Consider the following 56,906-nt stretch of genomic DNA (forward strand, 5'->3'; position numbering starts at 1 on the left):
GACGGTCTCGAAGCACTCGGCTCGGTACATGTGTCCGGAGTAGGGCTTGCAGTCGAATCCGGCGAGGATCTCCGGGTAGATATCGCCGCGAAGCGACGGCGTGTACGTGTCGACGGTTCGACCGCCTCTCTTGGCGACACCACCGGTATAGACGACTCCACACGCCGGGTTGTCCGCCATCACCGCGAGTTGTTTCTCGACTTTCGTCGGCGCCCAGCGGTCGTCGTCGTCGAGGATGCAGACGAACTCTCCGCGGGCGTACTCGAGCGCGCGATTTCGACTCCCCGAGATGCCGCGTCGTTCGTCGTTATACAACGGCCGAACGCGGTCGTCGTCGGCGTAGGACTCGAGGACGCGTCTGGTGTCGTCGCTCGGCGGGTCACAGACGATGACGACCTCGATTTCGTCGTGAGTCTGTCCCAGCGCCGTTTCGACCGCCCCTTCGATGTACTCGGGCCGGTCGTATGTCGGAACGAGTACACTGACGAGCGTCATAGACGACTGTCACTCCGAACACGTGGTCTTCCTCTAGCACGTTCGTATCGGGCGACGGTACACATAGCCGGAACGATTGGCTAGCGGTACTTATTCATGAAGTGGATTATCGGTTTGTCGGGATTAAATCGGTGTCGTGACTGATCGATACCGCCGAATCTCGTGCCGAGAGCCATTCCGCTTCGTTGGGTCCGCAGCCACCAGTTTTCTCCCTGTATCGGTTCGTTATTGTCTCCTCTGCGTGATAGTCGCAGCCGGAATGCTGTCGCTACTTTTTACGATCGGTCTCGTTCGCTCGGTCAGTAACCCTGCAGTCTCACTCGAGCGACGATGAACGACCACGACCCACCAACCGATCGATCGGTCGAGGAGCAACGTGACGCGGAAGCGCCGCTGATTTCGGTCGTCGTTCCGGTCTACAACGATCCCGACGGCGTCGAGGCGACTCTCGAGGCGCTTACCTCGCAGACGTACCCCGACGGGGGCCACGAGATTCTGGTCGTCGACAACGATTCGACCGACGAGACGCCGACCGTCGTTCGGGCGTACGCCGACGAGCACGACCACGTCACGTCCCTGCTCGAGGACGAGCGCCAGAGCTCGTATGCGGCGCGAAATACGGGTATCGAGCACGCGAGCGGCTCGATATTCGCGTTCGTCGACGCGGACATGATCGTCGAGGAGACGTGGCTCGCGGACGCCGTCGACGCGTTCGAGCGTCTGGACGCGTCGTACATGGGCTGTGACGTCGAGATGGTTCCAGCCGAGCGGTCGGAGTCGCTGGCCCAGCGGTACAACCGCCGTACCGGCTTTCCGATCGAGGAGTTCGTCGCTGAGATGGGGTTCGCCCCGACGTGTTGTCTGTTCGTCCGGCGGTCGGTGCTCGAGGACGTCGGCGCGTTCGATCCGCGGCTGGTCTCGGGCGGCGACCGGGAGTTCGGACACCGCGTCCGCGACGCGGGCTACGACCAGCACTACACGGACGCGGTGACGATGTACCATCCGACTCGGTCGACCGCCGATGCAATCTTGCGGAAGGCCCGTCGCGTCGGCCGCGGCGTCACCCAGCTACGAGCGTTTCATCCCGACCGCTACGGAGGCCGCATTCCGGCGGTCTGTAATCCGCTGCCCTACCTCCCGCCGCGACTGCAGAGCGTCCGGGGGATCGAAGGCTGGGCGTCGCTCTCGCGCCGCGAGAAGGTCGGCTTCTACCTGCTATCGTACGGACGCGGTATCTCGAACGGGATGGGGCGGATCGAAGAAACGGTGCGGCGGCGCGTTCTCGGCGGCTGATACGGTTTACTGTCCGTCAGGTCCGGCGCACCCGCCGCCCGGGCGGCGGGTGCGCCGGGACATCGGTACAGCAATCCGTATGAGTCGGAGACGACGTCGTCTCGTCGTCCCCTCGTGACCGTCTCGCCGATCGACTGTCGGTGTGGATACGACGGCCGGCGGCGGTCGAACTACGTTTTCCGAACGATGCACTCGATCGAGTGATCGCTCGCTGCCATCGCTTGCTCGAGGTCGCCAAGGGTTTCGACGCCGCAGTCGAGGCCGTGCCAGCGGCGGGCGTCGTCGACGCCGGCGGCGGCGTCGGTTCGGACGGCCGAGGCGACCTCGAACCCGGTCTCCGCAAAGCGGGAGACGATCGCTCGTTGCGTCTCGGCGTCTAAATCGAGCGGATGCAACTCGAGGAAGACGACGGTCGGGCCGGGCGCCTCGAGGACGGTCGAGAGTCCATCGAGCACCTCGGACTCGTACCCCTCGACGTCGAATCGGACGGCGTTGATCGACGCGGGATCGAGCCCGCGACGCTCGAGATAACGGTCGCCGGTCGTCTGATCGACGCTGATCGTCCGCGTCTCGTCGCCGTCGGCGTCCGTCGTCGCCTCCCGAACGCGGTGCTGGTTCGAGTGCGTGCTCAGCGCCACCTCGACCGTTCGATCCGCGGCGCCGAACGCCAGCCGATCGACGGTCGCTCGGTCGGCGACCCCGTTTCGCTCGAGGTTTTCCTCGAGTACGTCGACGTTCGAGGGAATCGGTTCGACCGCGTGGATCCGCGCTCGGTCGCCGAGAACGCCGTCGGCGACGGTACAGAAGTAGCCGATGTTCGCGCCGACCTCGAGCAGTCGAACGGGTCCGTCGACGGTTTCGGCGAGCCACTCGAGTTCGCGCTCGTAGGCGACCGTCGAGCGGTGCTCGTGGACGCCGTAGGCGAGCAGCGTCCGCGAGATGCCGGCGTCTTCGGCGTCGACGACCAGTTCGTGTTCGCCGACGACGACGGTCTGATAACGCTCGTCCCCCAGTCGGTACGCGTAGTAGGGGTTCCGTCCGGTCGCCAGTTCGGCGACCGAGCCGAGCGCCGCGCCGGGTCGGCCCGCTCGCAGGAGGGTGGCGAGTTTCCGTCCCTCGAGTCGGGCGTACCGGGCCACGAGTGATTCGGTCGACGCGATCGACCGGAATCGACTCACGGGCGTTCGCGTACTCATCGCGATTCTAGCGGTCGTGATACTGTCGGACAGCAGTCAGTGCACCGTCGGTCGCGAATTCGCGGTCGGCTCCGACGGCGACGGCCGAATTCGAGCGACCGATCGTCGAATAGAGCTGTCCGGCAGTATGAGCGGATCGGTCGGCGGTCCATTCCTGTCGGGACGGACATCGCGACGGCGAATAAATCCGGAGACGTCTCTCGCACGTTGAGATGGCGCCGGTGGTCCAGTCTCACGGCCGTTTGATTCGAGCTGATCAATCGTCGATGTAATACGTGCTTAACCGACGCCCGCACCGCGACGAAGTACGTCATTGGGAGCTCGAAACCGCGTCTTTGCTCGGAGGGCCGTTCGATGGTGCCATCGGCGGTAGGCTCCTGTTTCGGCGGTGAAGTGGATCGCCGGCTGGAACGGTCACGCCGCTTTTTGCGCGCTCGCGGCGAGCGCTCGAGTGGAGATCACCATGAGCGAAGCAATGACCGACGACACCACGACCCGTGGACAGGGCGAGCCGGAGGGACAGAAGTGGCTCAGCGGGATCGTCTCCGTGATCGGGCTCTGGATCGCCGTCTCGCCCGGCGTCTACGAGGCGGCGGCCTCGATCACGTGGAACAACGGTCTCGTCGGCGGCGCGATCTTCTTGCTCGCCGGCTACAACTACTACCGGATCGTGACGGGCCACCCGACAAGCACCGGCGTGATGTCGCTGGTCGCGGTGCTCGCGCTGTGGACGATCGCCGCGCCGTTCGCCTTCGAGGGGCAGTTCGCGATGGAGGGCCTCGAGGTCGCCCAGGCGGGGCTCCTCTGGAGTACCGTCGTCACCGGGATCGTCGTGGCGGCGCTGGCCGGATACGTCGCGTACGCGGCGCGCACCGACGTCCGCACGGGAACGGCGGCCGGGACGCGATAGCGACGGCTGCGAACTCGGATTTCCCGCCGCTACCGCCCGCGGTGTCATCGCGACCGCCCGCTCGAGTCGCGCTCCGACACCGAATCGGTCGGAACGCGCCGATCGAGGAGGTCGAGGACCGGTTCGCTTGCCGCGACGCGTAGGCCGAACCGGGTGAGCCGATCCCGAACGACGGCGGGAACGAGCGTGCCGTACAGCGAGCCGAGCAGCGGCAGCGGTCCGACGCGGTAGTACGCCGACGGCGACGACTCGCTCGCGGCCTCGAGGATCGTCCGCGCGACGCGGTCGGGATCGTTGATCAGCGGACCGCCGCCCTCGATCGCCCGAAGGCGACGGAGCGCACGGTAGTAGTCCGCGTGTGGCGAGGGTCCCGCGGTGGATTCGGTTTCGTCGAGTTCGGCGGCGACGCGGTCGTAAAAGTCCGTTTTCACGACACCCGGCTGGACGACCGCCACGTCGACGGTCGTGTCGGTCAGCTCCTGTCGCAAGGCGTCGTGCAGTCCCGCTGCGGCCCACTTCGAGGCGTTGTAGCCGCCGATTCCCGCCAGGGCGAGTCGGTCGGCGGCGCTGGTGACGGTGACGATCCGCCCGCCGCCGCGCTCGCGCATTCCCGGAAGGACGGCCCGGATCAGTCGATGCGGGCCGAAACAGTGGACGGCGAACTGCGCTTCGAGTTTTTCGGTGTCGAGATCCTCGAGCGGCCCGAACTGGCCGTACCCCGCGTTGTTGACGAGACAGTCGACGCCGCCGGCGTCCGCGCGGATCCGGTCGACGACGCGGTCGATATCGTCGGGGTTCGTCAGATCGAGCGCGGCGATTTCGGCGCCGCGGGACTCGAGGTCGCGCAGGTCGTCCCGATCGCGGGACCGGGCGGTGGCGTAGACGCGCCAGTCGCGGTCTGCCTCGAGGAACGCTCGAGCGGTCGCGAAGCCGATGCCGGACGAGCAGCCGGTGACGAGGACGGTGCGGGTCATACGGATGTGATCGACGGCGACGGTCCAAAAGCTCCGGATTTCGACGGCGGCGACTGCGGCGGGTTACGGACCGGCGTCGTCAGGCGGTCCGGCGTCGTCGGGCGCACCGGCGTCCTCGGGTGGGCCTGCGTCGTCGGCCGGTCCTGGGTCGTCGTCACCGTCGTCTGCGAATTCGTCAGTCGGATCGGGACCGTCGTCGGCGTCCCCGGGCTCGACGGTATCGTCCCCTTCTGCGTCGTCGCCGTCATCGTCGGCCAGGACCGACTCGAGGGTGTCCCACGGGAAGTCGGTGCCGTCCGCGTCGTCATCGGGCGAATCGTCTGCACCGTCGCCATCGTCACCGTCAGCGCCATCGCCGTCGTCGTCCGCGTCGCTGCCATCACCGTCGCCCGGGTCCGGCAGGTCGCCGTCATCGGAGTCGTCCGGCGGACCCGTCCCGTCGTCGGGCGGTGCGTCGCCGTCGTCATCGTCGACATCGTCGTCCGTCTCGTTCTCCTCGCCGGCGTCGTCGTCGCCGTCGTCGGTACCGTTGTCGGGCGTCGGCGTCGAGTCGTCGTTCTCCGCCTCCTCGACGCTCTCGTCCGGGCCGACCAGCGTCGGCCCGATCCCGGGCGTGACGACCATCGCGATGGCGCCGAAGGTCAGCAACACCACCACGGCGGTGACGAGCAACGCTGTCGTCGACGGCTCGGAGTCATCGGCCCCGCTCATTGCTCGAGTCGTCGTTTCGCCCGTATCAGCTTTGTTAACCGCTGCCCACTCGACGGTAACTGCCACCGACCGCGGCCGACCGTCGAGTGCGGACACCGCGGCCGCGACGCGCGTAGCCGGCGTTTCGGACAGCCGAACAATGATATGGCCGGCACGCCCAGTAGAGGACAAGACCGCTCTACTATGACGACCCACTACGACCACGCGCAGGTCCAGGAGTTCTGGCAGTACGTCTGGGAGCGCGACGACGTCTACGCGCTGCCGGACGACGCCGACGACCCCACCTACGTGCTCGGGATGTTTCCGTACACGTCGGGGACGCTCCACATGGGCCACGTGCGCAACTACGCGATCACCGATGCCTACGCGCGCTACCGGCGGATGCGCGGCGACGACGTCCTCCACCCGATGGGGTGGGACGCGTTCGGCCTCCCCGCCGAAAACGCCGCGTTCGAACGCAAGACCGATCCGCGCTCGTGGACCGAAGCCTGTATCCGCCGGATGCGCGAGGAACTCGAGACCATGGGCTTTGGCTACGACTGGTCTCGAGAGATCACCACCTGCGAACCGGACTACTACCGGTGGAACCAGTGGTTCTTCAAGCGCCTCTACGAGGAGGGGCTCGTCGAGTACGAGGCGGCGTCGGTCAACTGGTGTCCCGACTGCGAGACCGTCCTCGCGGCGGCCCAGGTCGAGGAACGGGAGATCGAGCGGAGCGAGACCGCGGAGACTGCGAGCGGCGGAGCCGCGAGCCGCGACGTCGAACGCGTCTGCTGGCGCTGCGAGACGCCCGTCACCCGACGAGAGCTCGACCAGTGGTTCTTCACGATCACCGACTACGCCGAGGAGCTTCACGAGGGGTTAGACGACCTCGAGGGCTGGCCCGAGGGCGTCCGCGAGATCCAGCGCAACTGGATCGGCCGCCAGGAGGGCGCACGGATCACGTTCGAGGTGGACCAGCCGCACGCGGACGGCGCCGACCGTCCCGTCGACGTCTTCACCACTCGACCGGACACCGTCTACGGCGCCACGTATCTGGCCGTTTCACCCGGCCACGACCTCGCTCGAGAGCTGGCCGAAACGGACGACGACGTGGGCGCGTACGTCGAAACCGCTCGCGAGGCGGACCCCGACGAGATCGGCTTCGCGGGCGTCGAAACCGAGGCGACGGCGACCCATCCGCTGACCGGCGAGGAACTCCCCGTCTACGTCGCCGGCTACGTCCTCGATGACGTCGGCACCGGCGCCGTGATGGGCGTCCCGGCCCACAACGAGCGCGATCACGGCTTCGCGCTCGAGCACGACCTGCCGATCGAGCGCGTGATCGCCTCGAAGGACGCGACCGTGGAGGTCGACCTCGAGTCCGGGGCCTACACCGGCGAGGGGATCGTCGAACATAGCGGCGACTACAGCGGCCTCGAGAGCGAGACGGCCCGAAAGCGACTGCTCGAGGAGGTCGGGGAGATCGAGGAAGACGTCACCTACCGCCTGCGCGACTGGCTGATCTCCCGCCAGCGCTACTGGGGGACCCCGATTCCGGTCGTCCACTGCGACGACTGCGGCCACGTGCTCGTTCCCGACGAGGAGTTGCCCGTCGAACTGCCGGAGTTCGTCCGCACGACGGGCAACCCGCTCGCTGAACACGACTCGTTCCGCGAGACGGAGTGTCCCGACTGCGGCGGGCCCGCCCGGCGCGAGACGGACACGATGGACACCTTCGTCGACTCCTCGTGGTACTTCCTGCGATTCCTCTCGCCCGGTCTCGAGGACGCGCCGTTCGACACCGAGGTGGCCGACGACTGGCTGCCCGTCGACGTCTACGTCGGCGGCGAGGAACACGCCATCCTCCACCTGCTCTACACGCGCTTCTTTACGAAGGCGCTGGCCGATCTGGACCTGCTCTCGGTTCGCGAGCCGATTCGGGAGCTCAAGAGCCAGGGGACGGTGCTCTACGACGGCGAGAAGATGTCGAGTTCGAAGGGCAACGTCGTCGCGCCACGGGAGTACGGCGCGGAGACGACCCGGCTGTTCGTCCTCTCGGCGGCCCACCCCGAACAGGACTTCGAGTGGACCGCGAACAACGTTCGCGGCGCTTACGACCTCCAGCAGGACCTCTACGGAATGGCGGCTGATTTCGTCGAAGAGGGCCAAACCCGGGTCGAACGCAAGCCCCACGACGAGTACATCGCCCGCGAGATCGATCGGACGATCGCCGCGGTCACCGACGAGTACGAGCGGTTCCGGTTCCACCGCGCCGCGACGGAGATCCGCGAACTGGCGCGACTGCTCCGCCGATATCGCGAGTACGAGACCGTCCACGGCGAGATCTATCGTCGCGGTCTGTTGACGCTCGCGGCCCTGATCGCGCCGATGGCACCCCACCTCGGCGAGGAGTGCTGGAACAAGCTCCGCGGCGAGGGGCTGGCCGTCGAGGCCGACTGGCCCGAGCCCACCCACGGCGTCGACGACTACCGCCGCGAGCGACGTCTCGTCGAAACGACCCTCGCCGACGTGCGCGACATCGTCGACACCGCGGCGATCGAAGACCCCGAACGGATCGATCTGGTCGTCGCCAGAGAGTGGACGTACGACGCGCTGGCGGTCGTGGCCGAAGCAGTCGACGACACGATCGACGGCGCCGATACCGGCCGACTCGTCGAACGCGTCCTCGAGTCGGATCTCGAGGTCGACGTCGACCGCGAGACCGTCGCCCCCTTCGTCGCCGACGTCGTCGAGCGCGGCGATCACACCGAACTCGAGGGCGTCCTCGAGCCGACGGCCGAGCGGGAGATCCTCGAGCGCAGCGCCTGGCTCGTCACGGACGAGTTCGACGCTGACGTCACCGTTCGCCGGGCGAGCGACGACGACGACCTGGCGGCGACGGCGCGGCCCGGCAAACCCGGAATCCACATTCGGTAAGCTGCGATTGTGTTGTCAGGTTTTGGACACCACAGTCCGTTTCTGCGTCGGTCGGTCGTCGAATGCGGGGGAAAACAAGCCGGAGAGAACGGCTCAACTCACCTTCGATATCGAAGGTCAGTTCTGCCGATTCTGTCAACAGTACGATTAAGAAGGACAGTTTTATTCCATCGGGGTTGGTAGAGTGGATTATGACGGAGGGGGACGGTAACGGCTTCGATACGATGTCGCGACGGCCGCCGAGTCGGTCAATTATCGAAGCCGTCGCCGAGGCAGAAGGTGTCCCGGCTCACGAGCTTCGGCCACCGACGTACGAATCGTTACACACCGTTATCGACCCGGACGCACTCGACGCGCTCTTCGAACCACACGCCGACGGAACGGTTCGGCCGGCAGGCCGCGTCACCTTTCCCTACTGCGGGTACACGGTAACTGTCGACGCAGACGGCTCCGTGTCGCTCGAGTAAACCGCCGGGACCCGGTCGTCGTCTCACTCGAGTTCCCCGCCTCGCGTACGGTAGCGCGTGCTTGTCAGTGAACGAAGGGGCGTACGGAAAGACTCTTTTCGTCGAGGGACGCTACTTCGAATCGATGGAGGGCCACTACGAAACCCTCGGGCTCTCGCCGACGGCCGACGACCGGACGGTCCGACGAACGTACAGACGGCTGTCGAAAGAACATCATCCCGATCAGGGTGGCTCTCGAGCGGAGTTTCTCCGAATTCAGGACGCCTACGAGGCGATCGTTGGCGAGCAGGCGCCGGACGTAACCGATCCCGCCCGCCGAACCCCGACGTACGCTCCGGACGACGAGGAGTTCGAACCCGGCCACGAGTCACTGACGGTCGACGGCGACGACCTTCGACTGACGCTGTCGGGACTCGTCCAGCACGTCTCGCTCGAGCGACTCGTCGAGGACGAGATCATCGCGTCGACCGACCGGACGATCGCCTTCTTTCGCGTCCAGAACACCGGCGACCGACCGCTCTCCTGGGAGGGGACCGCGAAAACGAGTTTCATCGGCGACGACGGCTTTCTCTACCAGGGATCGAATATCGTGACTCCCCACGCCGATCGGCTTCCGGAGCGGTGGTGTGGTACCGACGTCGCGATCGAACCAGGTCTGGCGCTCGACGCCGTCGTTATCGCAGAGGAGATTCCCGACGACGTCACCGTCGAGAAGGTCATGTACACGCATCGAACGGTCGACGAAACTGGAGACGGCGCCCACAGCGGAGGCGAGACCGAACGGTACCTCTTCGAACTCCGACCGCTCGTCCGCGAGCGACTCGATCGACTGCCGTACCGTCGGTGACGGTCCCGCCGTTCGACGATCGAACCACCGTAATGTGGGAACAGCAAGACAAATACGGAGGTACTCCCAACCCTCGATAATGGCAACCGCGACCGCGAGACGGCGGCTTCGAGAACAGCCTCTCGGCGCTACGATTTTCCTGACGATCGTCGGCTACGGGTTGGTCCTCGGAACGTTCCTGCTCGATCTCCCGATCTATCCGGACCTGACACAGACCCAGGTCAACTGGTTTACCCACGCGATCGCGGTGATAAACACGATTACCACGGTCGTGTTGCTCGCCGGCTGGTACTGGATCCGGACCGGAAACGTCGATCGACACCGCCAGGCAATGGTCAGCGGGTTCGGACTGATCTTGCTATTTCTGGTCGTCTATCTGATCCGTGTCGGCGGTGGCGGCACCAAGGAGTTCGTCGGGGGACAACTCGTTACGTACGCCTACCTGATCATGCTCGCGATCCACATCATCCTCTCGATCGTGGCCGTCCCCGTCGTTCTCTACGCGCTGATCCTCGGATTTACGCACACGCCGCGGGAACTCGAGCAAACCGCACACGCCCGTATCGGCCGGATCGCCGCCGGATCCTGGATCCTGAGTCTCGTCCTCGGCGTCGTCACCTACCTGATGCTCAACCACATCTACAGCTACGAGTTTGCGATCGCGGTCTCGCCGCTGTTGTGACGCCGTCGGTTCGTCACTCGAGTCCGGACGAGTCGACTAGCTGAACGACGGCAACACCTCCGCCTCGTAGAACTCGATGGCCGCGTCCTGTTCGGGGCCGATCTGGTGGAAGTAGACGTGGTCGTAGCCCGCGTCGATGGCCTGTTCGATGCTATCGATGTGATCCTTGGGGTCCGAGCTCGTCGTCGTGCCGGCCTCGGCGATGTCTTCTTTCTCGACCATCTGGGCGGCCTGTTCGAAGTGGGCCGGCGTCGGCAGTTCTTGGCCGAGTTCGCCGGGGATCGAGCCGTTGGGCCAGTACTCGTAGACCGTTTCGACGGCCTCCTCCTCGGTCTCCGCGTAGCAGCCGTGCAGTTGCGTGTATCTGGGGCCGTCGCCGCCAGCGTCCTCGTAGGCCTCGACGGGTGCCTCCTTGGGGCCGGAACACCAGAGTCCGTCGGCGTTTTCAGCGGTCCATTCGGCCGTCTGCGGGCCGAACGCGCTCGCGATCGTCGTCGGCTGCTCGTCGGGGCAGGTGTACAGTCGCGCGTTCTCGACCGTGTAGTGCTCGCCGCGGTGGCTGATCGTCTCGCCGGTCCACAGCTTCTCCATTACGTCCATCGCCTCGTCTAACAGCTCGAGGCGCACGTCGTGTTCGGGCCAGCGCTCGCCCGTCACGTGTTCGTTGAGATTCTCGCCGGTGCCGACGCCGAACGTGAACCGATCGCCGAACATCTCGTCGACCGTCGCCACGGCGTGGGCGACGTTGACCGGGTGGATGCGGATCGTCGGACACGTCACGCCGACGCCGACCTCGATCTCGTCGGTGGCAGTGGCGATAGCGCCGAGCGTCGACCAGACGAACGGCGATTCGCCCTGTGCCGAAACCCAGGGATGGAAATGATCCGAAATCGAGAGGAAGTCGAAGCCGGCCGCCTCGGCGCGTTCGGCGATGTCGACGAGTTCCATCGGTCCGTGCTCTTCGCTCGAGAGGGTGTAACCGAGCTGTGTCATTCCCGCCCAGCTACCACGGACCCGCCGGTAACGGTTGAGCCTGCGAGGGCGCGGTTCCTGGCGGCCGAAAGCGGACAAACCGGATAGACGTCCGACAGGAAGTGTGAGACGACGTTCCACTGGGAGCGACGGACGGCAACACCTTTCGAACTGGAGCCACAGACTGGGAACGAATGGCCACCGAATTCGACGATGACCACACCGATGGCGAGCGGGCCTACTACGTCATCAGCGACCTCCACATCGGCGGCGACGAGCAACTCGAGGAGATCGAATTTCTAGACGAGTTGCTCGCCTTTCTCGAGCGACTCGAGGAGACCGACGAGAACGCCGAGTTGATTATCAACGGCGACGCGTTCGGGCTCTGGGAGTTTACGAAAGTCGAGGGAATCGAGAAGTTCGACGTCCTGGAGGAGACGTACCCGGAGCTGTTCGCGCAGTTCCGGGCGACCGGCGAGAACGTCCCCATCACGCTCTTGCCGGGGAACCACGACCACGAGCTCGCGGCCTACGACGAGTACGTCGAGCGCTTTGCCGAGTACAACGTCACGGTCGTCCAGGAGAAGTCGATCACCAGGCCGGTTGGCGAGCAGGCGATCCACTTCGAGCACGGCCACCAGCAGGACGCGAACAACCGCATCGAGGACTGGGGCAACCCCCACGCGACGCCGCTTGGCTACTACTACAACACGCTCGTAACGAGCCGCGCGGGACAGCTCTCCAATCGAGGGCGATACAACTGGCTGAAGGACGTCCAGGCGGTGACGCCGACCGAACGGATGCCGATCTGGCTCTTCTCGAAGTACTTCTACCGGGAGATGAACCCGCTGATTCGCTACTCGCTGGTGCCGTTCCTGTTGCTGTTTAATATCAGCATCCTCCTCGTGGCACTGTCCGGACTCCATCTGGCAGGGATCTGGTCGACACCCGTCGAGTGGACGACCGAGTTTCTCGGTCAGTTCGGGACGGCCGGCACGATCGCCTGGTCCCTTCTCGCGTTAAATATCGGTATCGCAGGGCTGTTGGTACTCATCGGGATCCCGCTGTACTTCATCCGCCAGGACGTCAGGAAGACAGTCGATCGGTTCGGCGTTTTCGAGACCGAACTCACGGTCGATCCGACCGATACGTACGAGGAGACCGCTCGAGAGATCTTCGCCGAAGAGCCCGAGACGACGATCTTCTGCTTCGGCCACACTCACCGGCCGCTGTTGAACGAGGTCGACGGGGGCGTGATCGTCAACACCGGTACGTGGCTGAAACGCCTCCACCGCCGGGACGGCATCATCGGGATCCTCCCGCCGGTGTTCTACCCGTCGTACCAGCTGGCGGCAGTCCGGATCGCCCCGGCGGACGAGGAAGAGGGCGTCGTCGTTGGCTTCGAGCGAATCACCAAGCCGAGCCCCGCGACGGAGGAGCTTACCCGCACCGAGCGCTTTTTCACCGTCGGCCGGGAGCCCGAGCCCGACCTGCCGGAACGACACCTCGTGGAGCGGGCGGAAACGGAGACGGTCACCAAACTGAACGCGGACGACTAAGACGGTCTGCTGTCCCGATTTTGTCAGTGCAGCCGCGATCCATCTCGTCTCATTCCGTCCGACAGTTGCGTCGGAACTGACCCCCAGGAGTCCGGACGATACCGCGCCCACTCGAGGTGGGAGGAACCTCGAGCGGGGGCGAAACGAGGGAACCGGGGAAACGGGAGAACCGAGAGACGCGAACCGAACCCCTTACCCTCGCCCCATCGCTACCGACTCGTATGAGTGCCGTAGTCGAAGCGACGGATCTCGAGAAACGCTACGGCGAGACGGTGGCACTGTCGGGGGCGTCACTCGCCGTCGACGCCGGCGAAGTCTTCGGCCTGATCGGGCCGAACGGCGCCGGGAAGACGACGCTCGTGCGCGCGCTGACGGGGACGACCGAGCCCGATTCGGGCGCGGCGCGGGTCCTCGGCGAGGCGCCGACGGCCATCGACCGAGACCGTCTCGGCGTCCTTCCACAGGCGTTCTCGCCGCCGGATCGTCTCTCCGCCCGCGAACTGCTCGCCTACTACGCCGGGCTCTACGACGACCCGCGCGACCCCGACGCCGTGCTCGCCGACGTCGGCCTCGCAGACGACGGCGACACCTGGTACGAGGATCTCTCCGGCGGCCAGCAGCGTCGGGTCTGCGTCGGATCGGCGCTGGTCAACGATCCCGACGTGCTCTTTCTGGACGAACCCACGACGGGGATCGACCCCGCCGGCCGCCGAACCGTCTGGCGGCTGATCGAGGACCTCGCGGCCGGCGGAACGACCGTCCTGCTCACCACCCACGATATGGCCGAAGCCGAGCGGCTGGCCGACCGCGTGGGACTGCTCACCGACGGCTCGCTGGTCGCACAGGGCACGCCCGACGCCCTCGTCGCCGAACACGGCGGCTCGAGTCGCCTGACCGTCGAGACGGCGGCCGACCTCGAGGCGTTCGACGACCTCGAACACCCCGTCGAACGAGTCGAACGCGGTCGGCGCGGCACGCCAGACGGCGCCGTCGTCGTTCGCGAGATCGAGCCGGCCGAGATCGCCGCCGTCGTCGACTCCCTCGAGGCCCGGGACATCGAGTACACCGGCCTCTCGTGGGCCGAACCCGACCTCGAGGACGTCTACCTCGCGCTCGCGGATCGAACGGAACTCGAACGAACCGATCGCGTCGGCGGCTCCGACGGCGGCGACGAATCTGCGGACGACCTCGCACAGGCGGGTGAGACGGCGTGAGCCGCCTCGGTCGCGTCCGATCGGAGACCAGCGCCGGCTGGCGGTCGTTCGTCCGCCGGCGGACCGCGGTCTTCTTTACGTTCTTCTTCCCCGTGATCCTGATCGCCATCTTCGGGGCGCTGGTCCAGACGGATCCCGGCGACGGCGGGCTGTTCGCGGAGCCGGCGGCCTACTACGTCCCGGGCTATCTCGCCGTCGTCGTCCTCTTTACGCCCTTCTCGCGGATGGGCAGCGAGGTCGCTCGCCACCGCGAAGGCAACCGCTTCGAGAAACTCGCGACGACGCCGCTGACCCGCGGCGAGTGGCTGCTCGCCCAGACCGCGGTCAACGCCGCCATCATCGGCCTCGCGAGCCTGTTGATCCTCGGACTCGTGGTCGTGATGACGGGCGCCGATATCACGTTCTCGCCGCTGTTGCTCCCCTACGTGCTCGTCGGCGTCGTCGCCTTCTGCGGGATCGGCGCGATGCTCGGCAGCTACACCGACTCCCAGGACGGCGCCGTCGCTGCCAGCAACGCCATCGGCCTCCCGCTGCTCTTTCTCTCGGAGACGTTCATCTCGCTCGAGCAGTTGCCGGGCTGGTTCGAGCCGCTGGTCGACCTCTCGCCGCTGACGTACTTCGCTCGAGGCGTCCGCGCGGCGACGTACCCCGACGCCGCGACGCAGTCGATCGCCGGCGTCGACCCCGCACTCGCGAACCTCGGTATCCTCGCAGCGATCGCGGTCGTGACGTTCGCGCTCGGCGCACGGTCGATTCCGCAGACGGATTGACCGATCGCGGCAGTTTTCGGTGTCGCTACGTGTGATTCGACGAAGACGAATCGGAGCGCTCGACGATGATACGTCCGTCGTCCGAAATTTCGACCGCACACGCGGCCTCGCTCATAATTTCGAACGAGACCGTCGTTCTTCCGTCGCCGGTTCCGTCGCCGAGAAGCGAATCGAGCGCGCTCGGATCGACGTGTTCGTGGAGCACGAATCCGAGTTCCGTCGGGGCCTCGACCGGATCGACGTCGGTGAGCATACAGATCGCGTGAATAACGGCGATACTGGCGGGCGTATTAGCGTTGTACTCGTACTCGATCGCTCCCGACCGCGACGTCGATTCGACCTCTCGGACGACAGACTCCGTCGGTTCCATCGTTCGCTGTGCCGTTGCGGTCCGGGAAGACGACTTGGCATGGCCCTGCAAGTGCTTTCCGACGGCGACCGGCTCGATCCAACGACGATTCGACCGGTTCCCCACCGATTTTGACGCTCGCGAGCGAACGGCTTGCCATGGAGTACACCACGCTCGGCGATACGGGCACCACCGTCTCGAGGCTCTGTTACGGTACCTGGCGGTTCGGTCGCCAGACCGGCGACGTCGAAAACGAGACGAGTCGCGAGGAGGCCCACGCGTTGCTCGACGCCTGTCGGGACCACGGCATCAACTTCATCGACACGGCGAACGTCTACGGCGACCCCGACGGCACCAGCGAGGAGTGGATCGGCGAGTGGATGGCAGACCGCGACGTCGACCGAGAGGATCTCGTCATCGCCTCGAAGGTCTACTTCCCCTTCAACGGCTGGGGCGACCCCGGTCCGAACGACTCCGGACTCGGCCGGAAACATATCCGCGCCCAGATCGAGGGGACGCTCGAGCGACTGGGAACCGACCACCTCGATCTGTACTACATCCACCGCTGGGACGAGAACACGCCGATCCGGGAGACCATGCAGACGCTTACGGAACTCGTCCGCGAGGGGAAAGTCAACCACCTCGGCGCCTCCACGATGGCCGCCTGGCAGCTTACGAAGGCGCTGTGGACGAGCGACGTCGAGGGCCTCGAGCGCTTCGACGTCACCCAGCCGATGGTCAACGCCGCCCAGTACGCCACCGTCGAAGACTACCTCGACGTCTGTGCCGACCAGAACCTGGCGGTCTGTCCCTACTCGCCGCTCGCCGGCGGCTTCCTGACCGGCAAGTACGAGCGCACCGAAGACGGCGGCGTCGAGGCCCCCGACGGCTCTCGCGGCAGTCTCGACGACGTGTTCGAGGACCGCTACGCGACCGACCGCGCGTGGGACGTCCTCGAGGCCGTCGAGTCCGTCGCCGACGAGGTCGACGCCACGCCCGCGCAGGTCTCGCTGCGCTGGCTGATGGATCAGGATCGAGTTACCTGCGTACCGATCGTCGGAGCGCGGACGCCGGAGCAACTCGAGGAGAACGTCGGCGCCGTCGACGTCGAACTCGGCGACGAGCAGTTCGAACGGATCGATTCGGCGCGGGCCGACGCCGACGAGTGACCGGGCGAGCGAGCGCGATCACACGAAGCGAAAGACGGTCGCGAGAAACACGACGAGGAGCAAGACGGGAACGACCCTGAGCGCGACGTTGCGAAGGGGGAGGAGCCGCGCCTTGTTCGACCAGTTGACGAACGAGCTCCCGATCTGAACGGGGCTCAAGATATCACGCCGCCGCAGGGGTTTCGACGCCGCGACCGCGTCTTCGACCCACTCGTGAAACGGCCGCAGATCCGGGTGCTCGATGCTCGACCGCGTTAGTTCGACGTTGAGTTCGATGTTGTACTCGAAGGCGACCTGCGTGATATTCCCGGAGCCGACGATACACGTCGGATTCGGCCCGTCGCGCAGGTAGAGCTTCGCGTGGAGTCCCCTGGGTTGTTTGTACAGTTGCACCTGGTCGTGTTCGTCGAGCGACCAGAGGTCGTGGGCGATCCGGGCCGAGAACTGGTCCGACGCGGGGCCGACGAGTGCGATCAACTCGTTGTCGCGAGACCGCTCGAGAAACGACACGATGTCGTCGCGGATCGAGAGGTACCCCTGATACGTAAAGTAGCCGCTGACCAGATAGATCGTTCCGTCGCCGGAAAACAGCTCGGAGAGGGCGTCCTGAAACCGTCGGTCGGAGGAGTCGGTCGCCAGGATTCCGACGCTCGGTTCGGCTTCGATCATGTCACTAGTCACACCTCTACCTCCGGTACTATTGAAAGATCGGTATTATTCCTGGTTCGCCGAGGAGCGATTACCCGGTCGTCTCGAGAACGATCGGCCGGTGATCGGACAGTTGCACGTCGAGAACGTCACATCGCTCGACGTCGAGCGACGGCGAACAGCAAAACAGGTCGAGACTGCGCGAGTCGACGAACAGGTCGTCGAACGGTCGCGCCGGAACGGTCTCGCCGGGGACTCGAAGCTCGAGTCCGGTCCGGTCGGTGAAGTCGGCCAGCGCACCGTTCTCGGCGAACGTGTTGAAATCGCCGGTGACGACGACGTTTCGGCCGTTGGCTCGCCGCGCGATCAGTGCCGAGAGCTGATCGAGCTGGCGACTCCTGCTTCGCCCGCCAAGCGAGAGGTGCACCGCAAACAGCACGGTATCGCCGAGATCGACTTCGATGACGAGTCGTTTTCGACCGGCGGCGAGATAATGTGGGGTCACCGGCGAATCGAACCGCGAGAGGACCGCGTTACCGAGGTGACTGTAGAACGGCAGCGACTCGACGAGCGTTCCCTCGCCGTACTTGTTCGCGGCGGCACCCTCGTAGGAGAGGTTCCGCTCGCGAAGCGACTCGACGAGCGTCCGAAACTGGCCATCGGTGGCCGTCCGGTGTGAGCCCTGATCCACCTCGAGCAGCGAGACTACGTCTGGACGTTCACGGTCGATGACCGACGCGAGCTGCTCGAGCTTCCGGCGTTCGACCTCGGTATCGCCGAGCAACGACGTTACCGGCGGCGGGACGTACCCGCCGAGGACGTTCTGGTATCCGAGCAGGTAGCCGGCGTTACAGGTGAGGATCTTCATGCGGGACGAACTGGCCGAGGGCCAGGTAGTACGCGTTAGTACTGCATCGATATGAGCGTTTCACCGACTTTCAACCGATGTAGATCACCGACTTTCAACCGATGTAGACGGAGGTCAACGGCGTACGGTGCAGTACTCGACTCACTCGGCGTCTTCGACCGCCGCGACGATCTCGTCGACGTCGAACGGATCGTCGACGACTTCGCCCTCGACGACGACCGTCGGCGTCCCCTCGACGCCGGCGTCGTCACCGCGCTCCCAGTCCGCCGCGAGCGTCGGATAGTACGTCTCGTCCTCGAGCGCACTCGAGACGGCCTCGGCGTCGACGCCGTAGTCGGTAGCCAGCTCCGCGAGCGCGTCGTTGCTCCAGTCGTCGGCGTCCATCACGGCCGTTTTGTACTCGAAGAACGCCCCGTTAGGATCGTCGTCGGCGTCGTCGTAGCCCTCGTCCTGGACGGCTCGGGCGGCATTGGCCATCGCGATCGATTCGTCGGCCGCCTCGACGACGAAGTCGTAGTGGCGGTAGGCGGCCTCCTCGGGTTCGATCAGTTCGAACTCGAGGTCCGGGACGACCTCGGCCTGGAAATCGTGACAGTTCGGACAGCCCAGATCCTCGTAGACGTCGACTTCGACGGGTCCGTCGCCGCGCGTCGGGACGGGAAGCTGTCGGTCGGCGTCGACGTCCTCGAGAGGGTCGGGCATCGACGCGTCGAACAGCCCAGCACAACCGGCCAGCCCGGCGGTCACGGAGACGCCCGCTGTCGCGGCGAGAAACGAACGACGGTGCATGGTCGCCGCTACGGACTCACGACGTTAACAGTTGTTGCAAATACGATTTCTTGGCACTATCTCGTTCAGTATCCCCGCAGCGGCCGAGTGCTCGGGGTCGTACGGAAGTCGAAGGTTTCGCTCGATGCCGAGACGCCTTTTGGCGTCTCGAACCACTTGATCCCGAGGCGGTTTACGTCACAGCCAGCTATCGGGTAATTCGTCGGTGTGGTTCTGCAGTAACTCCAGCAGTGGACGAATCTCGTCGAATTGGGGCCCCTTCCGTATCGAGTTGGCGTTTCGATCCCACTCGATGAATCTTGATTCTTCCAGCTTAGGAAGGTGTGTATGCGTCATGTGAATCCGAACCGTTTCCAAGTCCGTCTCTGTGAGTTCGACGGCCGAAGGAACCTGTGGGTCATCGCCGTCCAGCGGATTGTGTTCCAGCAGTGAGACGAGCACGCGGCGACGGTACTGGTTTTCTAAGACGTTCAAGACGGTATCCATCGACGGCGGTGAATGCGTCATAATTTGGAGCCCTCCTCGTTTCGTTCCCCAACTCTTGCGGTCTCGTCGGTTGCAAGCGAGGGAGTATCCGATACGGCCCGCGCTGTGAGTGCATCGATCAACATCGGTTTGTCTTGTTTCAGGAGACGGAACACTATTCGACGATTGTTTGGATGATTCAGAACGCTGAGCAATCCCGAGAGCCCCGCTGGCCCGTTCGCGTCAGGAGATAGTACTCCCAATTCGTGTTCGCTAGAACTGTGCATGTCTTGATTGCAGGTCATATCCTCCAATCGGGGGGAATCGACGAAAGAATAATCTCGAAAAACTGCGTCAGCACTCGAGAGTACGTCGCACTATTGCGAACACCCGCCGAGTACAATCGCTTTCTCTGATTCCCAAGTGCTCTCTCAACTCCCTCAGCCGCCGAGGTACAAGGAACACATCGAGTACTAGCACAGAGCCTTGTTGAAACCCTCAGTCGGTAATAGGTTTCAGCAACCGTGCTGAAGACAGAGCGCATACGCAGTACGCTATTATCCGGCGCGAACAGGATGACTCATCCCATCGGCGACCAGCCCCAAGGGTAGAAGATGACGTCGCCCCGACAGTCTCAATCAACCGTCCCAGCAGTGACCCCTTCATCGGCTTGCCGGACTCCGACCCGTTCGCTGACCTCGTCTGCGGCCCGCTTGCCCGAGCGCACGGCACCGTCCATATAGCCACACCACCGGGTCGCCGTCTCGGTGCCGGCCCAGTGGATGCGCCCCACGGGTTCACGGAGCGCCTCGGCGACGCCGGTGACGGCGCCCGGACCGCATAGGCCGCCGTAACAGCCCCGCGAGTACTCCTCGTTCTCCCACACCATGTCCTCGTACGCCTCCGGGTCGCCCGCCCGCGGGCCGAAATACTCCACGAACGACTCGAGGACGCTCTCGCGACGACCAGCGGGGTCGTCGGCCCACTCCCGTGAGGAGTTGCCGACCAGGAACCCGACGAGTGACCCTGTCTCACCCCCTTTGGGTGAATCATCGAAGACCAACCCGACCGGACCGTCGGCGTCGACTACCTCGCCCGACAGCCCCCGGTCGCGCCAGAACGGCTCCTCGTAAGTGGCGACGCACTTGATGACCGCACCCATCGGCATACGCTGGGTCAGCGCGTCCCGCTTCGCCGGCATGGCGGGATCGTACTCGATGCGGCCTGCCAGCGCCGGCGGAATAGCGACGATGGCGTAGTCCGCGCTGACGGAGATGCCGTCGGCCTGGACACTGATGGCGTCGTCGCCGTGCTCGATGCGCTCGACAGGTGCCTCGAGGTGAACCCGGTCGCCCAACTCGTCCGCGAGCGCCTGCGAGATGGCCTGTGCTCCCTCGGTGATGCGGGTCTGCTGGGCGCCGCCACGGACGGAAGTGATGCGGTCGAACCCGCCGCCAGCGCGGATGTAGAACAGGAAGTATAACAGCGAGAGTTCGGCGGGTTCGACGCAGAACAGCGCGCGGACGATGGAGTCGAACGCGTCCCGTCCGGCTGAGGTCCGGACCACGCGGTCGCGCCACGTGGCGACCGTGGTCGCGTCCCAATGCTCGGCCTTGGGGGCCTCCCATGGCGCGTCGAGCGGAATCTGCTCGCCGTACCGGTCGATAAGTTTGATGGCCACAAGCAGGTTCAACTGCGTCGGCAGGCCGAGCGCCTCGAACGGGTCGGAATCGCGGAAGAACTCGCCGTCAGCCCGGAACGTTGCCTCGCCGGCGACGTACTGCTCGAACGTGTCGAGGTCGAACTCCGAGACCAGCCCTTTGACGTGGTTTTGTCCCGGCCCGATCCACTGGGCGCCGAGGTCGACCACCTCGCCGTCGATCTCGCGGCTGTTGGTCCGTCCGCCGACGCGGTCGCGCGCCTCCAGTACCCTGACATCGACCCCGCTGTCGTGGACTCGCCGGGCGGCGGTCAGGCCGGCCAGCCCTCCACCGATCACGGCGACGTCCGCGACGTGCTCCGTCTCACTCATCGGGCTTCCTCCACTGTTGTCGATGTCCGTGTTCGTTGTCGCAGGCGGGTCCGTACATGTCGCGTTGGACTGTTCCGGTCCATATAAATTATAACAGGAAATCGATTAGGCAAATAAAATTAGCGGGCGGGGGGCGTTGTATAGCGTCTAAACAAGCCCCATCCTCTGTATTCAGCACGTCTTTCTTGTCAGGCAGTGGTGGTTTCAACAGAGCCAGTACAGAGGAAAGAGTGTGCTGATCGCAATACTGAGAGACCGGATATTGGACTATGCGTCTGGGGCGTGATCGAACACGACCGCCAAGAGTTTGCGTTCGCCACCTCTGAGGTGATAGTTGAACGTCGACTGTGAGAGATCAAGCGCGTCGGAGAGTTCCTTGCCCGTTTGGACGCGGGGCGACTCGAAGTATCCACTCCGGTAGGCCAGTTGGAGGATTTCCTGCTGACGAGAGGTAAGGTGCTGTTCGAATGCAGTTTGGAGTCGCTGTCCCGTGTCGGGCGGCTTGGTTCGAGAACGTCGAGCGAGTAGAGTAAGATCGGGTACGTCTCGCTTCAGATCCTCAACGAACTCGCGAACATCGGTCGTCTCAGGTAACGCCACGACGACGGTAGCCGTCCCCGAATCGATATTCACCGAACGGACCGTCGCGCCCTGTTCGAGGAATTTGCTGGCGAGCGTGGAGCCAGCCAGCCGTGCTTTGAACAGAGTACCAGTATCCTGTTCAGCCAACGGACGTACGTTCTTGATGATGATCGATTGCTCGCCGGCAGCCATCATCTCGTCGGGAGACACATTCCTCGCAGTAAAGAACACAGTCATGTCTCCGTCATCTCTCGGTGTCACTCCTTCAAACTCGATCACACAGTCAGTCTCTAGAGCGAACCGAACGAGTGGCGTTTCTGCCGTCGTTTGAAGCGTTAGTTCGACGACGCTGTCCGTTTGCTGGGTCACTCTGGTTTCGACCGCATGAATCGCATGAGCAATTGTCTGTCCGAGTTCCGAGAGGACGTCCACGTTTCGTTCGTCGGGTTGTGGTGTCCTCCCGTAGACGACCAAGACACCGTAGACGGACTCGTCGTACACGAGTGGAATACAAAAACACGACCGTCCACCAGATTCCAGCGCGGCTTCGCGCCACGGCGTTGCCCGCGGATCCGTTGCGGTGTCAGCAACGACTTGAACCTCGCCCGTCTTGACCGCGTCGACGACCTGACTCTTACGGAGGCCAGGTTCCTCTCCCGTAGTGAGTTGCTCCAGAGAGGTGTTAGTAATCCCTGCCCACTCCCGAGGGGCAACCGTGCCGGCGGCGGTATCGAACTCACCGATCCAGGCGAACTCGAACAACGCAGACTCGGCCAGACGGTTGCAGACGGCCTCATCGATAGATCCAACCGTTTCTGCCTGGACGAGCGCCTGATCAATATCCCTGATCAGCATATTGAGCCGATCAAGCCGAACTAACTCCGTGTTCTGCTGCTCCAACTTCGCTTCGCCGTCGGCACGGTCCCACGCGGTCTTGACCGTGGTGGCGACCGTCTCTACGAGATCAACTAACCTATCGTCGAACGTGTTGGCTCGTGTCGCGCCGGCACAAATGACGCCATGTCTCCCCAATGGGGCGAAGACGCAACTCCGTAGTGGTGACATCTTCGCCTCACCCTCACTACTCTCGATATCGTTTTCGACGTTTATATCTCCGCTAATGAATGTCTGCCAAGCCCGCTCGGAAAAGTGAGTGGATACGTGAACCGTATCAGAATCAATATTGGGGCTCGTTCGACTAGCGTATTCGTCAAGCTCGCCGATCGTCTCGTCGTAGTGCCAAAGCGCGGCGTACTCGACGTCGAGGACCGACTGGGCGATGTCGGCGGTCCGAAACGTGATCTCCGCTGGATCAGCGTCGATCAGTTCCTGAGTTGCGACGTTGAGCCGTTCGAGCGCCGCCTCGTTCTCACGAACGCGTTCTTCGACGCGCTTGCGCTCGGTGATGTCCCGCGCGAGCGCGAGGACGTACGCCTGATCTAGCTGGTCCAACTCAATGTACGAGACGTTGACTTCAACCGGGAACGTGGAGCCGTCCTTTCGTTGATGCGTCCCGTTAAAGGTGGTGTTCCCCTCGGCCTCGAGATTCGACACGAATGCTTGGTAGTTCTCTAGAGTAGGGAGGTCGGTGTCGATATCGGACACCGTTAGGCCCAGTAATTCCTCACGAGAGTAGCCGAGCTGTCGGATGGCGGTGTCGTTGACGTCGATGATCTCGCCGGTTTTTGGATCTTCAACGAAGACGGCGTCGGTGGAGTAATCAAGCAGCGTACGAAATAGCGCACGGTCGCGTTCGCGCTTTCGGTGTTCGGTTATGTCGCGGAAGTAGATTGAGAGCCCCGACGCGGACGGATAGACGTGAACCTCGAACCAGCCGTCGAGCGGTGGGTAGTACTCCTCAAATGAGGTAGGCTCTTGGGTGGCAGCCACCTCACGGTATTGTTCCTCGAACGTCGTTCCGAGCGCCGGCTCGAACACGTCCCAAAAGTTTCTGTTGACCAATCCTTCGCCGTCGAGATTAATCAACTCCTTCCCTCGGTCGTTGGTATATGTGATGGCCCAGTCGGCATCTACCCCGATGAAACCGTCCGTGATGCGGTCGAACGTCTCTTTGAGGTCGTTCTCTCGTTCGTGTAGCTGTTGTTTCGCATTCACTTCCGTAATCGCCGCTGCGAGCACGTTGGCGATGCTCTGGACGAAGTTCACGTCGTGGTCGGTAAACTCGTGTCGCTCAGCCGTGTGTACTCCGAGGGCACCCCATGGCTCCTCGACAGAGCCGATGATGACGCTGACACCACTGACGATAGTATGACTGGTGAGCAGCTCAGGCCCGGAAAATCGTTCATCAGCCCGAAGGTCGTCTACGATGATCGGTTCCGCTGAGAGTAGCGTGTACCCCGCTTGCGAGTCCACATCTGCTGGCACCATTGTTTCCCCGACGAGACCATCGCGCCAGCCGACACCCTGTCGAAGTAACATTTCGTCTCCATCAGCACGTAATTCCAACACTTTGGCGTAGTCACTATCAAGTGTCTCGGCGAGAGCAACCGTAGCGTCGTACATCAACTGTTCGAGGTTGTCGGTTTCGAGCGCTTGCTGACCGAGTTCGGCGACAACTTCCTGCTGCCGGACTCTGGTTTGCAATTCGGTGTTTTGTCCGACAGGCGAATCCATGTTGCAGTCTGTACGGCAGGAAGAGGAGTAAAAAGCTCGGTATTCACTCATATCACAGTAAATCCAAACAAAATAATTCCAGCGAGCGTTACTGTATCTACCAATACGTGACTTCGTCACTCGAGTCAGTATACGCCGTAAAATACGCGATGCCGTCGTGCTAAACTTCCTCCGCTATATTCAGCAGCGAGTGCTAATTCCACCTTAGCAATATCAAGAGATAACTACCAATCATATAGTTACTGGCCAAACAATATTTGAGTCTCCTACAAGGGTGACTGAAAAAGCCAGTTTATGACAATTGGAAGAGACATCAAAACGAATTGAGTTGGAGCAACTGGACTCGAGTGCGCCGACTCAGATGACGAGCGCGTCGATCAACACGGCGACGAGCACGGCGCCGAGGAACGCGTTCGAAGCGTGGAACGAGCGGAACGCGGCGGCCTCGGTCTGTTCGAAGTGGAGGACGATCGCGGCCCAGAGGAAGATCCCGCCGAAGACGACGACCGTCGCGGCGTACAGCGCGCCGAGGCCGGTGATCCAGGCGAGCGCGACCGTGCCGACGAGCGTCGCGGCGATGTAGTAGATGATGTGTTTTCGCGTCTCGGTCTCGCCGCGGACGACGGGCATCATCGGGAAGCCGCCGCGGGCGTAGTCGTCCTTGTACGCCAGCGCGAGGTTGTAGAAGTGCGCGGGCGTCCAGAGGAAGATCACGCCGGCGAGGGCGAGTGCGGGCCAGCCGATCTCGTTGGTGACGGCGGCCCAGCCGATCAGCGCCGGCAGCGCGCCCGCGGCGCCGCCGATGACCGTGTTCTGGACGGTGTTGGGCTTGAGCACGAGCGTGTAGACGACGCTGTAGAAGATGATCGCCGCCAATCCGAGGGCGGCCGCGAGCGTGTTGATCGTCAGAAACACCGCGAGCGAGGCGCCCGTTAGCAGGACGCCGAAGGCCAAGGCGTTCCGGACCGGGATCAGTTCATTCGCGAGCGGCCGATCCGCCGTCCGGGACATCTTCTGGTCGACATCGCGTTCCAGAACGTGGTTGAACGTCCCCGAGGCGCCGATCGCGAGGACGCCGCCGCCGAGCGTGGCGACGATCGTCTCCGCGGTCAGGTCTGGGCCGGCCGCGAGGGCCATCCCCGCGGCGGCGACGAGACAGAGCAGCCACATCAGCCGCGGCTTCATCATCTTGAAGTAGGCGAATGCGGTCAGCCGGGCGCGGGCGAAGCCGCCGTCGGGGAGCGAGCGGGGCGCAGCCGCGTCGTCTGCAGACTGCACCTCCTCGAGCGGCGTCGCCTCGATCGTATCGTCTTCCGTGCCGGTTGCGAGCTCTAAGTCCCAGGCGAGCGCGAGGACGATGGCGCCGAAGACGGCGAGGCCGAGCGTCAGGTGGAGTCCGGGCGCGATCGCGGCCGGACCGGCGATCGCGGTGACGGCGCCGACGCCGACCTGAACGACGTAGAGCGCAGCGCCCACGACGATCACCGCGCGGACGCGACTCGAGATATCGCCGAACACCGCGCTGATCGTCGTCGCGGCGACCAGCAGTCCGACGAGCACGGCCGCGATGCGATGACCCCACGCGACCACAAGTTCCGTCTGACTCAGCGGATCCGACGGCGTGTGACAGGTCGGCCAGGTCGAACACGCCGACGCGGCGTCCGTAATGGAACTCGTCGCGCCGACGATCAGAAGCAGGTAGACGCCGAGCGCGGTCGCTGCCAACAGCGCAGAAAAGCGTCGTCGTGTATCGATCGGAGAGGGAAACGGCGCTGATGCAGTTGCCACGGCTATTCTCGTGTAGACGGTTCGACTCCGCGTATTTATGATTCCCGCTTTTTCCCCGTGATTCGATACGTTTTACCACCTGAACCGAACCGATTCGGGTGGTTGAATTCGCGAGGCCGTCGGCAGTGTTGCGACGCCACGCGGCGTTTACATTCCCATATCTTCGGCCGCCGCGGGCACCGGCAGGTCGTGCGGTGACACCCCCAGCAACTCCGCGGCGTGGTCGAGCGCCATATCGAAGCCGTAGTAGCGCTCGAGTTCGTCGCCGTCGGCCGTCGGCCGCACCTTCAGCATGGCGTAGCCCTCGATATTCTGTGCGATGGCGGCGGTTGCGCCCGCTCGAGCCGTCGACTCGCCGCCGTCGACCGCCGTAAACTCGAGGACGCGTTCGGTTTCGGTTTCGTCGTAGGTCGCGCTGATGCCGTCTCGCTCGGCCGTGCGGTCGTCGCTCATGTCGATCACTCGCAGGTCGAGTACCGGGTACCTGTCGGTTCGACGCCGTCGGCGGCGTGGTCAGTGGACGATTCTCGAACCGGTACCGACTTTTCCGTGCCGCGTGAGCCTTCGGTCGTGAGTCGTTCGGCGCCTCGAGCGGCCGACGGGCCGCAACTGGAGCTAGTCGCGACGGTCCGGCGGACGCGAGCAGTGGCGCTCCGGTGGCTCGCCGTCGCGGTTCTCGGCTTCGTCGGCGCCGCGTACGCGTTCGGATACGTGCTGGCGACGATGCAGGGGGTCGCGCTGGAACCAATTGTCCTACCAGTGTTCGAGCCGGTAGATGCCCTCGGCTGGCTCGTCGTCGGCGTCGTTCTCGTCGGCGCAGTTATCGTTCCCCACGAGTTGCTCCACGGCGTGTTCATGGCTCGGTACGGCGGCGAACCGGAGTACGGCGTCGGCGTCGCGTACTTCGTCCTGCCCTACGCCTACGCCGAGACCGAGGGGACGAACTACACGCGAAATCAGCTGGTCGTCGCTCTGCTGGCCCCGCTCGTCGTGATTACGACGGTCGGAGTGGCGGCGATGGTCGTCTACCCGTCGCCGCTGCTGCTCGTCCCGCTTTCGGCCAACGTCGCCGGTTCGATGGGCGACCTCTGGATGGCTGGCGTCCTCCTGCAGTATCCGCGCGACGTTCGGGTTGGGCCGCTCCCTCCCGAGCGAGCGGAAAGCGGCCCTGGACGCGAGCACGAGAGCGAGACCAGACTCGAGGGCGACGAATCCGCGAGTACCGACGCCGAAAGCGACGACCGTACGCAGGGGTTCGGTATCTACGGACCGAGCGACCGCAATTGCGTCCGTCGGCCGGGACTGCGCGTCGTCGCTCGAGTCGTCGCCGGCGCCATCGGAACGGTGACGGTGCTCGCGGTCGCGACCGTCGGCGCGGTGTTCGCCTCGCTGGCCGCCGGCACGGGAACCGTCGTCATCGGGAATCCCGACGGCTGGCTGCTTTTCCGTCACGAACTCGACCCCCACGGCGGGTTCGTTTTTTTCGAGGTCGGCGCCTCGGTGGTCGTCGCGATCGCAGCCGTCGGCGGTCTCGCGTGGGCCGGCCTCACCGAACTCGTCCGTGCGATCGGCGGGCGATGACCGTGGGAGCGGCCGCGAGTCAAACGCAGCCTGACGCGGGCAAATCGCGGTGATCATCGCGAACAGCGCGAACCGTCGCGAACCGAAACGCTCGAGCGACTCCCGTTCCGACCTCGAGCCATGACCAAGTGGCTCCGGAGCGGTCGCCGCCGCGACATCTGTTTCCTGCTCGCGGCCGCCGAGGACGGCGAACTGCGCGGCCAGCGGCTGAAGTCCCGACTCGAGTCCCACTACGACGAACACCTCGAACCGAAGTCGTTCTACGGCTCGCTGTCGGCGCTCGAGGACGCGGGCTTCGTCGAGAAGCGAACCGACGGGATCTACGACGCCTACGCGCTGACCGACGGCGGCAGGCGGCGAGTCGAGGAACATTACGAGTGGGTCGGGGACTGCCTCGAGGGCGACGACCGCAGCGAGTAGCCGCGCTCGTCGCTCGAGGGAGAACTATACTCCTTCGTCGCGTCCGTTATGGACGAAAACGATGTCCGCTCCAGACACGAACGGGTCGCCCGACGGCGCTCCGGGAGTCGTCAAGACGGAGTGGCTGTGGTTCGGGGTCGCGCTGGCCATCGCGCACGTGCTCTTTCTCGCACTCGTCGTCGGACTGCTCCAGATCGACGTCGTCCTCGCGCTCGTCGTCGCCGTAACGCTGAGCGTCGTGGCTGGAATCGCGATCACGGCGTTCGTTCTGTGGTGGACGTAGCGGTCGACGGTCCGCTCGCCGGTCCGGTTCAGGCGTCCGTTTCGTTCTCGGGGGCGGGCTCCCCATCGTTCGAAACGCTGTCTCCGTTTGGAAGGTCATCGCCGTTCGGGTCTTGGTCCGGCGTCTCATCGTCAACGTCCGGGTCGTCGGCGTCAGGGTCAGCGTCCGGATCGTCATCGCCGTCAGGACCATCGTCGTCGGCTTCGTCCGGCGCCGTGGCAGGCACCTCGCCGAACGGGTCCTCCGGTACCTCGACTCCAGCATCGATGAACAACTGTCCGATACACTCGTCCCGGTCGGGGTGGATCCGCTCGTAGATCGCTTGTCCTTCCGTGAACTCGCCGTCTAACACGTTGACGGCCGAAATGATGACTCCGTCACCGAGCTCTTCTCGCATATCGATAACCCGTTCCCCTTCGACCGGACCGACCGGGAACGAACCCATCGCGCCGACAAAATACTGGTCGGGTTCGCCGGGTTCCTCACCCGGCTCGATCAGTTCGAGCGGGAAGATCACCACTTCGGGGAACTCCCCGACGATGCGAACCGTGTAGCAGTCGATGAACTGGATTACCTCGTCGGGTTCGTCGGGCTCGGCATCGTCTTCGTCGGGCTCATCATCCAGGTCGTCATCACGATCCGGTTCGGGCTCCTCCTCGTCTGGCTCGTCCGCATCGTCGACGTCCGGATCGACGCCGGGGTGGTCATCCACCAGTGCGTCGGCGACATCCTCGACGCGGAAGAGCTGTCCCCGAATTTCGCCGTCGGGATTGGCGTCGGTGTGGACGTTGACGTACGCGTTTTCGTCGTCGATCTCCTCGACCAGTTCCTCGAGCGACGCTCCCTCGAGGTCGCCGGTGAGGTGTGCGTCGGTGATCGTCCCGGTCGCGAGAGTGCCGTCGAATCGTCCGGCCAGTAGTTCGGGAGCGTCGGCTTCGGGATCGGGATAGAGCCACGCCACGGCCGGTCCGTCCACGCCTTCCTGGCCGAGATGGATGTGTGCCTGTGTGATATCTTCGATGGCGCTGACGAGCAGCGCGTACGCGAGTTCGGTTCCGTCCTCACTCAGACTGAACACCGCCCCGCCCGTCGCGTCCGTCTCGACCGGCTCCGGTTGCTGGCCGCCGGTGAGCGCGGCGAGGAAGACGCCGTTCGATTCGTTGGGAGCCTCTTGTGCGTCGAATCCCGACGCCGTCGCGGTGGTCGCTCCGAGTCCGGTTCCGATCGCCGTGGCCGCACCGAGGGCCAGAAGTTGGCGCCGTTGGACGCCGGTTTCGTTCGCCGCGTCCGACGCGAGTCGTGGGTTGTCGTCGACCATAGACATCCCAACCCGAATGCAATCATAAAACTAACACTTGCAGCGAAGTGACGACGATCGAACAGTGTCGTTACTCGGAGAGTAACTGGTCGCCGATCGTGTTCCGCAGCACTTCGCTGGTCCCCTCGTAGATCTCGTTGAGCTTNGACGATCGAACAGTGTCGTTACTCGGAGAGTAACTGGTCGCCGATCGTGTTCCGCAGCACTTCGCTGGTCCCCTCGTAGATCTCGTTGAGCTTGGCGTCGCGGTAGAACCGCTGGGCGGCGAAGTCCTTGGTGTAGCCGTAGCCGCCGTGGATCTGGATGCCCTCGTTGGCGACCTCGCGGCTCACCTCGCTGGCGTAGAGTTTCGCCTGCGAGGCGTCTTTGATGTAGTCCTCGCCGCGAATCTTCTTGTCCGCAGCCTTGTGCATGAGCATCTTGGCGGCCTGAATCTTCGTGTCCATATCCGCCAGCTTGTGTTTGATCGACTGGAACTCGCCGATCGGCTGCTCGAACTGCTCGCGTTCGTTCGCGTAGTCGCGAGCCTCCTCGAAGGCCGCTCGAGCGATACCGACGCCGCGGGCGGCGATGGTGATCCGACCGCCGTTTAAGGTCTTCAGCGCGTGGACGAAGCCGTCGCCCTCCTCGCCCAGCAGGCGGTCTTCGGGAATCCGGAGGTCGTCGAACCGGAGTTCGGCCGTGGGACAGCCCTTGTCGCCGAGTTTCTCCTCCGTGCCCTCGACGATGAAGCCGTCGTCCTCCTCTGGACGCACGATAAAGGAGGAAATGCCCTTGTTCCCGGCGTCGGGGTCGGTCTTGGCGAACAGCGTCACCGTGTCCGCGACGGAGCCGTTCGAGATCCAGAGCTTGCCGCCGTTAATGACGTACTCGTCGCCTTCTGCTTCGGCGGTCGTCTCCATCGCCGGCACGTCGCTGCCCGCGCCGGCCTCCGAGAGCGCGAACGCGCCGATATCCGTTCCCTCGGCCAGCGGCGTGAGGTACTCTTCTTTCTGGGCGTCGTCGCCGAACTCGTAGAGCATATTCCCCGCCAGCGAGGTGTGGGCGGCGACGATCGTGCCGAGTCCGCCCGAACCCCGTGAAATTTCCTCGAGACCGATCGCGTAGGAGTGGTAGTCCAGTCCGGCGCCGCCGTACTCTTCCGGGAAGGGCATCCCCATCAGGCCGAGGTCGGCCATTTCGCTGACGAGATCCGCGGGGAACTCGTCGTCGTGGTCGATCTCGTCGGCGACGGGGACGACCTCCTCGTCGACGAACTCCGAGACCATCTCGCGGATCTGCTCCTGTTCGGCCGAGAGTGCGAAGTCCATACTCGTGCCTTCGGTGCGACGGTTTGTTACTGTTCTCACTTCTCGAGGTCCGTTCCCTCGAGTTTATCCGTGAGCTGACAGTCGCCGCGAGCTCAGGCCGCCCCGACGGACTCGAGGGCGTCCGCGATCGGCTCCTCGCCGCCGAGCAGTTCGAACGTCTCGTCGACGAGCCCGTCGCGCTCGAGGGACTCGACGAGGACTTCGGCGACGTCTTCGCGGGGAATATCGCCCTCGCCGAGGTCGAACTCGCCGACCCGGATTTGGCCTGTTCCGTCCTCGTCGGTCAGTTCGCCGGGCCGAACGATCGTGTGATTCAGGTCGCTCTGGCGGAGTCGCTCGTCGGCCTCCGCTTTCGCGATCAGGTAGTCCTCGAGCGGGTCGGGGCCGGACTGGGGGTCGTCGGCGCCCATCGAACTGAGCATGACGAACCGCTCGACGTCCGCGCCCTCGGCGGCCTCGATGAGAGTGATCGCCCCGTCACGGTCGACGCCGTAGACGTCGTTGCCACCCGAGCCCGCGGCGAAGATGATCGCGTCGCAGCCGTCGACGGCGGCCTCGAGGGAGTCCGGTTCGGTCAGGTCCGCGACGATCGGTTCGCCGCCCAGTTCGTCGATGATTTCCGCCTGCGCGTCGTCCCGGATCATGCACCTGTCGTCGTGGTCGCTCTCGCCGAGTCGCGTCGTCACGTGCTGTCCGACGCCGCCGTGGGAGCCCGCGAGAAGAACAGTCAAGGGCATACGGCATCATCGACGGTCTCGCAAATAGTCCCCGTGGTGGAATACGCCGGGACCGGTGACGGTCGGAGACCGGTCGATGGGGTCCGCCCGTACCAAGACGTCTTCTCCATCGGTACCCAGATGCCCGGAATATCCGGCCGCGACCGCGGTGTTTTTCCGGGATGACGCCTAAATGCAGTTCAGTCAATGACCACGGGCCAGACCGACCCTTCCACTAATGCAGATCTGGAGTGGTGTTACGACGCGGTTCACGGCGTTTCCCGGACGTTCTCTATCACTATCGATCGACTCGAGGAACCGATGGCGAGACACATCTGCGTCGGCTACCTTCTCTGTCGCGTCGCCGACACGATCGAAGACGCGGGCCACATCCCGCCGGAGACCCAGACCGAGCTGCTCACGGCCTACGACCGGTTGCTCGACCCCGCTACCGACGCGAGCGTCGACGCGTTCATGGACGACGTCGAGCCGTGGCTCCCCGAGCCCGAGGAGCGAACCGACGACTGGGAGGTCGTCGCCGAGACGCCCCGCATCCTGCGGACCTTCGAATCCCTGGACGAAGAGCCCCGCGAGATCATGCGCGAACCCGTCCGCGAGCTCGTCGACGGCATGGCGATGTTCACCGATCGGTACGCCGACGAGGGCGGCCTCCGGCTCCAGACCGTCGACGAACTCGAGGAGTACTGCTGGTACGCCGCCGGCACCGTCGGAACGCTCATCACCGGCCTGGTTTCACGCGGCGTCTCCAACGACCGCGCCGAGGAGATGCGCGAAAACGCCCGTTCGTTCGCCCTCCTGCTCCAGCTGGTCAACATCGCCAAGGACGTCGAGACGGACTACCACGAGGAGAACAACGTCTACCTGCCCGCCGAGTGGCTCGAGGAAGAAGACGTCGCCCTCGAGAACGTCACCGACGAGCGCAACCACGGCGGCGTCACGAACGTCATCAAACGGGTCACCAGTCGCGCCGAGACCTACCTCGACGACGCCCAGCGCTACCTCGAGGTTGTCCCCGAGAGCCACGGCAACACGCTCTCGGCGTGGGCGATCCCCTACCTGCTCGCGGTCGGCACGATGCGCGAGCTGCGCGAGCGGCCCGAAGACGTCGTCCGCGAGGGCAACGTCAAGATCTCCCGTGCAGAAGTGTACGCGCTCATACAGACGTTCGAAGAAGAAGTCTCTCGAGCGCATCTGGCGGAGCTCCGCAAGGAGATGGCCGAGAAGCCGTTACATCAGTGATCGACGGCGGAAACGCCCACGGCCGATGATCGAGAGGAACTAGCCTCGGTCGTTCCTGTCGGGGTTTCCTTTTGAGGGGGCGCTCAACAGACATCTGACGGCGTAACGCGACTCTCGAGTTCGCCATCGGCCGTCGCCACCAACTGAACGTTCGCACAGTCGGTTCCCCAGCCCGCGTCCTCGAGTCGAGCCCGGATCTCCGTGGCGGTGAGCTCGAGGCGGCGATCTCCGACCGACGCCTCGACGCGCCACTCGCCGGCGTGTTTCATCCAGTGTCCGGAGAGGTGCGACTCGTTACCGTTGGTGGGGTCCAGCGTCACGGTTCGCGTCCCCTCGCGGTCACCGGCCTCGTCCGTGACGCTCACCTCGAACCGGACGGTCTCGTCGGACTCGTTGACGGCCTCGAGGTGGTACAGCCGAATCGAGTGTCGCGTTCGGTACTGCGACCACGCGTAGCTCCCCGTGACCAGCGCTCCGAGAGCGCTGACGCCGATTCCGACGAGCGTCCGTCGGCCGTACCGAGCGACCATATCGATAGTTATCGCTAGCTAACATAAATCCCCTCGTCGCGTCGAGGTGCGCTTACTCGTACTCGTAGAACCCCTCGCCAGTTTTCTTCCCGAGGTCGCCGGCCTCGACTTTGCGTTTGAGCAGGTACGCCGGCTTGTACCGATCGCCGAGTTCCTCGTGGAGCGTTTCGGAGGCGTGCAAGCAGATGTCCAGCCCGATGTGATCGGCGAGCGTCAGCGGTCCCATCGGGACGTTCGTCCCGAGTTCCATGCCGGCGTCGATGTCCTCCTTCGTGGCGACGCCCTCGTCGTAGGCCCGAATCCCCTCGTTGATCCACGGCATCAGGATCCGGTTCGTGACGAAGCCGGGTTTGTCGTCGGACTCCCAGGTCGTCTTCCCCAGTTCCGCGGCGAGGTCGTGGGCCAACGCGGTCGCCTCGTCGGTCGTCTTCTCGCCGACGATGACCTCGACGCCCTCCATCACGGGGACGGGGTTCATGAAGTGCAGCCCGACCACGCGCTCGGGGTGCTCGAGGGCCGACGCGATCGAGGTGATCGAGAGCGTGCTCGTGTTCGTCGCGAGCAAGATGTCGGCGTCGCAGACTCGCTCCAGGTCGGCGAAGACCTCCCGTTTCACGTCGAGTTCTTCGAGGGCGGCTTCGACGACGAGGTCGCAGTCGGCCAGATCGCCGACTGCCGTGGTTCCCTCGATCCGACCGCGGATCGTCTCGGGGTCGTCCTCGAGTGCGTCCCGACTCTCGAGTCGCGAGAGGCTGTCGTCGATCGTCTCGAAGCCGCTCTCGACGAACTCCGCCTCGATATCACGCATGACGACGTCGTAGCCGGCGGCGGCGGCCACCTGCGCGATACCGCTGCCCATCGTTCCCGCGCCGACGACGCCGAGTCGCTCGAGTTGGTCGCGAACCATGGTCGTGGTTCTCCGGAAGCGGCCGTAAGCGTGGGGGTCGTCACATTCGCGACCGGGACCGTCGGTGACGTGGCGAGTGCGGGACGGCCTCCCGCTCGGTCAGTTTCGCTCCGGGGACAAGTTTCAAGACGAGACAGTGAGAGTTATCGACAACTGGTGGATGGCGTGAGCAAGAACGACGCTGTGAGCGAGCGGGGTGGGAGTCACACGGGTGACCGCGAGCACAGCGAACGCGGCGTCGAATCGGTCGACCTCGGCATCGGCATCGCGGTCGATCTCGACGTCGGAGCCGCTGGCCTCGAGACCGGTTCCGAGAGCCGCAGGAACGCCGAATCCGGATCCGGATCCGACGACAACTCCGGCGTCGAACTCGTATTCGACGAAGCCGAGGCGATCGACGGATCCGGGACGGCCGATGCGTCGACCGACGCCGTCTCTACCGACGGACCGTCGGTCGTCGAGAACGAGGATGGCCGAGCCGACCGCGACGCTCAGCTGACGGCCGACGAGCGCGACGCCCTCGCGGACGCCGCCGTCGATCCCGACGAAATCCGCGAGAAACGACGCTCCTACCGCGGGCTCCTCGACGCCGGCGTCGACGAGGCGACCGCGTCGGCGCTTCGGCGTCGCTTCTCGCTGCCGTGGTCGTTCGAGGGCGACGACGGCGACCTCGAGCGTCGTTCGAACGAGGTCCGCGGGCTGGGTGCAGCCGAACGGGAGTGGATCGCCGTCAGCAGCGACGAGCGCTGGCAGGCCTTCGAGTACGACCACTCGCCGATCGCCGCCGTCGGCCGCGAGCGCCCGACCGAGCGACCGTGGCCGAAACCGACGCCGGCGACGTCGGTGACCGGCGTCGGACCCGACGACGCCGACCGATTGGCCGAGGCCGGGATCCGGTCGGCGGAGCGTCTGGCGACGATCGACGCCTTCGCGGTTGCGAAGGCGCTGGACCTCGACGTCCTCCACGTCCGCAGCTGGCGACACAACGCGCGGGAACTGCTCGAGTACGGATCATCGACTCAGTGATTCATACTGTCGGACAGCAGTCAGTGCGCAGTCGTTCGCGAGTTCACAGTCGGCTCCGACGGCGACGACCGCAGTCGCGCGACCGGTCGTCAACTCGTGCTGTCCGGCAGTATCAGTAGGCGAGCTATCGACTCGAGTAGCCGAATCGTCGGTTTTCGCCGGTTCGCCTCGGTTCTCCGCCGCGTCTGGTTCCAGAAAGCATTTACCGAGTACGTCGCCACCACGGGTAATGGCCACGCGTCAGTTCGCCGAACGGGCAAGCGGGACGATCGGAAAATCCACCCTGTTCGCGACGCTCTTCGTCATCACGTTTCTGGCGCCGTTTCTCACGCTGCTGTTGCCGCTCGGTCTTCCGGACGCCGGTACCGCGCTCCTCCTGTTCCCGTTCGTGTGGACGGTCGAACGGTTCGGATTGTTGCTCTCCGAGTCGTGTGGGGGTTTCGGCTGCGTCGCCGTCGTCGTGTTCGCGCTGTACGTGCTCTATGCGCTCCTTGTGGCGCGGGTCGCGACAGCCGTCGTCTGGTACGGGCTGCAGTGGCGACGGTGAAACGACGTGCGCCGTCGTGTGCGTTCCCCTCGAGTAGTCGGCGCCAAACCGTCGTCGCTTGCGTTGGTCGGGACGGTCGGCACTCCCTAGGGCCGGTAGTTAACTACTGAAGTACGTAATATCGATGCTTCGGACCACCAGAGATATATAGCGGCCTCGTGGACCGTTCTAACAGATGATTCCGATCGACGACTCTCCGATCGTTCGCGACGGTAAGTCACTGATTCTGGCGATGGACCACGGATTAGAGCACGGTCCGGTCGACTTCGAGGACGTGCCGGAGAAGCTCGATCCGTCGACGGTCTTCGAGACGGCGACCCACGACGCCGTCACCGCGATGGCCGTCCAGAAAGGTATCGCAGAGGGCTACTACCCCAGCTACGAGGACGACGTGAACCTCCTGTTGAAGGTCAACGGGACCTCGAACCTCTGGATGGGCGAGTACGACTCGGCCGTCAACTGCTCGGTCGACTACGCGGCCGAGATCGGCGCCGACGCGATCGGCTTCACCCTCTACGGCGGCTCGAACCACGAAGTCGAGATGGCAGAAGAGTTCCGCGACGTCCAGGAGGACGCCCGCGAGCACGACCTCCCCGTCGTCATGTGGTCGTACCCGCGCGGCCAGGGCCTCAAAAACGACACCAAGCCGGACGTCATCTCGTATGCGAGCCGTCTCGGTCTCGAGCTGGGCGCCGACATCGCGAAGATCAAGTACCCCGGCAGTCCCGAAGCGATGGAACACGCCTGTAAGGCCGCCGGCAACATGAAGGTCGTCATGAGCGGCGGTTCGAAGACCTCCGACTACGAGTTCCTCTCGACCGTCGAGGCCGCCATCAACGCCGGCGCGAAGGGACTCGCCGTCGGCCGCAACGTCTGGCAGCGCGAGAACCCAACCCAGCTCCTCGATGCCCTTGAGAAGGTCATCTACGACGAGGAGACGGCCGACGCCGCACTCGAGGCGACCGAGTAGGAATGACTGATACGGATCCGATCGACGACGTCGTCGCCACGATCGCCCGCTCGGCCTCCGAAATCCGACAGGGGTTGATCGGGCGACGGGGCAAGGCCGACGAGACGAACCCGAGCGGCGAGGTGCAGGCTGAGGCCGACGTCTGGGCCGACGAACTGCTCGCCGACCGGCTGTCGTCGATCGACGGCGTCGCCCAGTACGCAAGCGAGGAGCGCTCCGAGATCATCGACGGCGGAGACGACGCCTACTGCGTCGCCGTCGACCCGCTCGACGGCTCGTCGAACCTCAAATCGAACAACACGATGGGGACGGTGTTCGGCATCTACGACGAACCACTCCCGGCGCCGGGATCCGCGCTCGTCGCCGCGGGGTTCATCCTCTACGGGCCGATCACGACGATGGCCTACGCCCGCAACGGGACGGTCACGAAGTACGAACTCACCGGCGGCGGCCGAACCGTCGTCGAGGAGGACGTGACGATCCCTGACGATCCGCTCGTCTACGGCTTCGGCGGTCGGGTCCCCGACTGGCCCGCCGACTTCCGGGAGTACGCCCGCGAGATCGAGTCCGATCCGAGCAACAAGCTCCGCTACGGCGGCGCGATGATCGGCGACGTCAACCAGGTGCTGACCTACGGCGGGATCTTCGCCTACCCCGCCCTCGAGGACAGTCCGCGCGGAAAGCTCCGACTCCAGTTCGAGGGGAACCCGATCGCCTACGTCATCGAGGCGGCCGGCGGTCGCTCCTCAGACGGCAGCCAGTCGATCCTCGAGGTCGAACCGACCGACCTCCACGATAGGGTGCCGCTACACGTCGGCAACACCGACTGGATCGACCGACTCGAGGCCGTCCTCGAGTAGGTCGAACTGCGATTCTTGCGTCGGCGTTCAGCGCTCGACAGCGACGGCTACTCCTCGCGCCGTTCGTCGATTCCGTCGTCGTACGTACTGCCGACGTCGATCCGAAAGTCGTCCAGCACGTCCCGACCGAGAACGAGCGGATACGTCGCCGCTGACCGGTCCTCGACCGTCGCATCGACGGTGCGTTCGGTACCGGCGATTCCGACGACGACGTCGACGATCGGCTCCCGCTGCGTCGTTTCGTCCCGGCCGGGTCTCGAGTCGTCGACCCGGATCGGCCCGGCGCCGACCGCGGCGGCGAGTTGCAGGTCGATTCGAGTTCGTGCCCGCCCCGTGTCGGCGCGTCCGACCGCCGCCTTCGTATCCGTCGTCCCGCTGACGACGACGCGTTCGGTGAGGCCGACGGTCGGCGCCTCGTCTTCGATCCCGTGGCCGCGAGTCGGCACGCTCGAGGGGATCGAGTCGTCGAGCGTCCCGCGCAAGGCAGCGACTCGATCGGCGTCGACCGACCCGCCGGCGCGCTCGATCGCGAGCGCCGCGATATCGGGCGCCGGGCTTCGTCCCGTCGCCCGGAAGAGCCCTCTGAAGCCGGCGGTCGGGTTGACCTCGAGGACGTACCAGCCGTCCGCGCCCTCGATGAGATCGACGCCCGCACAGTCCAGTCCGACCGCGGCCGTCGCGCGCCTGGCGATCCCGTCGACGGAGTCGGGAAGCGATGTCGTCACGTCCTCGACCGAACCGCCGCGCGAGACGTTGGTCCGCCACTCCTCCTCGGCCGCGTAGCGATACATCGCCCCGACGACGGCGTCGTCGACCACGTAGACGCGGAGATCTCGAGGACGTTCGCCCTCAGTCTCGACGAGTTCCTGGAGGAACGCCCGCCGGGAGCCGACGGTCCCCGTGAGCAGGTCCGATCGGTCGACCTTCCAGGCGCCGCCGCCGTGGGTTCCGACGACCGTTTTGTAGACGTGCTCCGCGCTGAATTCGGGCCTGACGCGCGCGAGTGGGCCCGAGCCGAGTGCGAGCGCCGTCTCGGGGACCGGAACGCCGGCCGCGACCAGCGCCGCGCCCGCCGCGATCTTGTGCGAGGCGAGCGCCGCGGCGTCGGGGTGGTTGACGATCGGACGGAAGCGAGCGATCGCGTTCGCGAACCCGGCCGCCTCGGCGGGCTGTGTCGCCGTCGACAACAGCAGTCGGTTGATCACCACGTCGACGTCCGGCTCCAGAACGAACCCCTCGTCCGTGAACCGTACAAGGACGTTCGTCTCGCGGAGCCAGACGGGTTCGTGGCCGAGGTCCTCGACGGCGTTACAGATCGCTTTCGACTCCTTGCTGTCGTGAAAGCTCAGGACGCCGACCCGGACCGGAGCGGCCGTCATCGGTTCTCCCGTTCGAACTCCGCCACCGTCAGTATCGTCTCGACGGCGACATCCGGCGAGACCGAGATCGAGTCGATTCCCTCCTCGAGCAGGAATTCGGAGTACGACGGGATCGTCGAGGGTGCGTCGCCGCAGATTCCGACCGGGCTGTCGTGACGGTGGGCTTCTTCGATCAGCTCGCTGATCGATCGTTTCACCGCGTCGTCGGACTCGTCGAACAGCGGCGCGAGCTTCTCGGAGTTTCGGTCGACGCCGAGGGTGAGCTGCGTGAGGTCGTTCGATCCGATCGAAAACCCATCGAACAGCTCCGCGAACCGGTCCGCGAGGACGATGTTCGAGGGCAGTTCAGCCATCACGTAGACGTCCATCTCGTCGCTCGAGAGGCCGTACTCGGCCATGATCTCGAGGACGCGCTCGCCCTCATCGGGCGTCCGACAGAACGGGACCATCACGATGACGTTGTCCAACCCCACTTCCTCGCGGACCTGGCGGAGCGCCTCGCACTCGAGGCGAAACGCCTCCCGAAACGCCTCGTCGTAGTACCGTGACGCGCCGCGCCAGCCGAGCATCGGGTTCGCCTCGTCGGGTTCGAACTTCCAGCCGCCTTCCAGATTCCGATACTCGTCGGTCTTGAAGTCGCTGAGCCGGAAGACGACCTCGTCGGGGTAGAACGCGGCGCCGATCTTCGCGATTCCCGTCCGGAGGGCGTCGACGAACTGCTCTTCCTCGCCGCGCTCGAGCAACTCGAGGGGATGGGAGCCGACGTGGGAGGTAACGATGAACTCCTCGCGGGCCAGACCGACACCGTCGACGGGGAGGGTCGCGAGCGCGAACGCTCGACCGGGATCTCCAAGGACCAGTCTAACGTCGGTGTCGGTCTCGGGGAGGTCGTCGACGACCGCTTCGGTGACCTCGTACTCGAGGTCGCTCGCGTACACGCGGCCGGTGTCGGTCGAACAGTCGACGGTGACGGACTCGCCGCTGGACAGCGAGTCGGTCGCCGAGCCGGTGCGAACGACGGCGGGAACGCCCAGTTCTCGAGCGACGATCGCGGCGTGGGAGGTTTTGCCCCCTCTGTCGGTGACGATGGCGCTCGCTCGCTTCATCACGGGCACCCAGTCGGGGTCGGTCATCTCGGTGACGAGCACGTCGCCGTCCTCGACAAGATCCATCCCGCGGTGGTCCTCGAGGACTCGGACGGTCCCGCCAGCGATCGCGTTCCCGATCGCGACGCCCTCGAGCAACGACTCGTCGGTCTCCTCGAGGCTGTACGTCCGGAGGACGGTTCCCTCGGCTGCCCCGTGGACCGTCTCCGGTCTGGCCTGGACGACGAACAACTCGTCGAGGTCGCCGTCGACGAGCCACTCGATATCCTGCGGCGTTCCGAAGTGGTCCTCGATTCGCGTCGCATACCGCGTCAACTCTCGGATTCGGTCGTCCGAGAGCGCGAACTCCGCTCGCTTTTCGTCCGGCACTGACTCGAGTTTGGTGCCGCCGTTGCGCCGGACCATTTGCTGGGACTTCCCGCCGCATTCTTTCTCGACGATGCCGGTCGTCGGCTTGAAGACGACGTACCGATCGGGATCGACGACGCCCTGGACGATCGGTTCACCGAAGCCGTAGGCGGCCTCGATCGTGACGACCTCGTCAAACCCGGTATCGGGGTCGAGCGTGAACAGGACGCCCGACGAGGCGAGGTCGGCCCGCCCCATCTTCTGAACCGCGCAGGCGAGTTTGACGTCGAAGTGATCGAAGTCGTTGTTCTCGCGGTAGACGATCGCGCGGTCGGTAAACAGCGAGGCGAAACAGTGTTTGATCGACTCGAGCAGTTCGGTTTCGCCGGCGACGTTCAGGAACGTCTCCTGCTGGCCGGCGAAGGAGGCTTCGGGGAGGTCCTCGGCGGTCGCGGAACTTCTGACTGCGACCTCCGGCTCGTCGATTCCGAGTTCGTCTCCCAGCGCGTCGTATCGCTCGCGGATCGCCGACTCGAGTTTTGGCGGCATCGTGGCCTCCGAAATTGCGCGTCTGATCCGCTCTCCGCGTCGCTGGAGGGCCGTGACGTCGTCGACGTTCAGTCCCTCGAGTTGCGATTCGATCTCGGCGTGGATCCCGGTCTCCTCGACGTAGTAGTCGTAGGCCGACGCGGTCGTCGTGAACCCGGGCAGGACGGGCACGTCGAGGTCGGCGAGTTCGCCGAGGTTCGCGCTCTTGCCGCCGACGGCGTCGGTGTCGTCGCCGCTCAACGCTTCGAGCCATCGGACGAACGAATCTCGTGACATAAGTCTGTCACTCGGACCACGTCGACGACAATAAGTTCGCAGGGGGTGACGGACGGCACGAGCACCCCAGGATTATCCCGCTGGGTCTGGGAGGGAGCCGTGCTATGCAGGACGCCCACGCCCGACTGGAAGCGGACATCGCCGCGCTCGAGGAGTTACCCGTGTTCGTCGCCTACAACGCGAACGTCGACGCGATCGTACGGGTCGGCGAGGAACTCGAGTCGTTCCTCGAGCGCCCGTCCGATCCGGGTTCCGAACTGCCGTCGAGTCCACTCGAGTCGAAACGGGAACTCGCGGCGGCGATCGCGCACACGATGGCCGCCGGCCGCGGCGACGAAATCGCGATGGCGGACGAGTTCGCCGCGACGCTCGAGGCGGAGTTAGCGCCCGACAGCCAGCAGATGGGGGGCCAGGCGGGGATCATGACGAACCTGCTCACCGCGCTTGGAACCGCACCGATCACGTACACGTATCTCGTTTCCGAGCGACAGCTGTCGATGTTCGACCGCCCCGACGAGGTGCGGTATCCGAGCGTCGAGGACGGCCGGGTGAGCTACGTGCCCCTCACCGAGGCCGTCAACACGGACCGAACGAAGATCAACTGGGTGTTCGAGTTCAGGGAGGGCGACGAGTTCTTCGGCGTGACCGCGCCGGAAGACACCCGGTTCATCGCGGCCTCGAGGCCGCCGGAGTTCGATCTCTCCGCGGGAGAACTCGACGAGGCGATCGATCAGGTCGGCGAGGACGTCGAGGGCGCATTACTGGCAGGATATCACAATCTCACGCCCGACCACGTCGAAGAGGGGTACGAGGAGACTCACAAACACGCACGCGAGGTTATCCGCCGACTTCGGTCGGAAAGCGACGTCGACGTCCACGTCGAGTACGCCGTGACCCACGACGACGACCTCAGAGACAGCATGTACGAGTGGATCCTGCCGGAGGCGAACGTCGTGGGGGCGGATACGCACGAGCTGACGATGTTGCACGACGACGCAGGTATCGACGCCGTTGAGGAGCCACCGTCGGAGGCGACGCCGTTCGAGCCCGAGGAGATACTCGACCACTACCGAATGCTCGAGGCGGTCCGCGAGGAACTCGGCGTCGACTGTCTGCAACTCCACGCGATGGAGTACCACCTCGCCGTGATGGAGTCGTACCACTCGCCCGAGGCGCTCCGACGGGGCCTCGAGTTCTCCGCCGTCAACGCCGCGACGAAGGCGGCGCTGGGACATATCTCCGAACCCAAGGATCTCGAGACCGGGCTGGAGTACGAGCCCTCGACGAAGGGGCGGGAGGCGATCGAACTACTGGCTGATCACGTCGTCGAGACGGCCGAGGACGGCGTCCTCGAGACCCCCACCGTCGCCGCCTGTCCGAACCGCGTCGTCGACGAGCCGGCGGGGACGGTCGGCATCGGGGACATCGTCTCCTCGTCGAGCTTTATTCTGGAACTCGCCGCTGCCAACGACCGGTAAGCGGGTGAGACGGTGGCCGAACGGCGCCATCACGGCTGCTCGGCGCTCACCGGCACGCAAAACACCGGCACCTCGGCCTGGCGGACGACGTTTTCCGTGACGCTCCCGAGGAACCACTGGCCGATCCCCGTTCGGCCGTGAGTCCCCATGACGATCAGGTCGACGTCGGTCTCGGTCGCGTACGCGGGAATCTCCCTCACCGGGGAGCCAGTTACGGTCGACCCCGAAACGCTCACGCCGACATCCTCGCCGCGTCCTTTGACCGAGGCGATCGTTTTTTCGCCCCTGTGTTCGAGCGCCTCGAGGAGTTCGGTAGCCGCCGGCTCGTCGGCGAACGGACTCGTATCGATCGAGTAGAGCGCATGTACCGACGACTCGAGTCGGCGTGCGAGTTCGATCCCCCACTCGGTCGCGATCGCCGCGCCGTCGCTGCCGTCCGTGGGCAGAAGGAACCGATCGAACGGGACCTCGTCGATCGCGGGCTCGTCGGCGTTCGGCGGCACCGCGAGCACGGGGGTTCGTGCCGTTCGAAGGACGTTTTCGGTCACGCTGCCGAGGAGCACCCTGTCGAGCCCCGTTCGGCCCTTCGTCCCCATGACGATGACGTCGATCTCGCGTCGACTGGCGTACTCTCTGATCGACTGGAACGGCGTGCCCGTCCTGATCGTCGTCGTAACGTCGAGTTCGTCGTCGTGGTCCGCGGCCAGCCGGGCGATCTCCTCGACTGCGTCCTCGGCGCGCTCTTCGAGGGGCGGAAACTCGAGGTCGTCGAACTCCCCTTCGCGGACTTGGGATTCGACGACCGATACGACGTGGACGTCGGCGTCGATCCGCGATGCGAGCGCGATCCCGCGTTTGGCTCCGGCGAGCGCTCCGTCGCTGCCGTCGGTCGGTATCAGTATCGCTTCGATGAACCGGCTCATAGGTGGGTCCCGGATTGCTTCACCGCCTCGGCGGATAACTGTGTGGGGGTCCCGGCGGTCGGACGCCACGCCGTCAGGACTTGCTCTCTAGGGCCTCGACGAAAATCTCGAGCAGGTCGACGACCTGCCGGGGCAGCAAGAACCGTTCCCGGACGTGTTCCCGGGCGTTGTCGCCGAACGTTCGTCGACGCTCGTCGTCCTCGAGCAGGTCGACGATCCGGTCGCCGGCACTCGTCGCGTCGTCCGGCTCGACGAGGAAGCCGTTTCGACCGTCTTCGACCTGGAGCGGGATCCCACCGACCGTCGAGCCGATCACCGGCGTGCGCTTCCAGAGCGCCTCCGAGACGACGAGTCCGAACCCCTCGCGCAGGGACTTCTGGACGACGACGTCCGACAGCCGCTGGAGGGCGTTGATCGTCGCGTCCGGGAGGTCGGTCAGGACGTGGACGTCCGGATCGTCGACCGCTTCGTCAGCGACCCGCTCGTAGAACTCGAGGCCCTCCGGATCGTCGCCGGCCATCCCGCCGGCCAGCGCCAACTGGAGTTCCGGAACCTCGGCTTTGGCGGTTCGATACGCCTCGAGCGTTCCGAACTGGTCCTTCCACGGGTCGAAGCGAGACACCTGCGTCACCACCGGCGTGTCGAACGAGAGCGGATCCAGGTGGTCGCGTTCGGCCGCCAGCTCTCCCTCCTCGAGCGATCGATTCTTTGCCGTCACCGGATCGATCGAAGGGTAGACGATGCTCGTCGCCGGGACGTCGACCGCCGCGTACGCCGAGCGACTGAAGATCGCGTGGTCGATCGGATCGGTGTACGCCGAGACGAACGCGAGGTAGTCCTCGACCGGATCGGTGAGATCGACGTGACACCGCCAGAGGATGGGCGCGTCCGGCAGTCGTTCCTCGAGTCGCTCGAGCATGCCGAGCGTCTGGGGATCGTGAGCCAGCACGAGGTCGTACTCGTCTTCGATCTCGACGGCGTTGGCTTCGGTCACCTCGCGATAGGTCGCTTTCATCTCGTCGGTCAGCGGCTCGGCGTTCCCCTGGAGCCCGTTGTGCATCGCCTTCGTGACTTCGAAGAAGTCATCGTCGGCGTCCATGACGAGCCAGTCGGTTTCGACGTCGAGGTCGTTGCAAACCGGCACGATCGAGCGGAGCAACTCCGCGACGCCGCCGCCAGTCGCGGTCGAATTGACGTGAAGGACCCGGACGTCCGAAAGCGTCTCGGCGAGCTCGCGGAGCCGCTCGAGGCGGTCGCCGCTCGTCACGGGGGCGTAGGCCTCGATCGATCGGTTCGAAAGTGAGGGGGGATGCATCGTCTACGCGACACCACCACGACGACGCTCGTATCAGTTGGGGTCGATCCGATCAAAACGAATTAGAAGCCTTGTATCTCCCGATATCCAACGTCTCGGGCCAACAAATTTACCCACCGAAGGTGGAGTCCCCTCCATGAACGGGAACACGAACGACGGCTCCGAAAGCGACGAAACGCTTCGCATCGGACTCAACGGCTTCGGACGGGTCGGGCGGTGTCTCCTCCGTGCGTCGCTGACCCACGACGACGTCGACGTCGTGGCGATCAACGACGTGATGGACGACGACGACATGGAGTATTTGCTCACGTACGACTCGGTCCACGGGCGGCTCGACGGCGTCTCTCGCCGCGACGACACGCTCTTCGTGGACGACCAGGAGTTCCGGTTGTTCTCCGAGCGCGAGCCGTCGGAACTCCCGTGGGACGAACTGGACGTCGACGTCGCCTTCGAAGCGACGGGGCTGTTCCGGACCCGCGACGAGGCCGCCCAGCACCTCGAGGCCGGCGCGGACAAGGTGATCATCTCCGCACCGCCGAAAGGCGAGCAGGACGTACCGATGTTCGTCTACGGCGTCAACCATCACGAGTACGACGGCGCGGACGTCCTCTCGAACGCCTCCTGTACGACGAACTCGGTCGCGCCGGTTCTCCAGGTTCTCAACGAGGATTTCGAGATCGTCTCCGGACTCCTGACGACCGTCCACGCCTACACCGGCAGTCAGGGGCTCGTGGACGGCCCCATGGAGAAGCGACGGCGCGGCCGCGCCGCCGCCGAGAACATCGTTCCGACGACGACCGGTGCGGCCGGGTCGACCAGCGAAGTGCTTCCCGAGTTCGAGGGTAAACTCGAAGGGATGGCGATGCGGGTCCCGGTTCCGAACGGGTCGGTTACCGACATCACCGTCAACATCGAGGAGGACATCGAGCGCGAGGAGGTGATCGACGCGATCCAGGCGGCGGCCGACGACAGGCTGGCCGGCGTTCTCGGCTACACCAACGACGAGATCGTCTCGCGGGACATCGTCGGGCTGCCGTTCGCCTCGTACGTCGACCTCGAGTCGCTGATGGTCGCGGCCAAAGACACGGTAAAAGTACTGGCCTGGTACGACAACGAGTACGGCTTCTCGAACCAGATGATTAAACTCGCGAAACACGTCGCGAGCGAATCGGAGAGCATCGACGCCGACCGAACCGTCGCGCACTGACGAGCGGAACTCGCGTACGCACCAGTCACCAACTATGACTACGTTTCAGACGATCGACGATCTCGAGCCCGGGCGTCGACTGCTCGTCCGGATCGACGTCAACGCCGCCGTCGAAGACGGTATCGTCCAGGACAGTCGCCGATTCGCCCGCCACGCCGAAACGATCCGGGAGTTGCTCGCGGACGACCACGCGGTCGCTCTGCTCGCCCACCAGGGTCGACCGGGGCGGGACACGTTCGTCTCGCTCGAGGGTCACGCCGAGATCCTCGCCGACCACCTCGATCACCCCGTCGCGTTCGTCGCTGACACGGCCGGCGAGGACGCGCTCGCGGCCATCGAGGACCTCGAGTCGGGCGACGTGCTCCTCCTCGGGAACGTCCGGATGTGCGACGAGGAGTTACCCGAGGAAGAGCCCGACGTGAAAGCCGAGACGGCTCTCGTCCGAACGCTCGCCCCGGCGTTCGACGCCTACGTCGGCGACGCGTACTCGGCCGCGCATCGATCTCACGCCTCGATCGTCGGCTTTCCGCGCGTCATGGACGCCTACGCCGGTCGGGTGATGGAACGGGAGTACACGGCAATCACCGCCGTCCGGGAGCGCGAGTTCGACGGCCCGGTAACGATGGTTCTCGGCGGCACGAAGGCGGAAGACACCATCCCGATCGTCGAACGGCTCGACGACACCGTCGACAGGTTCTGTCTCGGCGGCGTCGTCGGCGAACTGTTCCTGCGGGCCGACGGTCACGACGTGGGGTACGACGTCGCGGGTAGCTCCCGATTCGACCACCAGTGGGAAACGCATCGTGACGACCTCGAGCGTATCCTCGACGCCTACCGCGACGAGCTGTTTCTCCCGACCGACCTCGCCGACGAAGACGGCGACGGGAACCGCAGGGAGGTCCCGGTCGACGGGATTCGAAAGAGCCAGCCCTTCCTCGACGTCGGCTCCGAGACGGCCGATCGCTACGCGGACCTCGCGTCCGACTCCGCAGCGGTGTTCGTCAAGGGCGCACTCGGCGTCTTCGAGGACGAGCGCTTCGCCGACGGCACCGTGACGGTCGTCTCGGCGATCGCCGAGTCCGACTGCTTCTCCGTCGTCGGCGGCGGCGACACCGCTCGCGTCGTCGAACTGTACGACGTCGACGAGGACGACTTCTCGCGCGTCACGATCGCCGGCGGGGCGTACGTTCGAGCGCTCACGGGCGAACCGCTCGTCGGCATCGACGTCCTCGAGGACCAGCACTGACACCCACCCTGACCGATTCACTCATGACCACGACCACCACTGCCGTCGTTCTGGCCGGCGGCTACGCGACTCGCCTGTGGCCGCTCACGAGACACCGCCCCAAGATGTTCCTCCCGCTCGGGGAGACGACCGTCATCGAGCGAATCTACGCCGAACTCGAGGCGATCGATCGAATCGACGAGGTCTACGTGAGCACGAACGAACGGTTCGCCGCCGACTTCGAGGCCCACCTTGCGGACAGTCCGTACGAGAAACCGCGCCTGTCCGTCGAGGAGACCGAACACGAGGACGAGAAACTCGGCGTCGTCGGCGCGCTCGCCCAGTTGATCGACCGCGAGGGGATCGACGACGACCTGCTCGTGATCGCGGGCGACAACCGCTTCGACTTCGCGCTCGAGGAGTTCCTCGAGTACTTCGATCGCCGGGAGGGGCCGGCGATCGCCGCCCACGACGTCGGCTCCCGGGAGCGAGCCACGTCCTACGGCGTGCTCGAACTGGACGGCGAACGCGTCGTCGACTTCCAGGAGAAACCGGACGAACCGGAGAGCACGCTCGTCTCGATCGGCTGCTACGCGTTCCCCGGGGAGACCCTGTCGCTGTTCGGACCGTACCTCGAGGCGGGAAACGATCCGGACGAGCCCGGCTGGTTCGTCCAGTGGCTTCAGGATCGGGAATCGACGTACGCCTACGTCTTCGAGGACGCCTGGTTCGACATCGGAACCCGAGAGAGTTACCTCGACGCCGTCGCCTGGGCGCTCGACGGCGAGTCGCGCGTCGCCGATTCGGCGACCGTCCGGGAGAGCACCGTCGGCGACGGCGTTCACGTACTTCCGGGCGCGACGCTCGTCGACGCCGACGTCGAACGGTCGGTGGTTTTCCCCGACGCGACCCTCGAGTCGACGACGGTACGGCGATCCGTCGTCGACGAGGGCGCGACCATCAGCGGCTACGACCTCGACCGCGCGCTGATCGGCGCCTACACGCGATTGCCGGACGAGCGGTGACGTCGCCGTCGGCGTCGCCCCTCACGCATCAGTCCCGCCACGCGGCCGTGACGGCGACGTAGAGGCCGATACCGCCGATTAACAGGACGTAGAACAGCCACCGTGGCCAGGCGTTTTCGAGGAACAACAGCGTCAGGAGCAACACCCAGCAGGTAGCGACGAACAGGTCGACGGCGAGTCGCAAGACGGTGTAGATCGCGCTCCGGACGGATCGGTTGTCGCGAGCGGTGTCGGCGGGACTGTCGGTTGCGGTGTCAGTTGCCATGGATGATCAGAAGTGATAGCCGTACGCTTCGGTCAGCTTGTACGCGCCAACGCCCCAGACGTAACTCTGGCCGGGCCACCACGTCCGGGCGTTGTTGAACCCCGCGACGAGGACGTCGCCGTCTTCGCCTTCCGGGTCGGCGTGAAAGCTCACCGAGCCGCTGTCGCCGTCGGTCAGGTCCATCTCGCCGCCCCAGCGAATCTGCCCGTACCGGCAGAATTCGTCGGTGAAACAGGTCACCGCGTCGATTCCCTGGATCGCACCGGTCGTGTGGCCGGTTACGGCACCGACTTTCTCGAGTTCCTCGCCGCGTGCGATGAGATCCGCGAGCCCCATCCGGGTGTACTGTCCGCGAACGCGACTCGGTCGAGTCGTGTCGATCGTCGGCGACGGGGCGACGTCGCCGTTCGACGCGACGGCGGCGACGTCTTCGACCGGATGGGCGTGTTCGACGACCCCCAGATCGATCGCGTCCTCGTTTGCGATCGGAAGCGAGAGGACGTCCTCGTTCGGTTCGGCGCCGTCCTCGAAGGCGTGTTCGGCCGTCACGAAGTACTCGCGTTCCGTCTCCGGATCGTACATCGCGGGGCCGAGCGTGGCGATGCTCCCCGGCGTCTCGCAGGCGACGCCGCTCGGAACGTCGCTCGAGCGCGACTCGAGGAACCGCGGTTCGACGCTCTCCGGTCCGTCCCCGATGTCCTCGATGTCGATGATCGATTCGAAGTCGATCGTGACGTTGTCGAAGAGGCCGTCGAACGTCTCGCGAAACGAGTCGAGGTCGGTCGAGATGCCGACGGAGACCGAGGCCGTGCCGTCGTCGTAGGAGCCGGGAACGACCGCGCTGCCGAGGTAGCCCGTAAACGCCGTCCGCGCGAGCAGTTCGTTCAACTCGAGGGCCTGCTCGACGGCGGCGTACCAGTCGGCCGGTACGTACCGGACGCGTTCCTCGATCGACCACGGATCGTCGGGATCCGAACGGACGAGCGCGGTGACGATCGGCACCTCGCCGTCGTCGGCCGCCAGAAAGTCGTCGACGCCGAGAACGCTGGCGAGTCCCACTGCGTACCCGCCGGTAGCCAGGGTCCGCAGAAACTCGCGCCGGTCCATGCCCGCGTCGATTCGATCGCGGAGCGTCGCGAGTCGGTGTTCAAGAGATGGAGATTGTGTGCCTACCATGCCGCACTGGTGAATCCGAGTGTCGATTTCTCCCGTGCGGTCATAGCTAATGTCCACATACACGGGCCGATCGATGACAACCGAATGTAACGACGAATTCGACAAAAGCGGTTATGCCTGCAGCTGCCGCTGATACCGACCGTTTTGCACCTCCATAAGACGACATATTTTCCGGTATCGTCCCGAGCGCACGTAGTCGCCAGCAGCGGTCGCTCGCTGGGTCTCGTCGGTCCGCGAGTGACGGGATAGCGACGAACCGACCCGTCGAAGGTCGTGGCGCACCCGATATAATACGTGGACGACTGAACGCAAGCGTTCGTGTCGGTCGCCCGGCCAGCATACAGTGTCTCCGTGCTGGTGACCACGGAGGCAGACACTGCCGGCGGGCCGGTTCGACGATCGCACTCGCGAGGACTCGAACGGCGCTTCGCTCGGTGGTACGACTCACTCCCGATCGGTTCGCGTCCCGCGACACGCGATCCTCCTCATCCCCTCGTGGCGAGCTTCGAACGATCAGTGGCGGTCTGTGGACGCGAACCGCTCTCTCCTCTCTTTCCCGCTGTGTCTCGAGCCGGTGCTCGGTTCTACGGCTCGAGTCGCGACGGAGTCGCTCGTGTTATGCCGCGGTTACGACCTGCAGCCGGCGACAAATCCGCCGCCGGCGACGAGACCGATGGTCGTCACGCCCGAGTTGTTCTCGCACCGTCTGTGCAGGTGTCGCTGAGTCGTTCCGACCGTTTGTCTCGGCTTACCACGCCGTAACGCCGCCCCGGACGCGTCTACGACTGCCATAACAATATTGGAAATTGTGGAATCGTCGTCCGACCCGGCTCCTGACGGTCGCTTCGGACGCTCGGTTCGACTCCGGCGAGGGGCCTATGAGTTCCGACGGCGCGTACGTGCAGTACGATCTCCCCGACATCGATACGGTCGCCCTCGAGCGAGCCCTGTGGGTCCTCGTCGCCCTCTCGTTGATCGGCGACGTCGTGACGACGTTCGTCGGGCTCCACCTCGGGCTGGCCGAGTCGAACCCCGTCGCCCGAAGTGCGATCGAGGGGTACGGCCTGCTCGGCATGCTCGTGTTGAAGGCGCTGGCGATCGGCGTCGGACTGGTCTGTCGGCCGTTGCTCCCCGAGGCGTATCGGCCGATCGTCCCCGCGGGACTGGCGCTTCCCTGGACCATCGCGGTCTTTATCAATCTCTACATGATCTCGATGACGTTCTGACGGCCTGTTTCTCCTATTTCTCCCCGTCGTGCTCGAGAGTGACGCGCTCGTCGGTCGTCGGCCGGCGCTCACACCCATCCTCCTCGAGCGCCGTTCGGATCGCCCGGAGTTCGTAGAGGATCTCCTCGAGAACGTCGTCCGACGCCGGTGCTCCGCCGGGTCGGTCGGTATCGCCTCGGGAGGGCGAGACGCGACTGCTGATCAACTGCTGAATCTCGCGAGGCGTCGGGATCGATCGAAACCGCATCTCGACGCCGGCGCCGCCGGCCGAGCTCACCGCGACGTCGCCGTAGCCCAGTCGCGTCCCCAGCGCGGTCTGGTTGTAGGCGGTGTTCTGGACCTTCTCGAAGTCGATTCGCTTGACGTCCCGCGAGAGGACGCCGCGTTTCTCGTAGAGTCCGCTCGTGGTGATCACGTAGTCCGTGGTCCGTACCTGAAGGACGGCCCAGCCGACGATCGGGACCGTTAACAGCGCGAGCAAGACGGTCGCAACGAGGCCCAGAACGGGCTCGAAGGGGACGAAGAGCACGGCGAGCGCCGGCAGGGCGAGCGAGCTCGCCGCCGGAAGCACGGTGCGTTTGTCCGGACCGCCGGCCCACAGCACCGATTCGTCGGCGTCCAGCGAGAGCCACTCGAGGTCGCGGTCGGCGGTGGCCTCGTCGGGTCCGTGCGTCGTAGAGGCGGAGTTGGGCATCAGTTCGGACTCACGGTGTGACGGGAAAAGTGTGCCCGTCGCGCGGCCGTCGAGCGTTATTCGACCGGATCGCTCTCCTCGCCGGCGTCGTGTTGAACCCAGATCGTCTTCGCGTTGACGAACTCGCGGATGCCGTCGCGAGCGAGTTCGCGGCCGTAGCCCGAGTCTTTCACCCCGCCGAACGGAAGCCGGGGATCGGACTTGACGAGTTCGTTGACGAATGCGAGCCCCGACTCGAACCGCCGGGCGACGCGTTCGCCGCGCTCGAGGTCGGCGGTCCAGACGCTCGCGCCGAGCCCGAACCGGGTGTCGTTGGCTTTCTCGACGGCCGCTTCCTCGTCGGGGACGCGAAAGACCGATGCGACGGGACCGAACAGTTCCTCCCGATCCGCGGGCGCGTCGTCGGGGACGTCCGTGAGCACCGTCGGCGGGTAGAACGCCCCGTCGCGGTCCATCGGCTCGCCGCCGAGTCGACACTCGCCGCCGGCCTCAAGGGTCTCCTCGACCTGTCCGTGGAGCTCGTCCAGCAGATCCTCGCGCGCCTGCGGGCCGACGTCGGTGTCCTCGTCCATCGGATCGCCGACGACCTGCTCGTCCAGTTCGTCGGCGAAGCGGTCGACGAACTCGTCGTAGACGTCGTCGACCACGATGAAGCGCTTCGCCGCGATACAGGACTGCCCCGAGTTGAGCAGCCGTGCCTGGACCGCCGTCTCGACCGCTTCGTCCATCGGTGCGTCCTCGAGGACGACGAACGGATCGCTGCCGCCGAGCTCGAGGACGCTTTGTTTGAGTTCGCTGCCGGCCGTTTCGGCGACCGCGCGACCGGCGCCGTCGCTGCCGGTGAGGGTGACGCCCCTGACGCGGTCGTCGGCGATCACGGCGTCGATTTCGTCGGAACCGATGAGGAGGGTCGTGAACGCGCCCTCGGGGAACCCCGCCTGCTCGAAGACGTCCTGAATGGCGCTGGCGCAGCCGGGGACGTTCGAGGCGTGTTTCAGCAGGCCGACGTTGCCCGCCGCGAGGTTCGGCGCGGCGAAGCGAAACACCTGCCAGAAGGGGAAGTTCCACGGCATGATCGCCAGGATCGGCCCCAGCGGCTGATAGGCCACGACCGTCTTCGCGTCGGGTTCGCCCGCGAGGGTCTCGTCGGCGAGGAACGCCGCGGCGTGTTCGGCGTAGTAGTCACACACCCAGGCGCACTTTGCGACCTCGTCGCGGGCCTGCCCGATCGGTTTGCCCATCTCCCTGGCCATCAACTCGGCGTACTCGTCGGCGTTTTCGCGGAGGATCTCGGCCGCGTTCGACAGGAGCCGTTGGCGCCGTTCGACCGGCGTCTCGCGCCACTCCTCGAAGGTGTCGCTGGCTCGCTCGAGGCGATCCTCGAGTTCGTCCGTCGACGTCTCCTCGAAGGTGTCGACGACCGCTCCCGTGGCCGGATTCGTGCTCTCGATGGACATAGAACGACTCACCATCCCGGGGTGCTTGAAAGGCGAGCCACGCAGACGACGGGACCGTCGGTGTGACTCGAATGGTGGGGGACTCGAGTGACGGCAACCGGCTCGAGAAGTGGGAACTCGAGGTGAGGGCCGAGACCGAGGGGAACGCCCCACACCCCTCGTTCAGACTGAAATAGGTGTTGATGATGGATGGATCGTGCGAGGACGGTGCGCTCGAGACGCGTGAGGACGGTGCGCTCGAGAAGGTTGCAGCGTGTCGAACGGCGACGACGGACGAACCGGCGTTTGCGTCGACGGAAGCCGTACACTTACGCCCACGCCGTCGAACTGTCGAGCGGGGATGGATTTCGTCGAAACGTACCAGACCGTGCTCGTCTTCGGAGCGATCGTCGGCGGCCTCGCGCTCGGTCAGGTCCCCGGTGTCGCACCCATTGCGGACGCGCTTCTTCTCCCGTTCCTGATGGTGATGCTGTTCGGCGCGTTCGCGGGGATGCCGCTCTCGAGGCTCCGAGCCGCCTTCGGAAACCGTCGCGTCGCCGGCTCGAGTCTCCTGGTGAATTTCGTCTGGAATCCCGTCCTCGCCGTCGTTCTCGGGGCGGTTTTCCTGCGCGAGCATCCCGCGCTGTGGGTCGGCCTGCTCATGCTCATGGTCACGCCGTGTACGGACTGGTACCTGATCTTCACCGATATCGCCGACGGCGACGTTCCGCTTGCGACGTCCATCCTCCCGTACAATCTCGTCTTGCAACTCGTCCTGTTGCCCGTCTACCTCTACGCGTTCGCGGGCGAACTCGTCGACCTACCGCTCGAGCTACTGATCGAGAGCGTCGTTCTGGTGTTGCTCGTCCCGCTCGTTCTCGCCGTGATCGCTCGACGGGGACTGACCCGCTGGCGAAGCGACCGGTGGTTTCGACGGTCGTTTCTCCCGAAACTCAGCCCGCTTCAGGTCATCTTTCTGAGTCTCGCTATCGGCGCGATGTTTGCTTCGCAGGGTCAGGAGGTGGTAGAGAATCCGACGCTGCTCGCACTGCTTGCGGTCCCGGTCGTCCTGTTCTACGCCATCAATCTCGCGCTCGGGGTCGGAATCGGGCGGGCGCTATCGTTCTCGTACGGAGAGCTGGTCTGTTTCAACAATACGGTCCTGTCACGGAACTCCCCGACCGCGCTCGCGATCGCGGTCGTTGCGTTTCCACACGAGCCGTTGATTCCGCTCGCGCTGGTCATCGGGCCGCTGTTGGAACTCCCGCTGTTAGGGGTCATCGCACGGGTACATCAGGGGATTCGGAGACGAGAGTGGTGGGCAGCCGACTCGACCGTGTCGGCCGATAGAGATGCGTAACGTCGGTGCTGTAACGGAGACGCGTAACGTCGGTGCTGTAACGGAGATGCGTAGTACCGGCGTCGCAACTGAGATGCGTGACGTCCGCGCTGCCGTGCTTAGCCCTGCTTATCACGGTATTCGTCTTCGATCGGCTGCGCTCCGTCGCCGGCACCGAGGGACTCACCCTCCTCGAAGGCATCTTGCGGATCGTCCCACTCCTCGAGCGGCCACGGCTCGGATTCGCCCATCTCGATCTGGTTGCGCTCGGTCGCCCAGCCGGCGTCGGTCGCCTGCGAGATTCCGGCTTCGTAGCCCGCGTAGTACTGGGCGATCATTTCGGCGGCGAGTTCGCGCTCTTCGTCGGACCACTGGTCGTCGTTCTCGCCGTCGTCGCCGTTCTCGTCACTGTCGTCACCGTTCTCGCCGTTCGCGCCATCGTCAGCGGCGGGAGAGACGACGACGTCGTACGTGCTTTCGTAGTGGTCCGCCTCGAGGGTCACCGGGATCTCGGTCGGTTCTTCGACGTCGGGCATCTCGCCGGTGAGGATCACGTCGGTGCCGTAGTCGGCGAGCCCGCTCCCGCCGGCGGCGGCCTCGTAGCTGGTGGTGTCGACGACTTCGCCGTCGACGCGCAGTTCGGCGTCACCGCTCACTTGCTCGTTGGCGTGGATGAGAATTCCGAAATCGTATGACTCTCCGGCTTCACCCGACGGCGTCATGACGTGGTACTCGACCTCCTCGATCGGATCCTCGGCTGCGTCGTCGGGGTCGTCGTCCCCTTCGGCTGGCTCGACGGGAGCCTCGGCTGCGTCGTCAGCGCCGTTCTCTGTCGGGGCCTCGTCGCCGTCCGATTCCTCGCCATTCGACGTCTCACCGTTCGCAGACGACGCGTCGTCGTCACCGACTTCGGCTGGCCGTTCGACGCCGTTCTCGGTCGGCGGGTCGTCAGTGTCCCCGTCCGACGTGTCCGTGCTATCGTCCTCGTCCCCGCCGTTCGCACCGCCTTCGTCGGTCTCGTCCGCGCCGTTGCCGTCACCCGTCTCGTCGTCACTCGGACCTGTATCGTCACTCGAAGCAGCATCTTGATCGCCTTCGTCGGTCGCGATCTGATCGTCGTCGGTCTCGTTGTCATCGTCGATCGCTGGCACGACGCTGGCGCCGGCGAACGCGACGCCGCCGACCAGGAGCCCGACCGCCAGGAGGACGGCGACGACGCCGACGGCGAGTTGCGTAGTCGTGAGTTGGGATGCGCGTCCACTCATAACGCAGCACCTACCTGTTAGCAATGGTAGTTATCCGTGTGCTACAGCGTCGACAGCCGCGGAAATAGTTCATTTTGCTGTCGTTCGGGATCGGCGCCGTTGCTCCGTCCGCTGTGCGCTGACCGTCTCTGACGTACCGGCTCGAGGCACTCGAGCTACGGTTCTCCGTAGAAGAAGACGAGGACGAAGCGGTCGTCCTCAGGAGAACGACGAGAGATCCACGTCCCGGTCGCGTCCGGCGGCTCCGCCGCCGCTGTCTGCGAGTCGGTCGTACGGCGGCAGCTCCTCGAGCGAACTGTCTCGCCGGACGGCCTTGACGATGTGTTTGGGATCGGTGACGAGTCGGTGGAGGAGGTAGCTGCCCTGCGAGCGGCCGCCGCCGGTCTTCTCGGATTCGATGACGCCGAGGAAGGCCTGTTCTTTGAGCTGGCGGTAGAGTCCGTTTTCCGTGATGGGATCGGTCGCGACCAGCTCGCAGATGTCGACGTAGCGCTCGTAGATCTCGCGGGTCTTGTAGGTCTCGCGCTCGCCGGTGATGATGTGACTCGCCAGCGCGTAGAGGGCGAGTTTGGCGTGGACGGTCGCGCCGCTCGTGAGCTCCTCGATGCGGTTG

The 56,906-nt window shown here is 65.0% G+C and carries 53 protein-coding genes and 1 pseudogene (2 of these 54 cut by a window edge); 24 read left to right on the top strand and 30 right to left on the bottom strand.

What is annotated here, in order from left to right; translation table 11 throughout:
* Window positions 1-495: the beginning of a glycosyltransferase family 2 protein gene (locus C493_RS04050; RefSeq protein ID WP_007258133.1), read on the bottom strand. It extends 495 nt beyond the left edge of the window; 495 of the gene's 990 nt are visible here — the first part of the coding sequence; the start codon lies at window positions 493-495; its stop codon lies off the left edge, out of view.
* 330 nt (window positions 496-825) lie between these two features.
* Between C493_RS04050 and C493_RS04055 the strand changes: the two genes are divergently transcribed.
* Window positions 826-1,788, top strand: coding sequence for a glycosyltransferase (locus tag C493_RS04055; protein ID WP_007258134.1), 963 nt, complete (start codon window positions 826-828; stop codon window positions 1,786-1,788).
* A 170-nt stretch (window positions 1,789-1,958) separates the two neighbouring features.
* Here C493_RS04055 and C493_RS04060 read toward each other — a convergent pair whose 3' ends face one another.
* A complete protein-coding gene (locus C493_RS04060; RefSeq protein WP_007258135.1) occupies window positions 1,959-2,984 on the bottom strand; it encodes an FkbM family methyltransferase in 1,026 nt (341 codons plus the stop codon).
* A gap of 463 nt (window positions 2,985-3,447) precedes the next feature.
* Between C493_RS04060 and C493_RS04065 the strand changes: the two genes are divergently transcribed.
* Complete coding sequence (locus C493_RS04065) at window positions 3,448-3,894, top strand: SPW repeat domain-containing protein (protein ID WP_007258136.1); 447 nt, start codon at window positions 3,448-3,450, stop codon at window positions 3,892-3,894.
* A gap of 44 nt (window positions 3,895-3,938) precedes the next feature.
* On the opposite strand, the gene C493_RS04070 is transcribed toward C493_RS04065, so the two are convergent.
* Together C493_RS04070 and C493_RS04075 are read right to left on the bottom strand one after the other, a co-directional pair.
* Entirely contained in the window at window positions 3,939-4,868 is a 930-nt protein-coding gene (locus C493_RS04070; RefSeq protein WP_007258137.1) for an SDR family oxidoreductase, read from the bottom strand.
* A 63-nt stretch (window positions 4,869-4,931) separates the two neighbouring features.
* A complete protein-coding gene (locus C493_RS04075) occupies window positions 4,932-5,579 on the bottom strand; it encodes a hypothetical protein (protein ID WP_007258138.1) in 648 nt (215 codons plus the stop codon).
* Between the two features lie 183 nt (window positions 5,580-5,762).
* On the opposite strand from C493_RS04075, the gene leuS reads away from it, so the two are divergent.
* From leuS to C493_RS04095, 4 genes are all read left to right on the top strand, one after another.
* The gene (leuS, locus tag C493_RS04080) at window positions 5,763-8,498 is read left to right on the top strand and encodes a leucine--tRNA ligase (RefSeq protein WP_007258139.1); all 2,736 of its coding nucleotides are present in this window, start codon (window positions 5,763-5,765) and stop codon (window positions 8,496-8,498) included.
* A gap of 191 nt (window positions 8,499-8,689) precedes the next feature.
* Window positions 8,690-8,965 carry a HalOD1 output domain-containing protein gene (locus C493_RS04085; RefSeq protein ID WP_007258140.1) on the top strand — a complete coding sequence of 92 codons (276 nt, stop codon included), beginning with the start codon at window positions 8,690-8,692 and terminating at the stop codon, window positions 8,963-8,965.
* A 124-nt stretch (window positions 8,966-9,089) separates the two neighbouring features.
* Window positions 9,090-9,812, top strand: coding sequence for a J domain-containing protein (locus tag C493_RS04090; RefSeq protein ID WP_049889124.1), 723 nt, complete (start codon window positions 9,090-9,092; stop codon window positions 9,810-9,812).
* Window positions 9,813-9,891: 79 nt separating this feature from the next.
* Window positions 9,892-10,494, top strand: a complete 603-nt coding sequence (locus C493_RS04095; protein WP_007258142.1) for a DUF420 domain-containing protein — start codon at window positions 9,892-9,894, stop codon at window positions 10,492-10,494.
* A 36-nt stretch (window positions 10,495-10,530) separates the two neighbouring features.
* On the opposite strand, the gene C493_RS04100 is transcribed toward C493_RS04095, so the two are convergent.
* Window positions 10,531-11,487 (bottom strand): TIGR03557 family F420-dependent LLM class oxidoreductase, encoded by a 957-nt coding sequence (locus C493_RS04100; protein ID WP_007258143.1) that lies wholly within the window; start codon window positions 11,485-11,487, stop codon window positions 10,531-10,533.
* A 173-nt stretch (window positions 11,488-11,660) separates the two neighbouring features.
* On the opposite strand from C493_RS04100, the gene C493_RS04105 reads away from it, so the two are divergent.
* From C493_RS04105 to C493_RS04115, 3 genes are all read left to right on the top strand, one after another.
* Window positions 11,661-13,025: a metallophosphoesterase gene (locus C493_RS04105; RefSeq protein WP_007258144.1), complete on the top strand. Its 1,365-nt coding sequence runs from the start codon at window positions 11,661-11,663 to the stop codon at window positions 13,023-13,025.
* 221 nt (window positions 13,026-13,246) lie between these two features.
* A complete protein-coding gene (locus C493_RS04110; protein WP_007258145.1) occupies window positions 13,247-14,239 on the top strand; it encodes an ABC transporter ATP-binding protein in 993 nt (330 codons plus the stop codon).
* Entirely contained in the window at window positions 14,236-15,009 is a 774-nt protein-coding gene (locus tag C493_RS04115) for an ABC transporter permease (RefSeq protein WP_007258146.1), read from the top strand. The genes C493_RS04110 and C493_RS04115 overlap by 4 nt, the downstream gene beginning before the upstream one ends.
* Before the next feature lie 25 nt (window positions 15,010-15,034).
* Here C493_RS04115 and C493_RS04120 read toward each other — a convergent pair whose 3' ends face one another.
* A complete protein-coding gene (locus tag C493_RS04120) occupies window positions 15,035-15,379 on the bottom strand; it encodes a HalOD1 output domain-containing protein (RefSeq protein ID WP_007258147.1) in 345 nt (114 codons plus the stop codon).
* Between the two features lie 137 nt (window positions 15,380-15,516).
* Between C493_RS04120 and C493_RS04125 the strand changes: the two genes are divergently transcribed.
* On the top strand, window positions 15,517-16,527 hold the full coding sequence (locus C493_RS04125) for an aldo/keto reductase (RefSeq protein ID WP_007258148.1): 1,011 nt from the start codon (window positions 15,517-15,519) through the stop codon (window positions 16,525-16,527).
* 18 nt (window positions 16,528-16,545) lie between these two features.
* Here the strand turns inward: C493_RS04125 and C493_RS04130 are convergent, their stop codons facing one another.
* From C493_RS04130 to C493_RS04165, 8 genes are all read right to left on the bottom strand, one after another.
* Window positions 16,546-17,196: a phospholipase D family protein gene (locus C493_RS04130; protein WP_007258149.1), complete on the bottom strand. Its 651-nt coding sequence runs from the start codon at window positions 17,194-17,196 to the stop codon at window positions 16,546-16,548.
* Window positions 17,197-17,266: 70 nt separating this feature from the next.
* Window positions 17,267-18,043 (bottom strand): endonuclease/exonuclease/phosphatase family protein, encoded by a 777-nt coding sequence (locus tag C493_RS04135; RefSeq protein WP_007258150.1) that lies wholly within the window; start codon window positions 18,041-18,043, stop codon window positions 17,267-17,269.
* A 141-nt stretch (window positions 18,044-18,184) separates the two neighbouring features.
* Window positions 18,185-18,832, bottom strand: a complete 648-nt coding sequence (locus C493_RS04140) for a thioredoxin domain-containing protein (protein ID WP_007258151.1) — start codon at window positions 18,830-18,832, stop codon at window positions 18,185-18,187.
* 177 nt (window positions 18,833-19,009) lie between these two features.
* Window positions 19,010-19,339, bottom strand: a complete 330-nt coding sequence (locus C493_RS04145; RefSeq protein ID WP_007258152.1) for a DUF7344 domain-containing protein — start codon at window positions 19,337-19,339, stop codon at window positions 19,010-19,012.
* Between the two features lie 592 nt (window positions 19,340-19,931).
* On the bottom strand, window positions 19,932-21,329 hold the full coding sequence (locus C493_RS04150; protein ID WP_007258153.1) for a flavin monoamine oxidase family protein: 1,398 nt from the start codon (window positions 21,327-21,329) through the stop codon (window positions 19,932-19,934).
* A gap of 267 nt (window positions 21,330-21,596) precedes the next feature.
* Window positions 21,597-24,545 carry a bacterio-opsin activator domain-containing protein gene (locus C493_RS04155; RefSeq protein WP_007258154.1) on the bottom strand — a complete coding sequence of 983 codons (2,949 nt, stop codon included), beginning with the start codon at window positions 24,543-24,545 and terminating at the stop codon, window positions 21,597-21,599.
* A gap of 357 nt (window positions 24,546-24,902) precedes the next feature.
* Window positions 24,903-26,333, bottom strand: coding sequence for a heme o synthase (locus C493_RS04160; protein ID WP_049889117.1), 1,431 nt, complete (start codon window positions 26,331-26,333; stop codon window positions 24,903-24,905).
* Window positions 26,334-26,480: 147 nt separating this feature from the next.
* Complete coding sequence (locus C493_RS04165) at window positions 26,481-26,786, bottom strand: DUF7111 family protein (RefSeq protein ID WP_049889125.1); 306 nt, start codon at window positions 26,784-26,786, stop codon at window positions 26,481-26,483.
* Between the two features lie 117 nt (window positions 26,787-26,903).
* Here C493_RS04165 and C493_RS04170 point away from each other — a divergent pair, with 117 nt between their 5' ends.
* The 3 genes from C493_RS04170 to C493_RS04180 all read left to right on the top strand — a co-directional run bounded on the left by C493_RS04170 (window position 26,904) and on the right by C493_RS04180 (window position 28,617).
* Entirely contained in the window at window positions 26,904-27,914 is a 1,011-nt protein-coding gene (locus tag C493_RS04170; protein ID WP_152421092.1) for a DUF3267 domain-containing protein, read from the top strand.
* A 120-nt stretch (window positions 27,915-28,034) separates the two neighbouring features.
* Window positions 28,035-28,334 (top strand): helix-turn-helix transcriptional regulator, encoded by a 300-nt coding sequence (locus C493_RS04175; RefSeq protein ID WP_007258158.1) that lies wholly within the window; start codon window positions 28,035-28,037, stop codon window positions 28,332-28,334.
* 61 nt (window positions 28,335-28,395) lie between these two features.
* On the top strand, window positions 28,396-28,617 hold the full coding sequence (locus C493_RS04180) for a hypothetical protein (protein ID WP_007258159.1): 222 nt from the start codon (window positions 28,396-28,398) through the stop codon (window positions 28,615-28,617).
* Window positions 28,618-28,645: 28 nt separating this feature from the next.
* On the opposite strand, the gene C493_RS22065 is transcribed toward C493_RS04180, so the two are convergent.
* From C493_RS22065 to C493_RS04195, 4 genes and pseudogenes are all read right to left on the bottom strand, one after another.
* On the bottom strand, window positions 28,646-29,935 hold the full coding sequence (locus C493_RS22065; RefSeq protein ID WP_007258160.1) for a CHRD domain-containing protein: 1,290 nt from the start codon (window positions 29,933-29,935) through the stop codon (window positions 28,646-28,648).
* 70 nt (window positions 29,936-30,005) lie between these two features.
* A pseudogene (locus tag C493_RS24195) lies at window positions 30,006-30,080 on the bottom strand (hypothetical protein); the annotation flags it as partial.
* A gap of 19 nt (window positions 30,081-30,099) precedes the next feature.
* Window positions 30,100-31,245, bottom strand: a complete 1,146-nt coding sequence (locus tag C493_RS04190; RefSeq protein WP_007258161.1) for an acyl-CoA dehydrogenase — start codon at window positions 31,243-31,245, stop codon at window positions 30,100-30,102.
* 92 nt (window positions 31,246-31,337) lie between these two features.
* The gene (locus tag C493_RS04195) at window positions 31,338-31,982 is read right to left on the bottom strand and encodes an SDR family oxidoreductase (RefSeq protein WP_007258162.1); all 645 of its coding nucleotides are present in this window, start codon (window positions 31,980-31,982) and stop codon (window positions 31,338-31,340) included.
* A gap of 186 nt (window positions 31,983-32,168) precedes the next feature.
* Between C493_RS04195 and C493_RS04200 the strand changes: the two genes are divergently transcribed.
* Complete coding sequence (locus C493_RS04200) at window positions 32,169-33,221, top strand: phytoene/squalene synthase family protein (RefSeq protein ID WP_049889118.1); 1,053 nt, start codon at window positions 32,169-32,171, stop codon at window positions 33,219-33,221.
* 83 nt (window positions 33,222-33,304) lie between these two features.
* On the opposite strand, the gene C493_RS04205 is transcribed toward C493_RS04200, so the two are convergent.
* A complete protein-coding gene (locus C493_RS04205; RefSeq protein WP_007258164.1) occupies window positions 33,305-33,751 on the bottom strand; it encodes a hypothetical protein in 447 nt (148 codons plus the stop codon).
* A 52-nt stretch (window positions 33,752-33,803) separates the two neighbouring features.
* Window positions 33,804-34,658, bottom strand: coding sequence for a 3-hydroxyacyl-CoA dehydrogenase family protein (locus C493_RS04210; RefSeq protein WP_007258165.1), 855 nt, complete (start codon window positions 34,656-34,658; stop codon window positions 33,804-33,806).
* 165 nt (window positions 34,659-34,823) lie between these two features.
* Here C493_RS04210 and C493_RS04215 point away from each other — a divergent pair, with 165 nt between their 5' ends.
* From C493_RS04215 to C493_RS04230, 4 genes are all read left to right on the top strand, one after another.
* Complete coding sequence (locus tag C493_RS04215) at window positions 34,824-35,684, top strand: hypothetical protein (protein WP_007258166.1); 861 nt, start codon at window positions 34,824-34,826, stop codon at window positions 35,682-35,684.
* A gap of 229 nt (window positions 35,685-35,913) precedes the next feature.
* Entirely contained in the window at window positions 35,914-36,231 is a 318-nt protein-coding gene (locus tag C493_RS04220; protein ID WP_007258167.1) for a hypothetical protein, read from the top strand.
* Between the two features lie 175 nt (window positions 36,232-36,406).
* Window positions 36,407-37,201: a class I fructose-bisphosphate aldolase gene (locus tag C493_RS04225; protein ID WP_007258168.1), complete on the top strand. Its 795-nt coding sequence runs from the start codon at window positions 36,407-36,409 to the stop codon at window positions 37,199-37,201.
* A 2-nt stretch (window positions 37,202-37,203) separates the two neighbouring features.
* Entirely contained in the window at window positions 37,204-38,061 is an 858-nt protein-coding gene (locus tag C493_RS04230) for a class 1 fructose-bisphosphatase (RefSeq protein ID WP_007258169.1), read from the top strand.
* 47 nt (window positions 38,062-38,108) lie between these two features.
* Here the strand turns inward: C493_RS04230 and C493_RS04235 are convergent, their stop codons facing one another.
* A complete protein-coding gene (locus tag C493_RS04235) occupies window positions 38,109-39,440 on the bottom strand; it encodes an ATP-grasp domain-containing protein (protein WP_007258170.1) in 1,332 nt (443 codons plus the stop codon).
* Entirely contained in the window at window positions 39,437-41,719 is a 2,283-nt protein-coding gene (gene ppsA, locus C493_RS04240; protein WP_007258171.1) for a pyruvate, water dikinase, read from the bottom strand. Before ppsA ends, C493_RS04235 begins: the two co-directional genes overlap by 4 nt.
* Window positions 41,720-41,823: 104 nt before the next feature.
* Here ppsA and C493_RS04245 point away from each other — a divergent pair, with 104 nt between their 5' ends.
* Window positions 41,824-43,197, top strand: a complete 1,374-nt coding sequence (locus tag C493_RS04245; protein WP_007258172.1) for an ADP-dependent glucokinase/phosphofructokinase — start codon at window positions 41,824-41,826, stop codon at window positions 43,195-43,197.
* 29 nt (window positions 43,198-43,226) lie between these two features.
* On the opposite strand, the gene C493_RS04250 is transcribed toward C493_RS04245, so the two are convergent.
* Window positions 43,227-44,120: a universal stress protein gene (locus C493_RS04250; protein ID WP_007258173.1), complete on the bottom strand. Its 894-nt coding sequence runs from the start codon at window positions 44,118-44,120 to the stop codon at window positions 43,227-43,229.
* 73 nt (window positions 44,121-44,193) lie between these two features.
* Complete coding sequence (locus tag C493_RS04255; RefSeq protein ID WP_007258174.1) at window positions 44,194-45,435, bottom strand: glycosyltransferase; 1,242 nt, start codon at window positions 45,433-45,435, stop codon at window positions 44,194-44,196.
* A gap of 136 nt (window positions 45,436-45,571) precedes the next feature.
* Here C493_RS04255 and gap point away from each other — a divergent pair, with 136 nt between their 5' ends.
* The 3 genes from gap to C493_RS04270 are packed head-to-tail and all read left to right on the top strand — an operon-like array spanning window position 45,572 to window position 48,892.
* Window positions 45,572-46,642: a type I glyceraldehyde-3-phosphate dehydrogenase gene (gene gap / locus C493_RS04260; protein WP_007258175.1), complete on the top strand. Its 1,071-nt coding sequence runs from the start codon at window positions 45,572-45,574 to the stop codon at window positions 46,640-46,642.
* 34 nt (window positions 46,643-46,676) lie between these two features.
* Entirely contained in the window at window positions 46,677-47,888 is a 1,212-nt protein-coding gene (locus tag C493_RS04265) for a phosphoglycerate kinase (RefSeq protein WP_007258176.1), read from the top strand.
* A gap of 23 nt (window positions 47,889-47,911) precedes the next feature.
* Window positions 47,912-48,892, top strand: a complete 981-nt coding sequence (locus C493_RS04270; protein WP_007258177.1) for a sugar phosphate nucleotidyltransferase — start codon at window positions 47,912-47,914, stop codon at window positions 48,890-48,892.
* 28 nt (window positions 48,893-48,920) lie between these two features.
* Here C493_RS04270 and C493_RS04275 read toward each other — a convergent pair whose 3' ends face one another.
* Both C493_RS04275 and C493_RS04280 read right to left on the bottom strand, forming a co-directional pair.
* Window positions 48,921-49,157: a hypothetical protein gene (locus C493_RS04275; RefSeq protein WP_007258178.1), complete on the bottom strand. Its 237-nt coding sequence runs from the start codon at window positions 49,155-49,157 to the stop codon at window positions 48,921-48,923.
* A gap of 6 nt (window positions 49,158-49,163) precedes the next feature.
* Complete coding sequence (locus tag C493_RS04280; RefSeq protein ID WP_007258179.1) at window positions 49,164-50,264, bottom strand: hypothetical protein; 1,101 nt, start codon at window positions 50,262-50,264, stop codon at window positions 49,164-49,166.
* Between the two features lie 947 nt (window positions 50,265-51,211).
* Between C493_RS04280 and C493_RS04285 the strand changes: the two genes are divergently transcribed.
* The gene (locus C493_RS04285) at window positions 51,212-51,559 is read left to right on the top strand and encodes a DUF5658 family protein (RefSeq protein ID WP_007258180.1); all 348 of its coding nucleotides are present in this window, start codon (window positions 51,212-51,214) and stop codon (window positions 51,557-51,559) included.
* A 13-nt stretch (window positions 51,560-51,572) separates the two neighbouring features.
* Here the strand turns inward: C493_RS04285 and C493_RS04290 are convergent, their stop codons facing one another.
* Entirely contained in the window at window positions 51,573-52,253 is a 681-nt protein-coding gene (locus C493_RS04290) for a PH domain-containing protein (RefSeq protein ID WP_007258181.1), read from the bottom strand.
* Between the two features lie 56 nt (window positions 52,254-52,309).
* Entirely contained in the window at window positions 52,310-53,710 is a 1,401-nt protein-coding gene (locus C493_RS04295) for an NAD-dependent succinate-semialdehyde dehydrogenase (RefSeq protein ID WP_007258182.1), read from the bottom strand.
* 340 nt (window positions 53,711-54,050) lie between these two features.
* Between C493_RS04295 and C493_RS04300 the strand changes: the two genes are divergently transcribed.
* Window positions 54,051-55,049, top strand: coding sequence for an arsenic resistance protein (locus C493_RS04300; RefSeq protein WP_049889120.1), 999 nt, complete (start codon window positions 54,051-54,053; stop codon window positions 55,047-55,049).
* 98 nt (window positions 55,050-55,147) lie between these two features.
* Here the strand turns inward: C493_RS04300 and C493_RS04305 are convergent, their stop codons facing one another.
* Together C493_RS04305 and C493_RS04310 are read right to left on the bottom strand one after the other, a co-directional pair.
* Entirely contained in the window at window positions 55,148-56,293 is a 1,146-nt protein-coding gene (locus tag C493_RS04305; RefSeq protein WP_007258184.1) for a putative sodium/potassium/calcium exchanger, read from the bottom strand.
* A gap of 198 nt (window positions 56,294-56,491) precedes the next feature.
* On the bottom strand, window positions 56,492-56,906 hold the final stretch of the coding sequence (locus C493_RS04310; RefSeq protein WP_007258185.1) for a Cdc6/Cdc18 family protein. 875 nt of this gene lie beyond the right edge of the window; the window shows 415 of its 1,290 coding nt (coding positions 876-1,290); its start codon lies off the right edge, out of view — the gene reads right to left on this strand; its stop codon occupies window positions 56,492-56,494.

The sequence above is a fragment of the Natronolimnohabitans innermongolicus JCM 12255 genome, from assembly GCF_000337215.1.
Classification (GTDB): Archaea; Halobacteriota; Halobacteria; order Halobacteriales; family Natrialbaceae; genus Natronolimnohabitans; species Natronolimnohabitans innermongolicus.

Coding starts and splice junctions, on each gene's coding strand:
- C493_RS04105 (WP_007258144.1), top strand. CDS start 11,661: ATGGCCACCGAATTCGACGATGACCACACCGATGGCGAGCGGGCCTAC.
- C493_RS04165 (WP_049889125.1), bottom strand. CDS start 26,786: ATGAGCGACGACCGCACGGCCGAGCGAGACGGCATCAGCGCGACCTAC.
- C493_RS04075 (WP_007258138.1), bottom strand. CDS start 5,579: ATGAGCGGGGCCGATGACTCCGAGCCGTCGACGACAGCGTTGCTCGTC.
- C493_RS04125 (WP_007258148.1), top strand. CDS start 15,517: ATGGAGTACACCACGCTCGGCGATACGGGCACCACCGTCTCGAGGCTC.
- C493_RS04275 (WP_007258178.1), bottom strand. CDS start 49,157: ATGGCAACTGACACCGCAACCGACAGTCCCGCCGACACCGCTCGCGAC.
- leuS (WP_007258139.1), top strand. CDS start 5,763: ATGACGACCCACTACGACCACGCGCAGGTCCAGGAGTTCTGGCAGTAC.
- C493_RS04250 (WP_007258173.1), bottom strand. CDS start 44,120: ATGAGCCGGTTCATCGAAGCGATACTGATACCGACCGACGGCAGCGAC.
- C493_RS04175 (WP_007258158.1), top strand. CDS start 28,035: ATGACCAAGTGGCTCCGGAGCGGTCGCCGCCGCGACATCTGTTTCCTG.
- C493_RS04305 (WP_007258184.1), bottom strand. CDS start 56,293: ATGAGTGGACGCGCATCCCAACTCACGACTACGCAACTCGCCGTCGGC.
- C493_RS04210 (WP_007258165.1), bottom strand. CDS start 34,658: ATGGTTCGCGACCAACTCGAGCGACTCGGCGTCGTCGGCGCGGGAACG.
- C493_RS04120 (WP_007258147.1), bottom strand. CDS start 15,379: ATGGAACCGACGGAGTCTGTCGTCCGAGAGGTCGAATCGACGTCGCGG.
- C493_RS04245 (WP_007258172.1), top strand. CDS start 41,824: ATGCAGGACGCCCACGCCCGACTGGAAGCGGACATCGCCGCGCTCGAG.
- C493_RS04135 (WP_007258150.1), bottom strand. CDS start 18,043: ATGAAGATCCTCACCTGTAACGCCGGCTACCTGCTCGGATACCAGAAC.
- C493_RS04060 (WP_007258135.1), bottom strand. CDS start 2,984: ATGAGTACGCGAACGCCCGTGAGTCGATTCCGGTCGATCGCGTCGACC.
- C493_RS04270 (WP_007258177.1), top strand. CDS start 47,912: ATGACCACGACCACCACTGCCGTCGTTCTGGCCGGCGGCTACGCGACT.
- C493_RS04290 (WP_007258181.1), bottom strand. CDS start 52,253: ATGCCCAACTCCGCCTCTACGACGCACGGACCCGACGAGGCCACCGCC.
- C493_RS22065 (WP_007258160.1), bottom strand. CDS start 29,935: ATGGTCGACGACAACCCACGACTCGCGTCGGACGCGGCGAACGAAACC.
- C493_RS04200 (WP_049889118.1), top strand. CDS start 32,169: ATGACCACGGGCCAGACCGACCCTTCCACTAATGCAGATCTGGAGTGG.
- C493_RS04220 (WP_007258167.1), top strand. CDS start 35,914: ATGGCCACGCGTCAGTTCGCCGAACGGGCAAGCGGGACGATCGGAAAA.
- C493_RS04065 (WP_007258136.1), top strand. CDS start 3,448: ATGAGCGAAGCAATGACCGACGACACCACGACCCGTGGACAGGGCGAG.
- C493_RS04195 (WP_007258162.1), bottom strand. CDS start 31,982: ATGCCCTTGACTGTTCTTCTCGCGGGCTCCCACGGCGGCGTCGGACAG.
- C493_RS04205 (WP_007258164.1), bottom strand. CDS start 33,751: ATGGTCGCTCGGTACGGCCGACGGACGCTCGTCGGAATCGGCGTCAGC.
- C493_RS04090 (WP_049889124.1), top strand. CDS start 9,090: ATGGAGGGCCACTACGAAACCCTCGGGCTCTCGCCGACGGCCGACGAC.
- C493_RS04255 (WP_007258174.1), bottom strand. CDS start 45,435: ATGCATCCCCCCTCACTTTCGAACCGATCGATCGAGGCCTACGCCCCC.
- C493_RS04085 (WP_007258140.1), top strand. CDS start 8,690: ATGACGGAGGGGGACGGTAACGGCTTCGATACGATGTCGCGACGGCCG.
- C493_RS04150 (WP_007258153.1), bottom strand. CDS start 21,329: ATGAGTGAGACGGAGCACGTCGCGGACGTCGCCGTGATCGGTGGAGGG.
- C493_RS04155 (WP_007258154.1), bottom strand. CDS start 24,545: ATGGATTCGCCTGTCGGACAAAACACCGAATTGCAAACCAGAGTCCGG.
- ppsA (WP_007258171.1), bottom strand. CDS start 41,719: ATGTCACGAGATTCGTTCGTCCGATGGCTCGAAGCGTTGAGCGGCGAC.
- C493_RS04145 (WP_007258152.1), bottom strand. CDS start 19,339: ATGACGCATTCACCGCCGTCGATGGATACCGTCTTGAACGTCTTAGAA.
- C493_RS04285 (WP_007258180.1), top strand. CDS start 51,212: ATGAGTTCCGACGGCGCGTACGTGCAGTACGATCTCCCCGACATCGAT.
- C493_RS04180 (WP_007258159.1), top strand. CDS start 28,396: ATGTCCGCTCCAGACACGAACGGGTCGCCCGACGGCGCTCCGGGAGTC.
- C493_RS04230 (WP_007258169.1), top strand. CDS start 37,204: ATGACTGATACGGATCCGATCGACGACGTCGTCGCCACGATCGCCCGC.
- C493_RS04280 (WP_007258179.1), bottom strand. CDS start 50,264: ATGGACCGGCGCGAGTTTCTGCGGACCCTGGCTACCGGCGGGTACGCA.
- C493_RS04235 (WP_007258170.1), bottom strand. CDS start 39,440: ATGACGGCCGCTCCGGTCCGGGTCGGCGTCCTGAGCTTTCACGACAGC.
- gap (WP_007258175.1), top strand. CDS start 45,572: ATGAACGGGAACACGAACGACGGCTCCGAAAGCGACGAAACGCTTCGC.
- C493_RS04140 (WP_007258151.1), bottom strand. CDS start 18,832: ATGCACCGTCGTTCGTTTCTCGCCGCGACAGCGGGCGTCTCCGTGACC.
- C493_RS04300 (WP_049889120.1), top strand. CDS start 54,051: ATGGATTTCGTCGAAACGTACCAGACCGTGCTCGTCTTCGGAGCGATC.
- C493_RS04070 (WP_007258137.1), bottom strand. CDS start 4,868: ATGACCCGCACCGTCCTCGTCACCGGCTGCTCGTCCGGCATCGGCTTC.
- C493_RS04095 (WP_007258142.1), top strand. CDS start 9,892: ATGGCAACCGCGACCGCGAGACGGCGGCTTCGAGAACAGCCTCTCGGC.
- C493_RS04110 (WP_007258145.1), top strand. CDS start 13,247: ATGAGTGCCGTAGTCGAAGCGACGGATCTCGAGAAACGCTACGGCGAG.
- C493_RS04225 (WP_007258168.1), top strand. CDS start 36,407: ATGATTCCGATCGACGACTCTCCGATCGTTCGCGACGGTAAGTCACTG.
- C493_RS04295 (WP_007258182.1), bottom strand. CDS start 53,710: ATGTCCATCGAGAGCACGAATCCGGCCACGGGAGCGGTCGTCGACACC.
- C493_RS04190 (WP_007258161.1), bottom strand. CDS start 31,245: ATGGACTTCGCACTCTCGGCCGAACAGGAGCAGATCCGCGAGATGGTC.
- C493_RS04055 (WP_007258134.1), top strand. CDS start 826: ATGAACGACCACGACCCACCAACCGATCGATCGGTCGAGGAGCAACGT.
- C493_RS04265 (WP_007258176.1), top strand. CDS start 46,677: ATGACTACGTTTCAGACGATCGACGATCTCGAGCCCGGGCGTCGACTG.
- C493_RS04130 (WP_007258149.1), bottom strand. CDS start 17,196: ATGATCGAAGCCGAACCGAGCGTCGGAATCCTGGCGACCGACTCCTCC.
- C493_RS04100 (WP_007258143.1), bottom strand. CDS start 11,487: ATGACACAGCTCGGTTACACCCTCTCGAGCGAAGAGCACGGACCGATG.